The organism is Lentzea sp. NPDC055074 (assembly GCF_053608005.1).
Map to the genome: position 1 here is coordinate 135,538 of NZ_JBSGUQ010000018.1, position 55,664 is coordinate 191,201.

Below are 55,664 nucleotides of genomic sequence, written 5' to 3' on the forward strand. Positions count from 1 at the left end.
TGGCCGAGCCAGTACGACGACTGGGCGTGCAGCAGCCGGTGCGGTGACGAGGCGAGGATCTGCTCGGCCTCGGTGAGGACGTCGATGTCGTCGGTGCTCATGCCGACGCTCATCAACGCCGTCCCGATCACCCGCGGGGAACCCCACCGCTTGGCCAGGTCGAGCTCCTCGTGCGCGAGCCGGGCGGCGTCGTCACGGTTGCCCAGCGCCAGGTACGCGCGCACGGCGTGGTGCCGCCACGCGATCAGCGCGGGGTTGGGCATCTCGCGTCCGGCGAGCCGGCGGCCCGCCTCCAGCAGGTCCTCCAGTCCGCCCTCCGCGTGGCACGACGCGAGCTTGAGGCGGCCGCGGGCGTAGACGATGTTGATGTGTTGCAACAGGTCGCCGTCCTCGGCGACGAGCGGGGCGGCCTCGTCGAACTGCCCCATCTCGATGCAGACCTCGGCCAGCTTCGCGGTCGCGAGCACGACGGCGGGGCACTCCAGGTTGCCCGTGGAGACCGGCGGCGTCAGGAACGTGTAGGCGCGCGCCAGGTCTCCGCTGTTGTGGAAGGCGGAGGCTCGGGCGATCATGCTGAGCATCCCGCGGCGCAGGTGCGGGTCGTGCGAGACCGGCGCGGTGCTGTGCGAGAGCCAGAACTTGTTGATGTGCTCGGGATCGTCGCCGAGCACCGGCATCAGGAACGTGAAGATGTAGGGCTCGCCGAAGACGTCGACCCACTCGCCTTCGAGGGCCTCCAGCGCGTACTCGACGGCTTCGGGGTACGAGTCGCCGCTGCGGGCGTTGCCGACCGCGAGCAACGCCGACCGCGCGCGCTTGAGGTTCGGGTCCTGCGGGACGTCGCCGACGAGGTCCTCGAAGTACTTGCCGGCGCAGTTCGCCATGCGGGTGTCGCGGTTGGCCGCGAGCAGGTAGGTGGTGCAGACGAGGTTCCAGACCTTGTCGCGGTCCTCGGGCAGCAGCCGGGCGACGACCATGATCGCGAGCGAGACGGCGAAATGCGCGTCCGAACCCGTGCACATGCGCTGGATCAACGCGAGCGCGACGTTCGCGGCGAGGTGCGGGTCCTCGCACTGCACCAGCGCGTCGCGGACCCGGTCGCGGCCCAGTGCGTTGTCCCGCAGGTGTTCCGTGTGCCCGAGCTCAACCTCGATCGCGAGGCGGTCCTCTTCGGACAGGTGTTCCTCGAGCGCCCGTTCCAGGTTCTCGACGCCGCCGACCTCGCGCAGCAGGTCGACGGACCACGGTAAGCGCACCGATCTGGCCTTCAGCACGTGCTCGGCGACGCGCTCGTCCGGGGCGTCCGACTCGAACAGCAGCCAGGCCGCGCGGGAGTGCGCGGCGGAGCGGACCGCGATCGGCATGTCGGCGAGGATGCTGTTGCGCACGAACGGATGCCGGAACGTCAGCGGGTCGGTGTCGGCGAGCACGCCGAGACGGACGAGCATGTCGACGGCGGGCAGCGCGTCGAACCCGGTGAGCGCGGACAGCAGCTCGAGCCCCGCGTCACCGTCCAGCACGGCGGCGGAGCGGGCGACCTCGGCGGCTCCGGTGTACTCGCGCAGCCGCATGCCGATCATCTCGCCGACGGCGGCGGACCCCTCGCCCTCCTCACGCAGCAGCGCCTGGAGCAGGTAGGGGTTGCCGCCGGTGAGCTCGTGGCAGCGCTGCGGGTCCCGGTCCGGGAGGTTCTCGGTGAGGCGCGCGACCGCGGTGACGTCGAGACCGTCGAGGTCGAGGCGGTTCGGGTGGACGCCGGCGATCTCGGGCAGCGTGATCTCGTCGGTGGAGAGGTAGCCCTGGGACGCGCCGAGCGCGATGACGACCGGCATCTCCTGCAACCGCGGGCGCAGGTACGCGAGCGCGCGCTTGGAGAAGGTGTCGGCGACGTGCACGTCGTCGATGACCATCAGGATCGGTCCCTTGCGCGCGGAGTTCGCGGCACGCGCGTACAGCTCCTCCAGGTCGTGCTCGTTCGCGAGGCACGGCGCGAGCTGGCGCACCACCGCGCCGGGGAGGTGGCTCTCCAGGCGGGCGCTCTTGGCCAGCCGGACGGTGAACCCGCGTTCGCGGGCTTCGGCGGCGAGCGCGTCGAGCACCGCGGTCTTGCCGATGCCGAACCCGCCGGTGACGACGACGCAGGAGCCGGTGCCCTGGACCGCGTCGTCCAGCAAGCGTCCGAGAGCGTCTAGTTCCGCGTCCCGGCCGAGTAGTGGAGAAGTCACCTCTGTCTACCCCTGCCTTCGGTACCGAGAGGACCGCAGGTCGAAGGTTTCGGTGTTCCTTCGGTGCCGACCGTAGAGACCTGCGCTTCGTAGTCGGGCAAACTTACCCACAGGTAACGATTAACGGAACTGTGAGCTGGTCGCTGGACTGTTCGGAGCTGGAGTGCTGGAGCGAGCGATGATCTTCGCCGGGCTGATGCGCGCATGGATGCGCCTCGCCGGGCTGCTCGCTGGCTCGAGTCGGTCCTCACATGCGCCCGACCAGCGGATACCGCTCCTCGTAAGTGGACATGGCGCGCGTGAGAGTGCCTACGTCGACGGGGTTGTCGACGTGCGAGGACAGCGACTCCACGACCGAGAGCACTGCGGCGATGGCCACCACGACGCCCGCCGCCACCACCAGGATGCTGCGAGCAATCGGGCACGACCTGGGCACGCCCGGCGGGTTCTCGGTCAGCACCGGCCGCAGCACCGGCGCGAACATGCCGAAGTCGGCGGCGTCACGCCGGCAGTCCTCGCACCCGGTTAGGTGCCGCGAGAAGCTCACGTGCTGCGCCGGGTCGAGTACGCCCAGCGCATATGCCGCCACATCACCGCACGGACCTTCCTGGTCCGCGCGGTCGTCGTCGTTCTGGCTCTGATCTTGGTCTGGTCCTGCTCCCGCGTGCTCGTGATGTGGTTGACGGGTCACTATCACTAGCTCCTGTCCTGCAGTGCCCGGCGGATCGTGTGCATCGCCTTGTACAGCCGGGACTTGACGGTTCCTTCGGGGACTCCGAGAACGAGCGCGGCCTCCTTCACCGTTCGTCCCATGACATACGTTTCGTAGATAGCCGAACGGTGTTCATCACTCAATTGGCGTACTACATCGTTAATGACCATCACCGAAAGTGTCTGTTCCGTGTCGTCCGGAGATTCAGCGATGTCAGGACGCAACAATTCGACTTCCTGCGGCCGCGCCTGCCGGCTTCGCCATCCGTCGATCACAATGCGACGAGCCACAGTACAAAGCCAGCCGCGCAACATGCCCGGTTCACGAACAAGATGCGCGGAGTTCTGCCACGCCCTGATCAACGTCTCCTGAACGACGTCTTCCGTCCACTGGCGGTCGTAGTTGGTCAGGCACAGGACCTGCGAGAACAACATCCGCTGGAACTGCCCGTAGAGCAAGGTGAGCAATTCTTCGTCCTGGTGGGCTTGTGCGACCTTGCCCTGATCAACCATGAAACTGACGACCTCCCCAGATATCGGCGACGGGTTCGCTTCGGGCGGCAGTCCCAGCGACTCGGTGGCCGAGCACGGAATCGTCCAGATACTACAGCGTGAACACGAAAACCTCTCGGGTACGTAAATTCAGTCCCAATGGTTCGCCAGCAGCCATGTGATCCACATCACATAAGCATCTCCGCAGGTCCAGTGAACCCCGACTCCACCTGCGCGTATCACCTTCGAAGGCAGCTCGATCACGGGAGGGAACGGGCACTATGCGTCACCGATTGGACACGCTGGGGCAGCGCTTGGCGTTGTTCGCCATGCTGTCTGTCGTATTTCTGGGGGCTTTCATCGGAGCCGTCCCGGCCAATGCGCAATCAACAGAAGTACAGCCATCGGATCGCTCGTTCATGGTTTCTCTACGCCAGGCGAACTCGTGGCTGGTGCCGGTGAGCAAAGAAGCTCCGACACGCTCGACGAATGCGGGCATCAGCAATGCCGGACGTGACATCTTCGAAGGACATTCGCGACTCGACGTCGCGCTCCTGAAATCCGCCGAAGAACTAGGCGTGGTCCTGCCGAACGACGTCAGCAGTGAACACCAGTCACTCATCGACGAGATGGCAGGACGCACCGGTGACAACCACGACCGCGCCTTCGCGACGATCATCCGACAAACGCAGGGCGGCCTTCTGGTAATGGCCGTGCAAACGCGGGCCACGACGCAGAACACCACAATTCGCACACTCGCCCACCAGACCGTGCAGATGCTGATTCGTACAATGACGGTCCTGGAGAACACGGGCAGGGTCGACCCGTCGGCACTCGAATTGGTGACCGCCAAAGCACAGGTGAACGCGGTCCGCGTAATCGGTCAGAACGTGGAACCGTCGGACCGGGAAATGCTCGTGCTGCTCGCGCAGCATTCGTTGTGGCAGAAGCCGGCCAGCCGCGAGAGCTCGGACCGCGCCCGTGACGCGAAGGTCCGCAAGGTCGCGGGCCAGCTCGCCTCCGAGCACACCCAGCTCGCTCAAGCGGTCACGGAGGCCGCCCGCAAGATCGGCGTGGACCTCCCCTCCGAACCGACGACCGAACAGAAGTCGTGGGCGAACGCCATCTCGTCGAGCTCCGGAGACGAGCTCGACACCATGTACACGAACCTGTCCCGCGCGGCCGACGGCTCGCTCATCACCCAGGTCGCCCACGCCCGCGCGACGACCAAGAGCCTCCCCGCCCGCATCGCCTCGCAGACCGCCCTGACCCTCCTGCTCAAGCACATGCTCCTGCTGGAGGGCACCGGCCTCGTGAAGGCGAACTCGCTGCAGATGACGAACACCCCGCCCATCGCCCAGCAGACGAAGTCCAACAGCAGCCCGCCCGCACAACCCGACGACTCGTCCACGAGCGTCGGCTTCCTCACCGGTATCGCCGTCCTGGTGGTCGCCGGCGCCGGCACCCTCTGGCTGGTCCGGGCGATCGGCCACCACGGCGAACACCGCCGCTGACCCCGCCCACTGATATATCGGCTGTCGCCCTCGCCAACCGATATATCAGTGCCCAGCGCCCCACCGGTCACCCGCACCACCCCTTAGCAATGGCTCATTTGACGACGAAGTCCAAAGAGTCATTGCTAAGGGGCAGGTCAGCGGGTTGCCGGGTTGACATAACCGGGGTGGATGGCGCGATCGTGCCGAGCACCGAAGCACTGCGCGGTCACGGCCGACCGGAGATCAGGCGGACGGACCCGCGGTGTCTACGAGTTCGACGGCGTGCGCCTCGGTGACGTCGACCGCCTCCCACTTGCCGATGAGCCGGTCGATCACTGCGGCCGGCACCGGTTCCGGGCGGGCCCGGTTGCGAGCGTGGATCACGTTCTTCGGTGCTTCGAGTCCGACCAGGGTGATGCGGGCGCGGTAGTCCGCGGCGAGCCCGATGCAACGCTCGCGCAGCTGCTGGGAGATGTTGGTCGCGTTCCAGACGAACCGCTCCCCCGCGCGCAACAGCGCTCGGGCCTCCTCGAACGCGGCGGCGGCCACCGCCCGTTGGTCGCCGTCGGGCGCGATGCCGAGCCGCGAGCGCACCGCGTCGAGACTCACCACCGGCCAGCCCGGCCGGTTGGCCGCGATCCAGTGGTCCTTGCCGACGCCCGGCAGCCCGGACAGCACCGTCACCTCGACGCGCGTGTCGTCGTAGGCGGCGTAGCCGGGGTCGCGGCCGGGCGTGCGGAAGTACTGGAACCGGGCGTGGTCGGACGGGAAGACGCGCGGCCGGTCGAGGCAGTCGCGTTCGCGGCAGTACTCCTCGAACAGCGCGATGTTCTCCAGCACCGAGTCCGCGTCGCCGCAGATCCGGCCGAGGATGTCGGCGCGGGCGAGCGTCGCCAGGTCGTCGTTGCGCGCGAGCAGACTCACCCGGAACGCGATGCGGTCGAGGTCGGGGCGTTCCAGCGCCCAGAACGGCACCTGGTGGTGCCGCACCAGCGCGGCGACGTGTTCGCGCCACGCGATCGGGCGTCCCATCTCCCACAGCAGCTTGCGCGCCAGCAGGTCTCCGGCGCGTGAGTGGCCATGCGCGGTGACGCGGCCGTCGGCGATCTGCGTGCGGAACGGCTTCGCAGCGTCGTGCAGCAGCACCGTCGCGAACAGCCGCACTCGGTCCGCCTCGGGACGTGAACGCCATTCGGGCAACGACACCAGGGCCTCGCACGCCATCCGGGTGTGCGTGGCGACGTCACCCTCGGCGTGGTGCACAGGATCCTGCGGCACGCCTTCGAGAGCGCGCACCCACGGGAACGCCGCACGGACGGCGTCCCAGTCGAGGGTCCACTGTGGCCCGGCCGGGCAGAGTTGCTCAAACACGGGCCACCACCTGGTTCGGCAGGATCGGGCGGTCCTGCCAGTGGCTGCCCGAGTCCAGGACGGCGGTGACGAACGTCGGCCGCACCCACTTGTAGCGCTCGACCGTGCGGCCGTCCTCCTCCACCTTGATGTAGAGGCCTTCCATGTCGTCGTCCGAATCCGTCTCCGCGACAACGACCTGCGGGTCCTGCCCCGCCGCACGCGCCGCGTCGACCAACGCGTCGCGCCACACCGTCGTGCGGCACGTGGACGGACCGAGCAACGCGGTCAAGTCCTTCAAGCGGCGCAACGGCCCCTCGTGCAGCACCGGCACGGACACGACAGGTGTGCCCGCGAGCACCCGGCGGCGTTCCGGAGTGGACAGGAACTCACCGGTCGAGCGGTCGAGCAGGTCGAACTCGCAGAAGTGGTGCGGCAGCGCGTCGTAGAACACGGTGTGCTTGGCGTACAACCATTCCCCGTAGAGCACGAAGCGCGTGCCGAGCCTCTCCCACAGCACGCCCTGGTGCGTCGCGGCCCACGCCTTCAGCGGCGCGAACTGCCGTTCCCTCGGTCCTCCCGCCAGGAAGTGGCCGCGTGACTGGAGTTTCAGCACGCCGTCCGAGTCGAAGCTGATGCCCGCGTTGGCACCGTCGAGCTTCTCCTCGACGACGAGGTGCCGCCCCGCGATCGCGCGGAACGGCACCTGGTCGAGGTCCTCGTCGCCCGGTTGCAGGCGGGAGCCCTCCAGATGGGGCGTTCGCGGGTACTTGCGCAACATGCCCCATTTTGTAACCCGTCCGTGCGCCCACAAGCGAACGGTTTACGCCTGACCGACGAACGCCGCCTTGTCGGAGTTGAAGGTCGGCTCGAACACGAGCTGCATCTCACCGGGCTGCGCGCCGACCGAGTACGCGACGTGGAACGTGTAGGTCTTGCCCGGCAGCACGGTCGCGGAGTCGAACAGCGTGCCGTCGCAGCCACCACTGCTGTCGAACACCTTCTCGGCCTTCTGCCCGTTGAACTGCGCGTCGGAGCCCATCGACATCAACGCGGTCTCGAACGCGGCACTCGTCCCGTTGGTGATGGTGACCTCGAACTTCACCGCGCGGGCGATGTTCTGCGGCGCCGCGAACTGGCCCGGTGTGCAAGCGACCGGCTTGGCGACGTCGACCGAGAGACCGTTCGCCCACGTGTACCGCTTGCCCCAGGTCGGGTTCTCCTTCAGCGCCTCCTGCTTCGCGGGTTCACCGGGCGCCCCGACCTGGCCCTCGTTGACGCTGCCGTCGATGGCGTCGACCACGGCGTTCGTCGCCGCCACGGAGAAGACGATGGCGAGAACACACACGACGACACCGATGGCCGCGAGGATCTTGCGGCTGCCGAACAACGCGATGGCGCCGAGCACGACCCCGACGAACGCGGCGATGGAGGTGAGGATGTTCAGGAGCGGGAGCCACGAGGACACGACGCCGACGATCCCGAGAATGACCGAGGTCCACGCGAGCGCCCCGAATCTCGACGGCTTCGGCGGAGCGCTCACGGGCTGGGCGTAGACGGGGGGCGTCGGATAGGTCATCACGGGGCTCCTGGCGGTTGCGATGTGTGACCACGACGTCGAACTGTCCGCTTCACCCGTTAGCCCCAGTCGGCTGCATCACCCGATCGAGTTATCAACGGCCAGTCGGATGACTCCTGAAGGTAGTCGACTGGCTACGATCCGCACATGGCACGACGACTGGCCGCGCCCCTGCTGGCAGCGATCGCCGCTCTCGGCGTGACAACGGCCCCCGCACAGGCCTCACCCGACTTCACCGGCGCGGTGAAGCTCAGCGGCTGCTCCGGATCTCTGGTCCGGCTACCGGGATCGCGCGTCGCGGACAAGGCACTCGTGCTCACCAACGGCCACTGCGTCGAGCTCATCAAGGCCGGCCAGGTGTACGTGGACCGCCCGTCGGACCGCACGTTCACGCTGCTCGACAGCTCCGGCACGGAGATCGCACAACTGCGGAGCACTCGGCTCGTCTACGCGACGATGACCGGCACCGACGCCGCGCTCTACCGGCTCGACCAGTCCTACCAGCAACTCCAGCGCCAGTACGGCACCCGCGCGCCCGAACTGTCGGCCACGCGCCCCGCCGCCGGGTCGGAGATCAGGATCATCTCCGGCTACTGGAAGAAGATCTACTCCTGCCGGATCGACGGATTCGTCCACCAGGTCAGGGAAGCGAGCTGGACTTGGCGCGACTCGCTGCGCTACACGCCGTCGTGCGACACCATCGGTGGCACGTCGGGTTCGCCGATCATCGACGACGCGAGCGGCAAGGTCGTCGGCGTCAACAACACCGGCAACGAGAGCGGAGGCCGTTGCACGATGAACAACCCGTGCGAGGTCGACGCCGCCGGCAAGATCACCATCCGCCGCGGCACCAACTACGGCCAGCAGACCTACGGTTTCGCCGCCTGCTTCGGCCCCGGCTCGGAGTTGGACCTGTCGCTTCCCGGCTGCACGGTCGCGAAGCCCTGAGACGTGAAGAAGCCGGGACGCCCCTGCCCGCGTCCCGGCTTCTTCGTCTTCCACTACCTCGCGGCGCGCGCGATCAGGTCGGCCACGGTGTCCGGGTGCGACACGGCCACCGAGTGCGACGCTCCCCCGACCTCGACGGTCGCACGGGAGTGGGCGCGCTCGGCCATCCACTTCTGCGCGGCGATCGGGATGTTCTTGTCCTTGCCCGCCACCACGAAGTACGACGGGATGCTCGCCCAGGCGGGGTCGCCGGCCTTCTCGTTCAGGGCGGTGTCGTTGATCGGGCGCTGCGTCGCCGCCGCCAGCGTCGCGTCCTTGCGGGACACGTCCGCCGCGAACTGCTGCCAGTACTTGTCCTGCGCGATCACGAGGTCGGTCGTCCCGTCACCGAGCGGGATCGGCCGCACCGCGTCGCCGAGGGTGCTGCCGGGGAACTGGTTCGACAGTCCGAGGGCGGTCTCGCCCTTCTCCGGCGCGAACGCCGCGACGTAGACGAGCGCCTTCACGTTCGGGTTGCCGAGCGCCGCGGCCGACTGGACCATGCCGCCGTAGGAGTGTCCGGCGAGGACGATCGGCCCCTCGATCGTGGCGAGCACCTGGCGCAGGTAGTTCGCGTCACCGGTGATGGACCGGAGCGGGTTCGCCACGGCCACGACCGGGAATCCCTTGCGCTGTAGGCGTTCTACGACACCGTTCCAGCTGGATGCGTCCGCGAAGGCGCCGTGGACCAGGACGACGGTCGGCTTCTTGGTGCCCTGCTTCGAGGTCTCGTCCGCGGCACCGGCACCCGACGGGACAACGGCACCCAGAGCCAGCAGCGTCCCCAGAACGGCGATCACCTTACGAACTCGCATTGCTCTCTCACTCTCTCGTCAGGCATCGCGACGGTGGTGCATCGCGCTCGATTAGGTCGTGCACGATGTAAGTTACCCGACGAGTTACCTCGCACGCGATGTGTTTCAGCTCACTGGCGTTCGGCGCCGTGCTTCACGCGGTTCAGCGCCCTGCGGAGGATGGTGATCTCCTCGAGGGTCATGCCGAGCGCCTTGCCGAGCTGGTTGAACATCTCGGCGCCGATCCACCGCAGGTCACGGCCCTTGTCCGTGAGCTGGACGAGCACGGAACGCTCGTCGTCGGGATGCGTGACGCGCACAAGCAGGCCGCTCTTCTCGAGCCGCTTGATCAACGGGGAGAGCGTGCTGTACTCCAGGTCGAGCTCCTGCACGAGCTCCCTGATCGGCCGCGAGTCCTTCTCCCACAACAGCAGCATCACCAGGAACTGCGGGTAGGTGATGCCCGCCTTGTCGAGGATCGGGCGGTAGAAGCCCGTGACCGCCCGCGACGTCGTGTAGAGGTCGAAGCAGAGCAGGTCCGAGACCGTGGGAGTCACGGCGGACGGCGCATCGGGAGTAGTGCTCACGCATTTCAGGCTACTCGGAGCCTGCCGGCGCAGTGGCGTGATCGGGTGCGGCACCGCGAACGGGACCGGCCCTGGCCTACGACCAGGGCTCGTCCAGCGCCGAAGCCTCGTCACCGGCGTTGCGCAGCTCGTCGCGCACCACGCGGTAAGCGAGGCCTTCCGCATAACCCTTGCGCGCCAACGCACCCACGAGACGGCGGATCTTCGTCGTCTCGTCCACGCCGGACAGGGTGCGCAGGCGTTTGCGGACGAGCTCGCGGGCGCGTTCTTCCTCGGCCTCGCCGTCGACCGCGGCGACGGCCTCGGCCACCACCTCGTCCGCCACGCCCTTGCGGCGCAGTTCCATGGCCAGGGCGCGGCGGCCCAGGCCGTTGTACGTGTGCCGGGAGTGCACCCACATCTCGGCGAACTGCGCGTCGTCGATCAGGCCGGCGCGGTCGAACCTACCGAGAACGATCTCGGCGGCGCCGGCACTGATCCCCTTGCGCAGCAACGCGTCGTGCAGTTCCTGCCGGGAGCGGGCTCGAGCACCGAGCAGCGCGTAGCAGATGTCCCGTGCCTTGCGCTGCTCTTCAGCCTCGTCCAAACCCCACTACCTCTTAGAACTCGACCGGCGCGGCGGGAACCGTCTCGTCGGCGTCGAGGGTGGCGCCGATGCCGAGCTTGTCCTTGATGCGCTTCTCGACCTCGTTCGCGATGTCCGGGTTGTCCAGCAGGAACTTGCGGGCGTTCTCCTTGCCCTGGCCCAGCTGGTCGCCCTCGTAGGTGTACCAGGCGCCCGACTTGCGCAGGATGCCCTGGTCGACGCCCATGTCGATGAGCGAGCCCTCGCGGCTGACGCCCTTGCCGTAGAGGATGTCGAACTCGGCCTGCTTGAACGGCGGCGCGACCTTGTTCTTCACGACCTTGACCCTGGTGCGGTTGCCGACGGGCTCGCCGCCGTCCTTCAGGGTCTCGATGCGGCGGACGTCCAGACGCACGGAGGCGTAGAACTTCAGCGCCTTACCACCGGTCGTGGTCTCCGGGGAGCCGAACATCACGCCGATCTTCTCGCGCAGCTGGTTGATGAAGATCGCGGTCGTGTTGGACGCGCTGAGCGCACCCGTGATCTTGCGCAGCGCCTGGCTCATCAGGCGGGCCTGCAGACCGACGTGGTTGTCGCCCATCTCGCCCTCGATCTCGGCGCGCGGCACGAGGGCGGCGACCGAGTCGATGACCAGGATGTCGAGCGCGCCGGAGCGGACCAGCATGTCCGCGATCTCGAGGGCCTGCTCACCGGTGTCGGGCTGGGAGACCAGCAGCGCGTCGGTGTCGACGCCCAGCTTCTTCGCGTACTCGGGGTCGAGGGCGTGCTCCGCGTCGATGAACGCCGCGATGCCGCCGGCCTTCTGGGCGTTCGCCACGGCGTGCAGCGCCACGGTCGTCTTACCGGAGGACTCCGGACCGTAGATCTCGACGACCCGGCCGCGCGGCAGGCCACCGATGCCGAGCGCCACGTCCAGGGCGATCGCACCGGTCGGGATCACGGCGATGGGGGCACGGCCCTCTTCGCCGAGGCGCATGACCGAGCCCTTGCCGAACTGCTTGTCGATCTGCGCCAGGGCCAGCTCGAGCGCTTTGTCCCGGTCGGGTGCTGCGGGTGCCATCTTGGGTCCACCTTTTGTCGTCTGCCGTTGCTTCGTCATGTTGGACCTGACGCTACTGGCGGGGTCTGACAATTCTGCGAAGCCGGGGGTCGGCGCCACTGTAGCCGAACACGTGTTCGAGCACACGTGACACTCCGAACCGCCATCTCAGCGACGATTCTCGGGAACTTCGAAGGCGTCGCAGACCGCGACCCAGACCTCTTTGGCGCCGATCCCGGCCTCCAGCGCCTGGTCGGCGGTCCGGCCTCCCAGCGACGACAGCACGTGGTCGTGGGCGATCATCTCGGCCCTGACCTGGCCGAACTCCCCTGCCATGAGCTTGCGGAACATCGTGATGCGCACCGGGAGACCCTAACGAACGGGCCTGCGCAGCGATGCGAAGAGGCACACGATCAGCAGCGGCAGCGCGGTGAACCCGACGATCAGCCCGAGCACCGCGTACGACCACACGGTCACGACGATCCCGGAGACCGCTCCCCCGATGGCGCCGCCGACGTTCATCACCAGATCGGACAGCCCCTGCGCGGCGGGCCGGTCGTCCACCGGCACGGACTCCGTCAGCAACGCCGATCCCGCCACCAGCCCGGCCGACCAGCCGAACCCGAGCAGCGCGAGTCCCACGGCGAGCTGCGGAGCGTCGTGCGAGGGCGCCATTCCCGCGACCCCGGAGGCCGCCACCAGCAGCGACGCGCCGATGGCGAGCACCGGCACGCGGCCGAACCTGTCCGCCATCCACCCGAACAACGGGCTCGCGGCGTACATCGCGGCGACGTGCAGGCTGATCACGACACCGACCACGCGCAACGACGACCCGGCGTGGTTCATGTGCACCGGCGTCATCGACATCAGCCCGACCATCGCGGTGTGGCACAACATCACACCGACGAGTGCAAGCCGGGCCATCGGCCTGAGCGTGCCCCAGACCTTGAGACCACGGGGACTCTCGCCGCTGGAGCCTCCGGCGCAGCAGTCCGCGGATTCAACCGGTCGTGTGCTCTTCACGACGACCAGCGGATCCGGCCGCAGCCCGAACTGGATCACCAGCACGGCGGCGCCGAGCACGACCGCCGCGAGCAGGAACGGCCCGACGCCGGCCGGCATGCCGAGGGAGGCGGCCACCCGTCCGGCGGGGTCGGCGAGGTTCGGGCCGACGATCGCGCCGATCATGGCCGCCCACACGACACGGGAGAGTTCGCGCGCACGGCGGTGCGGATGCGCCAGATCCGTTGCGGCGTAACGGGCCGCGTAGTTCGCGCTGGAAGCCCCTCCGAACAGGAGCAGGCCCACCAGCAGCACCTGCCACATCCCGAGGCCCACCGCGGCTGCCGCGATCAGCGCGCCGAGCCCGCCCATGCCGTAGCCGAGGACGAGCGCGGGACGGCGTCCGCTGCGTTGCGCGAGCCGGGCACCGGGCAGGGCGAGCACCGCCGCACCGGCGACGGCCGCGGTCTGCGCGAGCCCGCCGACGGCCTCGGAACCGGACAACGACGCGGCGATCAACGTGCTGAACGCGAGGCCGATCGTCACCGCCGCCGACCCCAGGACCTGGGTGCCGGTCAGGACGCGGACGACCTTGCGCTGCACGCGTTCGACCTGCGGCGCGACGGTCACCATGATCACGATCGTGGCACGCCGGAGCGACGTGCCGACAGGGCCATCAGGGGCGGTTACTCGCCCGGTTGCACGGACTTCTCGAAGAAATCGGCCATTTCGTCGGCCTTGAGCTCGTCCGCGTTCTCCTCGGCGGTCTTGGTGAGGATGCCGAACATGGGACGGCCCTTGGCGGTGAACACGAGCACGCCGGTGCCGCTCGACGTGGCGGCGCGGTAGTCGCCCTCCAGGCCGTTGCCGGTCCAGTCGGCCTCGACGCGGTCGGTCTGGAACGACTTCGCGATCGAGGAGGCGTTGTTCTCCGCGCCCGTGACGCTGTCGGTGAGGATGTACTGCACCGCGTAGCCGTCGCGGATCGTGCAGCTCACGACCGTGCCCTTGATCTCCTCCATGCCGGTGATCTGCGCGGAGTCGGCCTTCTCGCAGCCGCCGCCGTCCGGCACGGTGCCCGCGAGCTGGCGCAGGCACTTCGTGAAGCCCTGGCCGTCCTGCGCGGTGTCGTCCTTGCACTCGTCGGCGCTCGGCAGGTCCGGGCCGGAGAACGCGAAGATCGCGCCGATCACGCCCGCCACCACGAGGACCGCCGCGCCGACGCCGGCGAGGAGCTTCTTGTTGTCCTTCTTCGGCGCCTGCTGCGGGAAGTTCATCGGGTAGCTGCCGCTGACGTTCGGGTTCACCGGGTAGGTGCCGCTCGCCGAGTACGCGCCGCTGGGATACGACCCGCTGGGATAGGACCCGCTGGGGTACGACCCGCTCGGGTAGGAACCACTCGGGTACGACCCGCTGACCACCGGGTTCGGGCCGCTGACGTTCGGGTTCACCGGGTGCGGGCCGGTCACGGCGGGGCTGACCGGCGCGGTGACGACCGTGGGGGGCTCGACGAACTTGGGCTTGTCGTCCTCGGCCTTGAGCGTGATCATCGACCGGTCCACGACCTGCGCGCCGGACGCGACGATCGTCTCCGGGTGGTCGGGGTTGGTCGGGACGATGCCGACCTTCTCCGCGATCATCTGCGCGACCAGCGGCATCCGGCAGGAGCCGCCGACGAGGTAGACGTGCTCGGGCGTGACGCCGGCCTTGCGGACCGTGGAGATGAGGACCTCGGTGCTGCGGATCAGGCTCGGCCGGATCAGCGCCTCCAGCTCGGCGCGCGTGATGACGACCTTCTCGAACGGCTCCGGCATGAGCACCTCGACCTGGGGCAGCTCGGAGAGGTCCTCCTTGGCGAGGCGCAGCTCCTCGCGCAGACCGAGGCGGGCGCGGTGGTCGTCGACGGTGGTGGGGCGCAGCAGCCGCTGCCAGCCGGCCGGGTCCTTGTGCGAGACGCTGCGGCCGATGTGCTCCAGCAGCGCCTGGTCGATGTCCAGACCGCCGACGTCGCTCAGGCTGCCGTCGGCGAGGATGCGGTGCTCGGAGTCGAGCACGGACACGTCGAACGTGTCGGCGCCGAAGTCGTAGACGGCGAGCGGGCGGCCGCCGCCGAGCGAGGCCACCGCGATGGCCTCGGGGACCGGAACGAGCTCGCCGGTCATGCCCGCGAGCCTGGCCGAGGACAGGAGCCTGTTGCGCCTGCTCGGGCCCCACTCGGCGGGGTGCGTCAGGCGGATCTCGTCGAGGTGCTCGCCCTTCAGCAGGGCCGTGACGGCTTCCATCACACGCGCGTAGATGGCCGCGAGGGCGTCGTTGGTCGGCAGGTTCTGCTCGCCGAGCTTGATCGTCGCCTTGTCGATGTGGCGCTTGGGGTTCGCTTCGTAGCGCGACGGGTCCTGGCGCGAACGCCGTTCGGCCTCTCTGCCGACGCGGAGGGTTCCGTCCTCGTCGAGGTAGACGGACGAGGGCATCGTGGGCCCACCGTCCACATCCACCACACCGTGGTCGGACAGCACCGCAACCGTGTTGGCGGTGCCCAGGTCGACGGACAGGACGCGCACCGTGCTCCCCTCGCAGGACGTACCGGGTGATCGTGCCACAGAGGGGTTCGGCGGGTGCTCGGACCTGCGTAATCAGAAATTGTCGGACCCCGCCGTCATGATGGTTCGCATGGATGCGATGAAGGCTTTCTCACCGGCGACCAGGCAGTGGTTCGCCGGGGCCTTCGCCGCGCCCACCCAGGCGCAGACGGGAGCGTGGGCGGCCGCGGCGGCGGGCGAGCACGCGCTGGTCATCGCCCCGACGGGCTCGGGCAAGACGCTGGCCGCGTTCCTGTGGGCGCTCGACAGGCTGGCTTCCTCCTCGGTGCCCGCGGAGCCGAAACGGCGCTGCCGGGTGCTGTACGTCTCGCCTCTCAAAGCGCTGGCGGTCGACGTCGAACGCAACCTGCGCGCTCCCCTGACCGGTATCCGGCAGGCGGCGCACCGGCTGGGCCTGACCGAGCCGTCGATCACCGTGGGCATGCGCACGGGTGACACGTCGCCGGAGGAGCGCAGGGCGTTCGGGCGCACTCCCCCCGACGTGCTGGTGACGACGCCGGAGTCGTTGTTCCTGCTGCTCACGTCGTCGGCGCGCGAGTCGTTGCGCGGCGTGGAGACGGTGATCGTCGACGAGGTGCACGCGGTGGCGGGCACCAAGCGCGGCGCGCACCTGGCGTTGTCACTCGAAAGGCTGGACGCGCTGCTGGAGAAGCCGGCGCAGCGGATCGGGCTGTCGGCGACGGTGCGGCCGGTCGAGGAGATCGGCACGTTCCTGTCTGGTGGCCGTCCGGTGTCGGTCGTGCAGCCGAAGACGCCCAAGGTCATCGAGGTCGAGGTGGAGGTGCCGGTCGAGGACATGGCGCAGCTCGGCCAGCCGACGGGCGAGGTGTCGGGGTCGGCCGCCGGGGCCGAGCAGCGCACCTCCATCTGGCCGTCGGTCGAGGCGCGGGTGCTGGAGCTCGTGCGGGCGCACCGGTCGACGATCGTCTTCTCGAACTCGCGGCGGCTCGCGGAACGGCTGACGGCGCGGCTGAACGAGCTGGCCGAGGAGGCCGCCGAGCTGGAGTCCTTCCCGGCCGAGGCGATCGGCCAGTCCGGCATGACGGTGCAGAAGACGGCGTCCGTCGCACGTGCGCACCACGGCTCGATGTCGCGAGAACAGCGCACGGCGGTGGAAGAGGATCTGAAGTCGGGCCGGTTGCCGTGCGTGGTGGCGACGTCGTCGCTGGAGCTCGGCATCGACATGGGCGCGGTCGACCTGGTGGTGCAGGTGGAGGCGCCGCCGTCGGTCGCCTCGGGCCTGCAGCGCGTCGGCCGGGCCGGTCACCAGGTCGGCGCGGTGTCGCGGGGAGTGATGTTCCCGAAGTTCCGCGGCGACCTGGTGTCGTGCGCGGTGGTGGCGGAGCGGATGCGGGACGGCGCGATCGAGGCGGTTCGCTTCCCGCGCAACCCGCTCGACGTGCTGGCGCAGCACATCGTCGCGATGGTGGCGATGGAGACGTGGACGGTCGACGAGCTGACGGCGCTGGTGCGGCGGGCGGCGCCGTTCGCGGGGCTGCCGGACTCGGCGCTGAACGCGGTGCTCGACATGCTGTCGGGCCGGTACCCGTCCGAGGAGTTCGGCGAGCTGCGGCCGCGGATCACCTGGGACCGGGTGAACTCCGAGCTGCGCGGCCGGCCGGGTTCGCAACGGCTGGCGGTCACGTCCGGCGGCACGATCCCCGACAGGGGGTTGTTCGCGGTCATGACGCCGCCGTCGGAGAACGGGCCCGGCTCGCGCGTCGGTGAGCTCGACGAGGAGATGGTCTACGAGTCGCGGGTGGGCGACACGTTCCTGCTGGGCACGTCGTCGTGGCGGGTCGAGGACATCACCCACGACAGGGTGATCGTGGTGCCCGCGCCGGGGCAGCCCGCGCGGATGCCGTTCTGGAAGGGCGACGCTCCCGGGCGGCCGCTCGAGCTCGGCCGGGCGATGGGCAAGTTCCTGCGCGAAGTGTCCACGATGGAGGATTCGGCAGCGCGCGAGCGGGCGACGTCCGCGGGTCTCGACGCGTGGGCGACGGACAACCTGCTGGCGTACCTGGGCGAGCAGCGGGAGTCGACGCGGCACGTGCCGAACGACAGGACCGTCCTGGTGGAACGGTTCCGCGACGAGCTGGGCGACTGGCGGCTCGTCGTGCACTCCCCGTTCGGCGCCCAGGTGAACGCGCCGTGGGCGTTGGCGATCGCGGCACGGCTGCGGGAGAAGCGCGGTGTCGAGGTGCAGGCCGCGCACTCCGACGACGGCATCGTGCTGCGCCTGCCCGACGCGCTGGACCACGAGGGCGTCGAGGTGACGGCGGGCGCGGAGGACGTGCTGCTCGACCCCGACGAGGTCGAGCAGATCGTGGTCGCGGAGGTGGGCGGTTCGGCGTTGTTCGCGGCCCGGTTCCGCGAGTGCGCCTCCCGTTCGCTGCTGCTGCCCCGCCGTGACCCGAAGCGCCGCACCCCGTTGTGGCAGCAGCGGCAGCGGTCGGCGCAGCTGCTGTCGGTCGCCTCGAAGTACGAGAGCTTCCCGGTGGTCCTGGAGGCGATGCGCGAGTGCCTGCAGGACGTCTACGACGTGCCGGGTCTGAAAGAGCTGATGTCGGACGTCCGCGCGCGCAAGGTGCGCGTGGTCGAGGTAGAGACCCAGTCGCCGTCGCCGTTCGCCCGCAGCCTGCTCTTCGGGTACGTGGGCATGTTCCTCTACGAGCTGGACGCCCCACTGGCGGAACGGCGGGCGGCGGCGTTGTCGCTCGACTCGACGCTGCTCGCCGAGCTGCTCGGTTCGGAGGCGATCCGCGAGCTGCTCGACCCGGAGATCGTGGCCGAGGTCGAACGCAGCCTGCAGCGCCTGTCCGAGGACAGAAGGCCTCGGCATGCCGAGGACACCGCGGACCTGTTGCGGTTCCTGGGAGATCTCTCGGACGCGGAGGCGCTCGAACGGGGTGTGCCGCGCGAGTGGCTCGACGAGCTGGTGGCGCAGCGGCGGGTGATCCGCGTCCGGATCGCCGGCGAGGAACGCTCGATCTCGATCGAGGACGCGGGCAAGGTCCGCGACGCGCTCGGTGTGGCTCTCCCGGTCGGCGTGCCGGAGGCGTTCACCGAACCGGTGGCGGATCCGCTGGGCGACCTGCTGAGCCGCTACGCCCGCACGCACGGGCCGTTCCCCGCCTCCGAACCCGCCGCCCGCTTCGGTCTGGGCGTGGCCGTGGTGACGGGTGTGCTGGAACGGATGGCGGCCACGGGCCGGTTGGTGCGCGGTGAGCTCCGTCCCGGTGGCACGCACACCGAGTACTGCGACGCGGACGTGCTGCGCCGCCTGCGCCGGGCCTCGCTGGCCCGGCTGCGCTCCGAGGTGGAGCCGGTCGAACCGGCGGCGCTCGGCCGGTTCCTCCCTCAGTGGCACGGCCTGGGCCGGCGGCTGCGGTCGGCGCCGACGGTCGACGACGTGTTCTCGGTGGTGGAACAGCTGGCGGGAGCGCCGCTTCCCGCGAGCGCGCTGGAGTCGCTGCTGCTCCCGTCCCGGCTGCCCGGCTACTACCCGGCGTTGCTGGACGAGCTGACGGCGTCCGGCGAGGTGACGTGGACGGGGTGCGGTGCGCTGGCCGGTGGCGACGGCTGGATCGCGCTCGCACCCGCCGACGTGGCCGACCTGCTGCTGCCCGACCTGGTGCCGGAGTCGATCCCGGAGTCGCCGCTGCACACGGCGGTGCTGGAGGCGTTGTCCGGCGGGGCTTTGTTCTTCCGGCAGGTGGTCGACCGGGCCTCGTTGTCGGTGACGTGCACGGACGCCGAGGTCGTCGGCACGCTGTGGGACCTGGTGTGGGCGGGGCTGGTCACGAACGACACGTTGTCGCCGTTGCGCGCGCTGGTGTCCGGTGGCGGTGCGGCGCACAAGCCGCGCCGCGCTGCTCCGCGAGGCCGCTACGCCCGCCTGCGTTCGCGTCCCGACATGCCGTCGCGGACAGGCCCGCCGACCGCCGCCGGCCGTTGGTCCCTCGCGGTGACTCCGGCAGAGAACCCGACCCGCCGGGCCCACGCGCGTGCCGAGGCGTTCCTGGAACGGCACGGAGTGCTGACCAGGGGTGCTCTCGACACCGAGCGCGTGACGGGTGGGTTCAGCGGCGTCTACAAGGTGTTGCGGGCCATGGAGGAGTCGAACCAGGTCATCCGCGGGTACGTCGTCGAGGGGCTGGGCGCGGCCCAGTTCGCGGCGCGGGGCGCGGTGGACCGGCTGCGGGCGTTGTCGCGCCCGCCCGGTCAGGCCTCGCAGGCAGACGAGACCGCGGTGGTGCTCGCCGCGGCCGACCCGGCCCAGCCCTACGGAGCCGCGCTGGCGTGGCCGGATCCGCTGGGCGAGGGCAAGCACAGGCCTGGCCGCAAAGCCGGTGCGCTGGCCGTGCTGGTCGACGGCACCCCGGCGCTCTACGTGGAGAGAGGAGGCAAGTCGCTGCTGTCGTTCACCGACGACGAGCCGACCCTGCGCACCGCCGCGAACGCCCTGAGCCGGGCGGTCCGCGATGGCTGGCTGGGCCAGCTGGCGGTCCAGCGAGCCGATGGCGAGGTCGCGCTCACCTCGCACCTGGCGACGGTCCTGCAGGAAGCCGGTTTCCGCGCCACCCCGAAGGGCCTGCGCCTGCGGGCGTGACCTATGCGGGGAACAGGGAGCTGTAGGCGTTGAGCGCGGGTTGCCCGCCGAGGTGGGCGTAGAGGACCGTGGAGTCGCGGCCGATCTCGCCCGACGACACGAGGTGGATGAGCCCCGCCAGGGACTTCCCCTCGTAGACCGGGTCGGTGATCATCGCCTCCAGACCGGCGCCGAGGCGCATGGCCTCCAGTGTGGACTCGTCGGCGATGCCGTAGGTGCCGGCGTGGAAGCGGTCGTCGAGGAGGATGTCCTCTTCGGACACCGTGACCTCGCGGAGCTTCGCGGTGTTGTGCGTGATGCGGGTGATCTGTTCGAGGGTCTCGGCGGGTTTCGCGGACGCGTCGATGCCCAGCACACGCCGGTTCGTGTCGTTCGCGAAACCGGCGACCATGCCCGCCTGCGTGCTGCCGGTGACAGAGCAGACGATGATCGTGTCGAAGAAGACTCCGAGCTGGGCCTCCTGCTGGCGGACCTCGTCGGCCCAGTTCGCGAACCCCATGCCCCCCAGCGGGTGGTCGGAGGCACCGGCGGGGATCGGGTAGGGCTTGCCGCCGTTCGCGCGGACCTCGTCGATCGCCTGCTCCCAGGCGGGTTTGACGCCGATGCCGAACTCGGCGTCCACCAGCCGGACGTCGGCTCCCATCATGCGGCTGAGCAGGATGTTGCCCACGCGGTCGCTGCCGACGTCGGACCACTCGACCCAGCTCTCCTGCACCAGCACGGCCTTCAGGCCGGCGCGGGCCGCGGCGGCCGCGACCTGGCGGGTGTGGTTGGACTGGATGCCGCCGATCGACACGAGGGTGTCGCACCCGGTGGCCAGGGCGTCGGCGACGAGGTACTCGAGCTTGCGGGTCTTGTTGCCGCCGTAGGCGAGGCCGGAGTTGCAGTCCTCGCGCTTCGCCCACACGGCGGCGCCGCCGAGGTGGGCCGTGAGCCGGTCCAGGCGGTGCACCGGGGAGGGGCCGAAGAGAAGCGGGAATCTGTTCACAGTTCCTCCTTCAGGGTGTTCCAGTTCTCGTCGACCAGGACCGTGGCCTGCACCGCGTCACCCTTCTCGCAGGCCTCGATGATCTGCTGGTGCTGCGTCACGGAGTGGCGCGCGTTCGGCGACGAGAAGCGGCTGTGCTCGATCCGGCGCACCAGCGGCGTGAAGCGGTCGATGGTCGCGGCGATCGCGAAGTTGTCGCAGCAGCGGACGGCCACGGCGTGGAACTCGTCGTCGGCGGCCAGCGCGGCAACGGCGTCGTTGGCGTCGAGCGCCTTCTTGAAGGCCTTGTTCGCGAGGCGCATCGCGGCGATGTCCTCGGCCGTCATCCTCGGCACCGCCAGCCCGACGGCCAGGGAGTGCATCGACTGCACGACGACGAGCGCGTCGCGCACGGGCTCCGCCTCCAGCGCGGTGACACGGGTGTAAGCGTGCGGCTTCGTCTCGACCAGGCCTTCGTCGGTCAGCGTGGCGAGCGCCTCCCGCACCGGCGTGCGCGACAGCCCCAGCCGCTCCGCCAGCTCGACGTCCTTGATGGGCGTGCCCGGCTCCAGATCACCGCGCACGATCGCCGATCGGATCTCGGCCGCCGCCCGCTCCTTCAGTGACCCATATCCAATATATTGCATATCGGTGAGCGTAGGGTCGGGGCCGATTGATCGCAACCCCTCCATCCGACCTGGCGATACGCCGTCTCCCCTCCTCCGCCCTCACCTTGGCCGGGCCATTGCAATGAGACGTTTGCGGACGTCCGCAAACGTTTTTTGCATGGGGATACCGCACGCGACGACTGTCGAGAGGGAGAGACGACAAGGCTGGCGGCGTTGCGGATCTCGGGATCGCAGAGCGCACGTTCGACCGTGACGCGCCAGCAGGAGGTGGCCGTCGGCTCGGGTTACGTGATCAACCCGGAGGGGGCGTGCGGAGTTGCCGAGGAGACGCGGGACGGGAAAGCGCGGGCTCTAGGTGACCGGCAGCTTCCGGCCGAGGACCGCGAACGGGCGCGGGTCGCCGGTGAACTGGTAGTGCCGCAGCACGTCCTCGAAGCCGACGCGGCGGTAGAGCTTCCACGCCTTGCTCGGGCCCTCGGGCGTGGACAGCAGCACGGCGGAGGACTGCACGCCCTCCAGCAGGCGGCGCAGCAGGTCCTCGCCGAGGCCACGGCCCTGGGCGCGCGGGAGCACGTGCAGTTCGGTGAGCTCGAAGTAGTCGGTGAGCCAGCCGTCGACGACGCCGGGCGGCGAGACCTGCATCAGGCCGCGCCGCACCTGCTCGTGCCACCACTGGCCGGCGGCGCCGCGGTAGCCGTAGCCGATGCCGACGAGCTCGTCCTGCTCTCCCAGCGCGACGACGCAGCGCCAGTCCTCGCGCATCATGTGCGCGAGCCACATCGGGGCGCGCTGCTCGACGGTGGCGGGCGGGTAGTTCATCGCCGTCACGTACAGCGCGAGGGCCTCGCCCAGCCGCACGTTCAGTTCCGAGGCGGTGAGCTCGACGATGCGCTCCAGGCGCGGCGCGGCCGTCATGCCGACACCACCGCGACGCGGCCGCCCGTCAGCGCCACCAGATCCGCGAAGGTCGTCGGGTAGACGGCGTGCGGATGACCCGCGGCCGCCCAGATCTCCTCGTAGCCCGCCAGCGACTCGTCGACCACGGTCTCGATCGGCGCCGGATGGCCCACCGGCGACACCCCGCCGATCACCTGGCCCGTGTGCTCGCGGACGAACTCGGGATCGGCGCGCTTGACGGCGTCCGCGCCCACGAGTGCGGCCACCAGTGACGTGTCCGCGCGGTGTGCGCCCGACGTCAGCACCAGCAGCGGGGCCGCCTCGCCGTCGCGCACCGCGGCGAACACCAGGCTGTTCGCGATCGCGCCCACCTGCACACCTACCGCCTGAGCCGCGGCCGCCGCGGTCCGCACCGCGTCCGGCAGCACGACGATGCGATCGGCGGTGGCGGGAGGCAGGGCGTCCGCGACCTTGCGGATTCCGGGGTGTTCGAGCGCACTCACGTCTCCATCAGACCACGACTCGCGCCCACGTGGTGGGGCGGGTTGAGGAATCCCTCCGCTGGCAGCTACGCTTACGGGGACTCGAACATGTGTTCGAGTCGCACCATGCCTCGGAGGTGGGGTGGGGGAAGCACCCCACCTCCGAGAGCCGCCGGCTTCCCCTCGGCGGTGACGTCGTTCACCGACGCCACGAGGAGGCCGAGATGACAGCTGAGATTTCGAATCCGGCAGCCTTCCCCATCCCCTTGCCGCCCGCGTCCGCGCTCGCCCTGCTGCGGCAGGCCCGTGACTCGCTCGCCGAGTCGGAGCGCACGCCCGAACCCCCGGAGCGGTTCGCGACCGCTTACCTCGCCGCACTGCGCGCCGCCGCCGCGGTGCTCGCCCTGCGCGGACGGCCCCATCGCGGGCGGTCGCGGCCGACCAGCGCGTGGGTGCTGCTCGCCGCGATGGCGCCGGAGATGAGTGAGTGGGCCGCTTTCTTCGCGTCGTGGTCGTCCACACGGGCCGCTGTGCTCGCGGGGATCACCAGGCACGTCAACGCGCGCACGGCCGACGATCTCGTGCGACAGACCCATCTGTTCGTGACACTCGTCGATGGCGTGATGAGTGAGGCGAGGCGGTGAACTCGCTCGACATCCTGCGCCGTGAGGCGGATCTGCTCGCCATGTCCGCGATCGGCCAGCCGCCGCACAAGGGTGTGCCCGCCTGCCCCGGCCTGAACCTCGGGGAGACCGTGCGGCACATCGGCGGTGGTTATCGCGGCGCGCTGGCGTGGATCAGGCTCGGCCGCGAGCCCGAGATCGGGGAATGGAGGGAACACCCGGCCCCGGACGAGGACCCGCTCGACTTCATGCGGTCGGGCGCGGAGGCCGTGATCGCGGAGCTCGAGGCGCACGACGAGGACGAGCCGTGCGCGACGTGGTGGCCGGACCAGCAGAACTACGGGTTCTGGCGGCGCCGGCTCGCGCACGAGACGACGGTGCACCGCATGGACGTCCAGGGCGCCGCGGGCATGGAGGTGGGTCCCGTCGCCGACGAGGTCGCGGTCGACGGCGTCGACGAGGTGCTCACGTTGTGGCTGGGGCACAAGCTGGACGTGCTCGGGGTGCGGGGCTCGCGCGACAGCCTCGTCACCATCCAGGTCGAGGACCACCTGTGGCTCACGCGCTGCGGCCCGCACGGCGCGTCGGCGTGGCGCGTGGTCGACCCGGAGGACGTCCACGTCGCCGACGCCCAGGTGTCGGCGGGCCCGATGACGATGTACCGCTGGCTGTGGGGCCGGTTGCCCGACCGCATGGTCGAGGTCGTGGGCGACCACGACGCGATCGCGCAGCTGTGGGCGCTACTCCGACTCGCGACCAAGTAGCACGCTCGTGGTCTCCTCGCCCGCTGCCGAGATCAGCCGGTAGCGGGCGAGGCGGCCGTCGAAGTCCAGCAGCGCCACGGAGTTCCCGAAGTGCGGGCCGCTGGTCTTGCGCCAGTGCACCAGGTCCTCCGGCACGCCCACCAGCGTCGCGAGCTTGCGGAACACCCACGAGGCCGGGCGGGACCACGACAGCCGGAACCCGGGCCGCAGGAACTTCGGCGCCTCGTTGTGGATCGGCGAGCACACGAGCTGCGCGACGACGGCCTTGGTGGGCCTGGGGAACTCGGCCTCGGCGACGTAGCTGTGGTGGACGTCGCCGGACAGCACGCACACCGTCGCGGCGCCGTTGTTCGCGGCCTTCTCGATCATGCGCGAGAGCCGGTCGAACGACTCGCGGAACGCCGGCCAGTGCTCCAGGTCGACCGCCTGCCTGATCCCCTCGGCGGCCTTGCCCTGCCAGCCCGGCTTGCGGGCGCCGATCTCGTTGATGGACTGGAAGTGGCTGAGCGCGTGCGGCATCAGCCACGGCAGCGACGAGCCGATCAGCAGGTGGTCGATGTCGGTGCCGTCGGTGTTCTGCTCGATCCACTCGAACTCGTCGTCGCTGACCATCTGCCGCTTGCCCTCGTCGAGGATGCGGCCGGAGCGCGTGTCGACCATGAGCAGGCGGGCGCGACCGAACTCGCGGCGGAAGCTCCACCACGTCGACTTGCGGCCCTCCACCTCCTTGTCGGCCTCCTCGGCGAACTCCTCCAGCAACGGCAGCACGTCCGTGTCCTGGGCCTTCACCTTGGCGTACAAGGCGTTCTTGGCGAGCTCGGCAGGACTGAGGTTGCCGAGGTGCTGGTAGACCCAGTACGACGAGATGGCGCCGCGGATCCTGTCGCGCCACCACGGCTTGTCCGCCATCTCCTTGCGCCACACGGCGGACGTGTTCCAGTCGTCGCGCACGTCGTGGTCGTCGAAGATCATCGCCGTGGGCACGACCGACAGCAGCCAGCGGATCTCCGGGTCGCCCCAGGTCTCGTGGTAGAGGCGGGCGTACTCACCGAAGTGGACGACCTCGCCGTCGGGTTCCTCCGTGCCGTCGCGGCGCGTGCGCAGCCACTCCTTCGTGGCCTCGGTGGGTTCGTCGGCGTAGACCTGGTCCCCCAGCAGGATCAGCGCCTGCGGCCACCCCTCCTCCGGCAACTGCATGAGCCGCTGCGCGAACGCGTCGAGTGCGTCGGGGCCGACCGGCGAGTTCGGGGCGGCGCGGCACGAGCCGAAGGCGATCTGACGGACCTCACCGGTGCGGATGACCGGTTTCGGGAACTCGCTGCCGGGTTCCGGCCAAACCAGCTCCTCGTCGAGTCTCACGTCGTACTCGGTGCGGGAACCGAGGTTCTCCAGCCGGACGAGCGCGAAGTGCTGCCGTCCTGCCTGGAACGTGCGGGCGGTGTGCCCGAGGATCTTCACCTCACACGAGGTGTCGGTCTCCACCCACACCGTCGCGGACGTTTCGTCGACATACCGCAGGAGCGGTCCGAGCACCAGCTTCGCCACGCGCGAGACAGTACCCTCGCACGAGTGGAAATCACGTTCGAGGCGGCGGATCCCCCCGCGCTGGCCGCGTTCTGGTCCGAGTTCGCCGGTGACGAGATCGAGCTGACGTTCGTGTGGAGCGACGCTCCGAAGATCGAGAAGAACCGGGTGCACATCGACCTGGCCTCGACCTCACCCGAGCACCAGGCGGACATCGTGGCGCGCGCGGTGAAGCTCGGCGCCGAACACGCCGACGTCGGTCAGACCGACGTGCCGTGGGTGGTGCTGCGCGATCCGCAGGGCAACGAGTTCTGCGTCCTCGAACCCCGGCCCGAGTACCCCGGTGTGATCGCGGCCGTCGTCGTCGACTCGCGCGACCCGCTGGCGTCGGCCGAGGCGACCGGGCACCCGGTGGTGCGCAGCGGCGACGGCTTCGCGTCGGTGCGGCCCGAGCCGGGCCCGTGGCTCGAGTTCGTGCGGACCGACGACCCGGAGCCCATCACGAACCGCGTGCGCGTCCGGTGGGCCGACCCGGCGTAGCTCAGCGCGCGCCGATATCCGATATATCGGATATGAGTCGGCCGCCGCCGGCCACGACGAACGCCTCCAGCAGGTCCAGCATCCTGTCGGTGAGCGGGACGCCCAGCTCGACGGGCACCTGACCGATGCCTCCGTCGAGGACGTCCGGCACCGTCTCGTCGACGAGCAGCCAGGCCCAGGCGATCGGAGACCCGGCCTGCCCGGTCTCCGCGGCCACGTACTCCTGAAACCCGGCCAGCGGCACCCCTTCGAGCGCCGCGTCGAACCCCGCGACGAAGGCGACCGCCGTCTCGTACCTGTCGTCGGGGAGGTACATCCGGCGCCGGTGCCGCAGGTGGAAGCACAGCTCGGACAGGGTCACCGTTGCCGCCCGATTTGTCCGGCCTTATGCAAAAGACGTTTGCGGACGTCCGCAAACGTTTTTTGCATAAGGGGTGGTAAGCGCAGGTCAGAGCGCTATGACGGGAGGTTCGGTCAGAGAGCGGCCAACCGTTCACGAAGGGTGTCGAGGCCCATCGCGCCCATCTCCAGGGCCTCCTTGTGGAAGCGCTTGAGGTCGAAGTCGGCGCCCTTGCGGGTCCGCGCGTCCTCGCGGGCGGCGAGCCACAGGCGCTCGCCGATCTTGTACGCGGGCGCCTGGCCCGGCCAGCCGAGGTAGCGGTCGATCTCGTCGCGGATGTGCGCCGGCTCCGAGAGGGTGCGGGTCATCATGAACTCGAGGCCGAGCTCGGGGGTCCAGCGCTCGCCGGGGTGGAAGCCGGTGCCGGCCGGGATCTCGAGCTCCAGGTGCATGCCGATGTCGATGATCACGCGGGCAGCGCGGAACAGGTGCGCGTCGAGCATGCCGAGCAGGTCGCCGTCGTCGTCGAGGTAGCCGAGCTCGCGCATGAGGCGTTCCGCGTAGAGCGCCCAGCCCTCACCGTGGCCCGACACCCAGCACATCAGGCGCTGGAAGTCGTTCAGCGTCTCCGACTGGTAGACCGCCGTCGCGCACTGGAGGTGATGGCCCGGCACGCCCTCGTGGTAGACCGTCGAGGTCTCGCGCCACGTCGGGAACACAGACTTGCCCTCGGCGATCGACCACCACATGCGGCCCGGGCGGGAGAAGTCCGCGGTCGGCTGCGTGTAGTAGGCGCCGACGGCACCGCCGGGCGGGGCGATCTTGCACTCGAGGTTCATGAGCGCGTCGGGCAGGTCGAAGTGCACGTCGCGCAGGTCGAGCAGGGCCTTGTCGGACAGTTCCTGCATCCACGCCTGGAGCCCGTCCTGGCCGTGCACCTGGTAGCGCGGGTGCTCGTCGAGGAACGCGGCGGCCTCCGCGAGAGAGGCGCCCGGCTTGAGCCGTGAGGCGACCTCCTTCATCTCGGCCTCGATGCCGAGGAACTCCTCCCAGCCCCACGCGTAAGCCTCGGCCAGGTCGAGCCGCGAGCCGGTGAAGTAGCGCGAACCGAGGCGGTAGCGCTCCTCGCCGACGGCGTCCTTGGTCGGTGCCTGGGGCGCCAGCGTCGTACGCAGGAACGACGCGAAGTCCGCGTAGGCGGCGGCTGCGGCGGTGGCGCCGGCGTCAAGAGAGGAACGCACCGAGCCGTCGACGTTGGCCGAGGCGGCGAACGGGCCGAAGAACGTCGTCGCGAAGGTGTCGCACTGCTTGGCCACCTGGGTGACCTGACGCAGCGCGGAGACCTGGCCACGGGAAGCGGCGTGTGAGAGAGAGGCGCGCAGGCCGTCCAGTGCGGCGGGCACGGCGGAAAGGCGCCGGCCGATCGTGGCCCACTGTTCCGGCGTGTCGGTCGGCATCTGGTCGAAGATGTCGCGCACGGACTGGATCGGGCTCGCGATGACGTTGAGCGAGGACTCGGTCTCACCGGCTTCGTACAGCTCGTGCTCGAGGCCCGTCCGTTCCAGGAACACGGCGCGTGCCGCTTCCTCGGAGGCATCCGCGGGCTGCGCGGCGGTGATGGCGGCGAGCGCGCGGACGGCGAGCTCGTCGCGCGCGGCGTGTCCTTCCGGGGAGAGGTCCGTCAGCTTGTCGTCGGATCCCGCGAACCCCAGGCTCGTGGCCGTGACCGGGTCCAACGCCACGTAGTCGCTGACGAACTTGTTGCTGATGTCGTGCACGGATGCCATGTTTCGAGACGCTACCTCGCGCCCCTCGCCGCCAAAAGGTAGTTAGTCAAGCTCACGACCTTCGGAGGGGACCTGCGTCGTTCGGGCCACCCTGGCAGGATGTCCGCGTGCGTCGTTCCCGGGCACTTCTGCTGCCGGTCTTCTTGCTGCTCACCCTGTTCTCACTGAGTGGTTGCGTTCGCGTCTACGCCGCCATGGCCGTGTCCGACGACGACCGCATCTCCGGTGAGATCGTCGCGGCCACGCCCCCGACGCAGGACAACGACCCCGGTCCGCAGCTCAAGGTGCCGCCGGAGCTCGCGAGCCGCGTCACCACCAAGCCGTACCGGGTGGAGTCGTACGCGGGCACGCAGCTGTTCTTCAACGGCCTGTCGTTCGACGAGATGCGGACGCTGTCGTCGTCCACCAGCTCGTCGAACAGCCGCTACAGCCTCAACTTCCGCAGGTCGGGCGACCTAGTGACGCTCTCGGGGTCGGTCGACCTGACCCAGGTTCCCGTGGAACGCGCGGACATCCAGGTCAAGGTCAGCTTCCCCGGCAAGATCGTGAACACCAACGGCCGGGAGGAGGAGAACAACACGATCGCGTGGTCTCCGAAACCCGGTCAGGCGTCGATGCTGCAGGCGACCGTGCAGTACGCGGGCGAGAACTCCCAGTCGTTCTTCGGCTGGGCGCTGCTGGTCGCCGGGCTCACCGGCGGTGCCGCGCTCATCGTCGTCGTCCTCGCGCTCATCGCCCACAAACGCAACGTCACGCTCTAGGCGCGCGTCACCAAACCCAGGCGCCCCAGCACTTCCCGCGTCGCCTTGGCCCTGTTCATCGTGTAGAAGTGCAGCGCGGGCACGCCCTCGTCGAGCAGCCGCTGGCACATCTCGGTCGCGATGTCGATGCCGGTCGCTCGGAACCCCGCGACGTCGTCCGCGTACGGCTCGAGCCGGCGGGAGATGTCGAGCGGCAGGTCGGCGCCGGACAGCTCCACGATCTTGGCGAGGCCGCGCGGCGAGAGCATCGGCATGATGCCGGGCAGGATCGCGGCGGTGCAGCCCGCGTCCGCCACCCGGTCGCGCATCCGCAGGAACGGCTCCGGCGCGTGGAACAGCTGGGCCACGGCGTAGTCCGCGCCCGCGTCGAGCTTGCGCAGCAGGTACTTCAGGTCGGTGTCGAGGTCGCCCGAGCGCGGGTGCCCGTACGGGAACGCCGCCACGCCCACGCAGAAGTCGCCGAGCTCGCGGACCAGCCGCACCAGCTCGTCGGCGTAGTTGAGGCCCTCGGGGTGCGCGACCCACTCGCCCATCGGGTCGCCGGGAGGGTCGCCGCGCAGCGCGAGGACGTTCCGCACGCCGATCGCCGCGTACCAGCCGATGACGTTGCGCAGCTCCGCCACCGAGTGCTCGACGGCGGTGAGGTGCGCGACGGGCAGCAGCGTCGTCTCCTGCGCGATGCGGCCGGTGGCGCGGATGGTGCGGTCCCGGCGCGAACCGCCGGCGCCGTAGGTGATCGACACGAACGCCGGGTCGAGGCCCTCGAGCTCGCGGACGGCCTTCCAGAGGATCTTCTCGTCCTCCGCGTCCCGGGGTGGCAGGAACTCGACAGAGAACTTGGGTGACTGCCCCTGCAGCCGCTCCACCACCGACGTCATGAAGCCAACCCTAGTGGTACTTCCGCTGGGTGGGACACCAGCTCACCATGTGGTACGCGAGCCCCGACATGCGGGTGGCCCCGGACACAGCGGACCATGGACGCGTGTCCCACCACCCAATCGACGGTGCCCTGCCCCGGCACGTCGACGAAGCGCTGACCACGTACCTGGCCTCCCGGCGCGCGTCCGGCGAGGCGATGGACCCGAGTTTCGCGAGCGCGGTCGACGCGCTCTCCGAGTTCGTGCTGGGCGGTGGCAAGCGGATCCGCCCGACCTACGCGTGGTGGGGCTGGCGCGCGGCCGGAGGTGACCCCGACGGCGAGCTCGCGGACGAGGTCCTCACGGCGGTCAGCTCGCTGGAGCTGATCCAGGCGTGCGCGCTGATCCACGACGACCTGATGGACGCGTCGTCGGTGCGCCGGGGCAAGCCGACCGTGCACATCGCGTTCGGCGCGCGGCACCGCGAGCAGGGCTGGCTCGGTTCGGCCGAGCGCTTCGGCATGTCGGCCGCCGTGCTGATCGGCGACGTCGCGCTGGCGTGGGCGGACGACATGCTCTTCGCCGCCGGACTGCCCTCCGAGGTGCTGCGCCGGATGAGCGAGCCGTGGCGGGACATGCGCACCGAGATGCTCGCGGGCCAGTACCTCGACGTGCTGACGCAGGCGCGGGGCGACTCGTCCCCGGACGCCGCGCTGCGCATCGACCGGCTCAAGACCGCCGCGTACACCGTCGAGCGGCCGCTGCACATGGGCGCGGCGATGGCGGGCGGCTCCCCCGAGCTGATCGACGGCCTGCGCGCGTTCGGTGCCGACATCGGCGTCGCGTTCCAGCTGCGCGACGACCTGCTCGGCGTCTTCGGCGACCCCGAGGTCACCGGCAAGCCCGCGGGCGACGACCTCGCCGAGGGCAAGCGCACGCTGCTCGTCGCCCTGGGCATGCAGTACGGCGCCGATATATTGGATATCGCCCTCGGCAAGCCCGACCTCGACCTGGACACGGTCGAGGAGGTCCGGCGCGCGCTCGTGAAGGTCGGCGCCGTCGACGCGATCGAGGAGCGCATCGAGGAGTTGACGACGAGCGCGCTGGCCGCCCTGGACGCCGCCCCCGTGGCCGAACCGGCCGCCACCAAGCTCGCCGACCTCGCGATCAGCTCGACGAAGCGGGCCTTCTGAAGTCGATCATGAGTCTCTCTTCCTGAGAGTTGATTAACTCCTCGTGTCCGTGTGGCCCGTTGCCTGCTGACGCTTCCGCGCGTTGTGCAACGATGTTCGGGCGATGGCAGCAACTCCGTCCCTCCCCCGCACGAGCTCCGAGGCGTCTCCACAGGAGCTTCAACCAGTCGTGCGCGCGAACACCTATGCCATCCCCATCCGCACGACCATGCTCGGCCTGCTGGGCGTGGCGCTGATCGCGCTCGGCGGCATGGGTGCCGGCGCGATCCTCGAGCGCGACCCGCTGCTCGCCCAGGTGGGCCTGAGCTGGCTGCGCTACGGCCACGGCCGCGACCTGGCGAGCATGGTCCTGTACCTCGGGCTGGGCCTCGTCATCTGGGCGTGGATCCGGCTCGGCCGCCTCGTGCGGTGGGGCGAGATCGGCGACTTCGCGGTGCTGGTCGCGGTGACGGTCTGGACGTTGCCGCTGCTGTTCGCACCACCGCTGTTCAGCAAGGACATCTACAGCTACCTGGCACAGGGGCAGCTCGCGCTGAGCGGGTACGACCCGTACACCGTCGGGCCCGCCGTCCTGCAGAGCACGCTGTCGGAGAACGTCAGCTGGGTGTGGCAGCACACGCCGGCGCCGTACGGGCCGTTGTTCATCCTGATCGCCAAGGCGATCGTGTGGATCACGGACGCGAGCGTCATCCTCGGCGTCGTCGCGATGCGCTTCTCGCTCGCGGGCGGGCTGGTGCTGCTGTGCTGGGCGCTGCCGGGCCTCAGCAGGCACCTGGGCGGCAAGTCGGCGATCGCCCTGTGGCTGGTCGCGGCGAACCCGCTGGTGCTGATCCACCTGATCGGCGGCGCGCACAACGACCTGCTGATGATCGGGCTGATGGCCGCCGGTGTGCTGCTGGTGCTCGACCGCCGGCACGTGCTCGGCTTCGTGTTGCTCGCTCTCGCGTTCTCGGTGAAGGCGACGGCGGTCGTGATCGTCCCGTTCCTCGTGTGGATCTGGGCGGCGCGCCTGGACGGCGACAAGCGCGCTCAGTTCCGCAAGGCGCTGCTGCCGGGCCTCGCCGCGTTCCTCGGGACGTTCGCCGTGTGCACGGTGATCGCCGGGGTGAACCTCGGCTGGATCCCGGCGCTGCGCAGCTCGTCGATGATCATCAACTGGCTGTCGGTGCCGAGCGCGGTCGGCGACTTCGTGCGCATGGTCGTGAACTGGTTCGTCTACGTCGACGGCGGCATCTTCATCGGCGTGGCGCGCGCGCTCGGTTCCGTGGTGCTGATCTGGATCGCGTACACGCAGTGGTGGGCGTCCCGTGACGGCGAGGTGCGCGACGCGATCCGGCGGGGCGCGCTGACGATGCTGGCCGTGGCGCTGCTGTCCCCCGCGACGCTGCCCTGGTACTTCACCTGGCCGCTGGCGCTGGCCGCCGGGTTCGCGTGGAGCACGGCCGGCCTGGTGACGATGACGGTCGCGTCGCTGTTCCTGATGCTGGTGACGTTCCCGAACGGCGACACGGCGCTCTACTCGTGGGGCTACCTGTTCTTCGCGCTGGTCGTGTCCGGGCTCGCGGCGCGCTCGCTGGTGAAGCCCGACCCGTTCGGCCTGTCCTCGCGCTACGAATGAGCCCCAGGACAGTGGACCTGGGCTACGCCTATGCCGTCTGCCGCCGGGTGAGCGTGCGGTACGGCAAGACGTTCTTCCTGGCGACGACGCTCCTGCGGCCTGAGCAGAGGCCCGCAGTGCACGCGTTGTACGCGTTCGCGCGCTGGGCCGACGAGATCGTCGACGCCTCGGGCGTGGCCGATCGCGCGGGCGAGCTGGAGCGGCTGGAGCGGCTGCTCGAGAAGGCCCCGTCGAACCTCGTCCTGCACGCGCTGGACGACACGACGCGCCGCTACGGCATCGACAGGTCGCTGTTCACCGACTTCCTCGCGTCGATGCGGATGGACCTCGACGTGACCGAGTACGCGGACCTCGACGCGCTCGGCGTCTACATGCGCGGGTCGGCGGAGGTCATCGGGCTGCAGATGCTGCCAGTGCTCGGCACCGTCGTGCCCCGCGAGGAGGCCGAGCCGTACGCGGCCGCGCTCGGGACGGCGTTCCAGCTCACGAACTTCCTGCGCGACGTCGGCGAGGACCTCGACCGCGGCCGGGTCTACCTGCCGTTGGACGTTCTCACCGCACACGGCGTCGACCGCGAGCTCTTGCAATGGTGTCGTTTGCATCGTCGCGCAAACAAGCGGGTGCAAAGGGCTCTCGACGACCTCGTCGCGCACTCGTATGCGATATATCAGTCGGCGGAGCCGGGCATCGACATGCTGTCGGCGGCGTCGCGGCCCTGCGTACGGGCTGCATACACGCTGTATCGAGACATCCTCGGGCTCATCGGCTGCGAGGTGCTGTGGCGGCGCGTGGCCGTGCCGAACTCACGCCGGCTGGCCGTGGCGGTACCCGGCGCCGCTCAGGCCCTCATCGCACGTGTGATGACGAGGTGAGCACCGCTTTAGCCGGGCACCAGGGTTCCAGACGCCTCTCACCTGCGGAGACGTCTGGAACCTTCGTGATCGGGGGACTAGAAGCCCATGGACTGCGCGCGGCGCTTTACCTCGCGCCCACGGTCACCGCGCAATGCTTCGATCGGAGTGCCAGGGAGGCTTTCGTCCTCCGTGAAGAGCCAGCGCAGGATCTCGTCCGTGGAGAAGTTCTGGTCGCGCAGCACCGTGATGGTGCCGGGCAGACCCTTCACCACTGCTCCGGCAGCGAGGAACGCCGCCGGGATGACGAGAACGCCGGCGCGCCGCTCGGCGAGCAGTTGCCCGTCGCGCAGCAGTTGGTGGACCCGGGTGACCGGAAGCCCCATTCGGTCGGCGACCTCGGGGAGGTGGAGAACCTCCAGGTCGGCAGCCAGTACATCCGCAGCGGCAGGAATCGCACTCACGGGGGTCACAATGCCATAACCGAACTGGGAACGCCCTTCCGCCAACCGGGTCATCCTGAGCTTTACCATCTCGCACTGTGGAGAGGTCGGTTTCGAACGTGATGGGTGGACTGCTGGAGCAGCGCTACCGGGTGGACTCCGTGCTCGCGCGCGGTGGCATGTCCACCGTCTATCGAGGTCGTGACACCCGCCTCGATCGCGATGTCGCCATCAAGGTGATGGATCCTCACCTGACCGCGGACCCCTCGTTCGTGGCGCGCTTCGAACGTGAGGCGCGAGCGGCGGCCCAGTTGCATCACCCGGCAGTGGTGTCCGTGCACGACCAGGGCGTCGACGGTGACCAGGTGTACCTGGTGATGGAGCTGATCGACGGCGGCAACCTCCGTGACCTGCTCAACCAGCGCGGCAAGCTCGCTCCCGCCGTCGCGTTGAGCGTCCTCGGGCCGGTGCTGTCGGCGTTGGGCGCGGCACATCGCGCCGGGCTCGTGCACCGCGACGTCAAACCGGAGAACGTGCTGATCGGGCCTGGTGGCCAGGTCAAGGTCGCGGACTTCGGGCTGGCGCGCGCGATCGGTGAGAACGGCGTCACGAGCGACAGCGAGATCCTGGGCACCGTCGCTTATCTGTCACCCGAACAGGTGGAAACGGGCGCGGCGGACGCGCGCAGTGACGTCTATTCGGCCGGCATCGTGCTCTACGAGATGCTGGCGGGCCAGGCCCCCTACCGCGGCGAGACGGCCATCTCGGTCGCCTACCAGCACGTGAACTCGGACGTCCCGTCCGTTCCGGAGATCCCGCTGGCGCTCGACACGCTGGTGCGCAAGGCGACGCGGCGCGACCCGTCCCTGCGGCCCGCGAACGCCGACACGTTCCTGGCCGAGCTGGAGCGAGTGGGCATGGAGCTGGGCCTCACGCCGCAGCCGGTGCCCGTGCCCGGTTCGGCGCCCGAGAACGACAGGACGGTCGTCATGCGGCCGGTTCCCATCGCGGTCGGTGCCACTCCTCCGTCCGCGGCCGAGGCGACCAGGCCGGTGGTGCCGAAGCCGCCGCTGAACCAGGGCCTGAACTCCGGGGCGATGACGACGGTCCACACGGGCCCGCCGACGCCTCCTCCCGGTTTCCCGGCCGGGGCCTCGGCGACGCGGACCATGCAGCGGCCCGAGCCGCCTCGCCGCCGTCCCGCGCAGAAGCGCAAGACGCAGGCCGAGAAGCTCGAGGAAGAGCGCAAGCGCCGCAAGAAGCTCTACACGATCTGGGGTTCCGTCGCCGCCGTGGTGGTGGTCGCCATCGGCCTGTTCACCTGGTACGTCGGCGCGAACCGCTACACGGAGATGCCGTCGGTGGCCGGTCAGTCCGAGCAGAACGCGCAGCTGCTGCTCACGAAGGCCGACCTGACGGGCCTCGTCGAGAAGGTCCCGTCCAACGACGTGCCCAACGGCACCGTCATCAGCTCCGACCCCGGCCCCGGTGCCGAGCTGCGCAAGAACGATCAGGTGAAGCTCGTCGTGTCGCGCGGCAGGCCCGTGGTGCCGTTCATCACCGCCGGAGCCGAGCAGGACGCCGCCACCAAGGAGATCCAGGCCGCGGGCCTCAAGGTGGTCAAGGACGCCGCCAAGGACGCGTTCCACGACACCATCCCGATCGGCAAGGTCGTCGGCCTCGACCCGCGTCCCGGCACGGCGCTCGCCATCGACGCCCCGGTGACGCTCATCCTGAGCAAGGGACCGCCGCCGCGCCTGCCCGTGCCGAACGTGACGGGCAAGACGAAGGACGAGGCGTTCGCGGAGCTGCAGCGCGCGGGCCTGGAAGCGGTCGACGCGGGTGGTGACGACGCCCCGGAGAACAACGGGTCGCGCGTGGCCAGGACGGACCCGCCGGCGGGCACGGTGCTCGACCCGACGCAGAACAAGCGCGTCACGTTGTTCTACGAGAACAACCGCGAGATCGAGGTCCCCGACGTCACCCGGCAGAAGGTGCGGGAGGCCAAGGAGGAGCTCGAACGGGCCGGGCTGAAGGTGAAGGTCGAGTTCAACAAGAGCAACAACGCGACCGTGGTGAACCAGTCGATCCCGCCGAGGACGCGGGTGAAGCGAGGAACCGAGATCACGATCGTCGGCCTCTGACCAGTGCAAAGCGAAGGGCCCCGCGTTCTCGACGCGGGGCCCTTCGTTCTTCAGCTCGTCTTCAGGAAACTACGACCGGAGCATCTCGGCCACGAGGAACGCGAGCTCGAGGGACTGCTGCGTGTTCAGGCGCGGGTCGCACGCCGTCTCGTAGCGGCCGGCGAGGTCGTCGTCCGAGATCTCCTGGGCGCCGCCGAGGCACTCGGTGACGTCCTCACCCGTGAGCTCGATGTGGATGCCGCCGGGGTGCGTGCCGAGGCGGCGGTGCACCTCGAAGAAGCCCTGGACCTCGTCGACGATGCGGTCGAAGTGCCGGGTCTTGTAGCCGGTCGACGACTCGTGCGTGTTGCCGTGCATCGGGTCGCACTGCCAGATGACCTTGTGGCCGCTGGCCTCGACCTTCTCGATGATGGCGGGCAGCACGTCGCGCACCTTCTGGTTGCCCATGCGCGAGATGAGCGTCAGGCGGCCCGGCTTGTTGTGCGGGTCGAGGCGCTCGACGTACTCGACGGCCATCTCCGGCGACGTCGTCGGGCCGATCTTGAGACCGATCGGGTTCGCCAGCATCTCGGCGAACGCGATGTGCGCGCCGTCGAGCTGACGGGTGCGCTCACCGATCCACACGAAGTGCGACGACAGGTCGTAGAGCCGGGGCTCGTCACCCGTCGTGTCGAGGCGGAGCAGCGCGCGCTCGTAGTCGAGGAGCAGTGCCTCGTGCGAGGCGAAGATCTCCGTGCCGTGCAGCGACTGGTCGTTCACGCCGCACGCCGACATGAACTTGAGGCCGCGGTCGATCTCGCCGGCCAGGGCCTCGTAGCGCTCGCCGGCGGGCGAGGTGCGCACGAAGTCGCGGTTCCAGTCGTGCACGCGGTGCAGGTCCGCGAGACCCGCGCCGGTGAGCGCACGCAGCAGGTTCATGGCCGCGCCGGCGTTCGCGTAGGCGCGGATCATGCGACCGGGGTCGGCGACACGTGCTTCGGGCGTCGCGACCAGGGAGTTGATGATGTCGCCGCGGTAGGACGGCAGGCCGAGGGCGTCGATGCCCGACGAACGCGGCTTGGCGTACTGGCCGGCGATGCGGCCGACCTTCACCACGGGAAGGCTCGCGCCGTAGGTCAGCACGACGGCCATCTGCAGCAGGGTCCGGATGTTCGCGCGGATGTGCGGCTCGGTGTTGTCAGCGAACGTCTCCGCGCAGTCACCGCCCTGCAGGAGAAACGCCTCACCGTTCGCGACCTGCGCCAGTTGCGTGTGCAGCCGGTCGATCTCGGCGGGCACGGTGATCGGCGGCACGCTCTCGAGCACGGTCCGCACGCGACGCACCTGTTCGGCGTCGGGCCATTCGGGCTGCTGGGCAGCCGGGCGCGACAGGGCGTCGTCCAGGCGCTTGCGCATCTCGGGAGGCAGCGGCGGAAGCTCGGGAAGCGTGTCGATGGGCACGTCCACGGTCCAGTTCACGCTGCTCATCCTAGTTGTCCCACACTGAGAGACCGGGGCGGGCCTGTCAGCGGTTTCAGGCGTCCAGACCAGGGCGTCATCCGGCCCAGCAGCCGTTACCTCCGGCGGAGTGAGGTCTGTTACTTGTCAACTATCTGCCTCTGCCCTGTCACCGGGGTCGCATTGCATGATGTGGGCCATGAACGCCACCCGATTGGATGACGGCACCGCGACCCGGCTGCTGGGCGTCGCGGTCGACAACATCCAGCGCGACCATCCGGTGCATTGGACGCACGTCATCGACGGCGACGACCGGCTCGTGCCGCAGCGGGTGCTGCATCCGGTGTTCGCGGGGTCGTTCGACTGGCACTCGTGCGTGCACCAGACGTGGCTCGCCGTGCGCCTGTTGCGGCTGCGTCCCTCTCTCGCGGGGGCGGACACGGCCCGCAACGCCCTCGACAAGCTCATCACCCCCGACAACTGCGCCACCGAGGCCGCGTTCTTCGCCTCGCCGTTCGGACGGCACTGGGAGCGTCCCTACGGCTGGGCGTGGCTGCTGCTGCTCGACGCCGAGCTGCGCTCCTCGGGCCTGCCGTGGTCGGTCGCGCCGATCGCGGACGTGCTGCGCGACCGCTGGCTGGAGTGGATCTCGGTGGCGCGTCTGCCGATCCGCACCGGCACGCACAGCAACACCGCGTTCGCGACCGGCCTCGTGTTCGACGCGGCCCAGGCGAACGGCGACACCGAGCTGGTCGCCGCGTGCACCGAGGCCGCCCTGCGGTGGCACCGGGACGAGGTCGCGTACGGCGGGTTCGAACCCGACGCCGCCGACTTCCTGTCCCCCGCGCTGACGACGGCCGACCTGATGCGCCGCGCCCTGCCCGCCGCGGAGTTCGCGGACTGGCTCGACGCCTACCTGCCGGAGCTCGAGTCGGAACGGTGGCGCGTGCTGCGCGAGCCCTTCCCGGTCGACGACCCCAGCGACCCGTACGGCTCGCACCTGGCCGGGCTCGCGTTGTCGCGCGCCTGGAACTGGGAGGCGATCGCGGAGGCGCTGCCGGACGGGCACCGGTACGCGTCGCTGGCCTCCACGGCCTCGGCTGCGCACCGCGAGGCCGGGTGGACCTACGTGTTCGGCGGGCACGGGTACATGGCCGACCACTGGCTGGGGACGTTCGGCGCCTACCTCGACGTCAAAGCCTTCTGACCTGCGCTTACATGCTCATTGCAAAAGACGTTTGCGGACGTCCGCAAACGTCTTTTGCATAAGGTCGGACAAATCGGACGGCAATATATTGGATATCAGGTGCCGGACGACAGTGTCGCGCGCCGCCGGATCAGAGTCAGCGCGATGCCCGTCGCGGCCGCGTGCACCGAGGCCGCGTGCGCCCGAGGGTCGAACCGGATCGTGGGCCCGGCGACGCTGACCGCGGCCACCACCGTCCCGTCGTGGCCGAGCACCGGCGACGCCACGCAGGCGAGGCCGACCCTCGACTCCTCGAACTCGTAGGCCACCCCCGTCTGCCGGATCGTGGTCAGCTGGCGGCGGAGCATGCCGGGCGTGACGACCGTGCGCGGCGTCCGGCGGGCCAAGGGGGCGGACAGGACCTCGGTGCGCAACGCGGGCGGGGCGTGCGCGAGCAGGGCCTTGCCGATCGCCGTCGCGTGCAGCGGCATGCGCCCGCCCAGCCTCGACGGCGACGACGCCTGCCGGTGACCGCCGATCTTGGCGGCGTAGACGACCTCGTGACCCTCCAGGAGTCCGAGGTGGACGGTTTCGTGGGTGCGTTCGTAGAGGTCTTCGAGGTACGGCGTGGACACCTCGACCAGGCGGCGTTCGACCGACGCGCGGATGCCCAGCTGGAACAGGTGGCCGCCGAGGCGGTAGCCGCGCGTGCCGCGATCGAGCAGGCGGACCTCGGTCAGGTCGCCCAGGAGGCGGTGCAGGGTCGCCTTCGAGAGGCCGGTGCGGCGGCCCAGTTCCGCGAAGCCGAGCTCGTCGTCGTCGGCCCCGAAGGCGTTCAGCACCGACATCACCTTGCCCAGCAGGGTGTTCGGCACCTCGGTCATCACTCGATCGTGCCACTGAGTTCCGGTCAGCGGAACTCCGGAGTGCCCGCACAGGCGGATCCACCGCCACGATGTGCGGCATGAGTGAAGTCCGAACTGCAGCGGAGCGCCTCGCGAGAGCCGCGCGCGAGAAGGTCACGTGTGCGCCCGTGCGGGACGTCATCGGCGAGGCCGAGGCCTACGCGGTCCAGCAGCACAACATCGCCGCGCGCGTCGCGGACGGCGCCGAGCGGGTCGGGCGCAAGATCGGCCTCACCTCGCCGGCGGTGCGCAGGCAGCTCGGCGTGGACCAGCCCGACTTCGGGGTGCTGCTCGACGACATGGCGTTCAAGGACGGCGCCGTGCTGCCGACGCACCGGCTGTTGCAGCCGCGGGTCGAGGCCGAGGTGGCGTTCGTGCTGAAGGCCGACCTCGCGGACGGGCCGTTCGACGAGCAGAAGGTCGCCGAGGCGGTCGGGTACGCCCAGGCGTCGCTGGAGGTCGTGGACAGCCGGATCGCGGCCTGGGACATCACGTTCGCCGACACCGTCGCGGACAACGCCTCGGCCGGGCTCTACGTGCTCGGCGCGCAGGAGAAGACGCTGGACGAGGTCACGCCCAGCGCGGTGTCGATGGTGCTCACCGTCAACGGGGTCGAGCGCTCGACCGGCGCCGGCGCGGCCTGCATGGGCGACCCGCTGACCGCGCTGGCCTGGCTCGCCACGACCGCCGCGGCGCTCGGCGACCCGCTCAGAGCCGGTGACGTCGTGCTCAGCGGCGCGCTCGGCCCCGTCGTGCCCGTCCAGGCGGGCGACGAGGTCGAGGCGACCATCACCGGCCTCGGCACGGTCCGGGCGACGTTCGGGAAGGAGAGCTCGTGAAGGTCGCGATCATCGGGTCGGGCAACATCGGCACCGACCTCGTCATCAAAGTCCTCAAGCGGTCCAGCACCCTCGAAGTGGCGGCGCTGGCGGGCATCGACCCCGAGTCCGACGGCCTCGCCAAGGCAAGGAGGCTCGGCGTCGCCACCACTTCGGACGGCATCGACGGCCTCGTCGCCATGCCGGGGTTCGACGAGATCGAGATCGTGTTCGACGCCACCTCGGCGGGCGCCCACGCGAAGCACGCCGAGGTCCTGGCCGCGCACGGCAAGCGGGTCATCGACCTCACCCCGGCGGCGATCGGGCCGATGGTGGTGCCGACGGTCAACCTCGACGAGCACCTGAACGCCCCCAACGTCAACATGGTCACGTGCGGCGGCCAGGCCACGATCCCGGTCGTCGCCGCGATCAACACCGTCACCCCCGTGCCGTACGCGGAGATCGTCGCCTCGATCTCGTCGCGCAGCGCGGGTCCCGGCACCCGCGCGAACATCGACGAGTTCACCGAGACGACGGCGCGAGCCATCGCGGACGTGGGCGGGGCGCTCAAGGGCAAGGCCGTCATCGTGCTCAACCCGGCCGACCCGCCGATCACCATGCGGGACACGGTGTTCGCGCTCGTCGACGCGCCGGATCCCCAGACGCGGCACCGGATCCGCGAGTCCGTCGAGCACATGATCGCCCAGGTCGCCGCCTACGTCCCCGGTTACCGCCTCAAGCAGCCCGTGCAGATCGACCCGGTCGAGCAGCCGCACACGCTCACCGAGCAGCCGGTGACGCACCAGGTCACCGTCCTGCTGGAGGTCGAGGGCGCGGCCGACCACCTGCCCGCCTACGCGGGCAACCTGGACATCATGACCAGCGCGGCCCTGCGCGTCGCGGAGACGATGGCGAAAGCGGTGGTGCGCGCATGAAGCTCTACCTCCAGGACGTGACGCTGCGGGACGGCATGCACGCCCTGCGGCACCGCATCGACCCGAAGAAGGTCGCCGAGATCGCCAGGGCACTGGACCAGGCCGGTGTCGACGCCGTCGAGGTCTCGCACGGCGACGGCCTCAGCGGCGGCTCGCTCGTCTACGGCCCCGGCAGCCACACCGACTGGGAGTGGATCGAGGCCGCCGCGGAAGCGTTGACACAGGCCAAGCTCACGACGCTGCTGCTTCCGGGCATCGGCACGCTGCACGACCTCAAGCGCGCTCACGGCCTTGGCGTGCAATCGGTTCGCATCGCCACGCACTGCACCGAGGCCGACATCTCCGCCCAGCACATCGCCGGCGCGCGTGAGCTCGGCATGGACGTGTCCGGGTTCCTGATGATGAGCCACCTCGCCGAACCGCAGGAGCTCGCACGTCAGGCGAAGCTGATGGAGTCCTACGGAGCGAACTGCGTCTACGTAACGGATTCCGGTGGTCGCCTGCTCCCTCACGACGTCCGAGACCGCATCCGTGCGTACAAGGACGTCCTCGACGACAGCACCGAGATCGGCATCCACGCGCACGAGAACCTCTCGCTCGCCGTGGCGAACTCGATCACCGCCGTCGAGGAGGGAGCCACGCGGGTCGACGCCTCGCTGGCCGGACTCGGTGCGGGAGCGGGCAACTGCCCCGTCGAACCGTTCGTCGCCGTCGCGAACCTCCAGCGGTGGCAGCACAACGCCGACCTGTTCGCGCTCCAGGACGCGGCCGACGACCTGGTCCGGCCGATCATGGACCGCCCGGTCCGCGTCGACCGCGAAAGCCTCACGCTGGGCTACGCGGGCGTCTACGGCTCGTTCCTCAGGCACGCCGACACCGCCGCCCAACGCACCGGCGCCGACGTCCGCACCCTCCTGCTGGAGGCGGGACGCCGGCGCCTGGTGGGCGGTCAGGAGGACATGCTGACCGACATCGCCCTGGACCTCACACGGCGAACGTAGTTCCGATGCCCATGCCCGTGATCCACTCGGGCACGGGCTCGTAGCTCGTCCACACCAACGGGAGGCCGACGGCGACCTGCCCGATGAGCCAGCAGCGGATCTCGTGCCCGCCGCTGCCGGCGTTGTCCTCCAGCGCCTCGTGCCCGAGGGAGGCGACCTCACCGGGCGAACCCGCCACCAGCCGGTCGAGGAACCACTCGTCCCACACCGCGTTCACGCGCGCCTCCGGGTTACCTCCCATGGCGCGCACCCGAGGCTCCCGCGCGGCGGCGAACTCCTTCGCGTAGGCCCGGCCCCGGATCAACGACTCGCGCCGCTCCCCCACCACCGAGGGATCGCGCGGGTCGTTGGACGGCAACCAGTGCGACAGCCCGCCGGAAGCGACCACCAGCACCCGTCCCGGGAACGCCGACGACCGCAGCGCGGCCCCCAGCGCACGCCCCAGCTCGACGCACCGGTCCAGCGACGGCAACGGTGGCGCGGCGGTGTTGACCACCAGCGGCACCAACGGGAGCGTCGTGCCACCGGTGATCATCTCGTAGCTCTGCACGATCCCGTGGTCGACGGTCAGCGAGTACGACAGCGACACGTCGAATCCGGCCTCGGCCAGACCGCCGTGCGCCGACCAGGCGAGGGTTTGCTCCACCGGTAACGGCCCCGAGCTGCTGCCGAAGTCGCCGAACCCCACCGCCTCCTCGACGCCGAGCACGAACGGGGGCATCACGTCGTAGAAGTTGGCGTGGAAGTGGTCCGGCCCGATCACGACGATCGCGTCGGGTTCCAGCTTCTCCACGGCCAGCCGCACGCGGTCCGCGTCGCGCAGGAACACCGAGCCCGGCCCGGCGCCGTCCGGCGGCAGCAGCGTGGCGAACGGGCTGTGCGACATCCCCGCGAAGCCGATGATCTCCGCCATCAGGCCGGGTCCTTTCCGTGCAGCAACCAGGTGCGGTGCATGTCGAGGAACTCGGAGACCTTCTCCCACTGCGGCCAGTGCCCGGCGTCGTCGATGACGTGCAGCCGCGCGTCGGGAAGCCACCCGAGCAGCATGTCGGCCTCGTCCAGCCCGCCCGTCGGGTCGTGGCTGGTCCACAGCAGCAACGTCGGCGCCGCGACCTTGCCCACCCACTCCGGGTCCCACGCGAAGTCCTTGCGCACCATGGGGTCCTGCAACACCAGCGTGTTCGTGATCGCCTGCACGAACCCCGGCCGCGAGTACACCTGACGGCGCAGGTTCACCAGCTCGTCGGTGACCATCTCCTTGTGGTGGAACAGGAACTCCACCCGCCGCCGCACGGTCTCCTCGCTGGGGTCGGTCACGGCGGCCATCGTGCTGTCCCGCATGCGTTGCATGACCTCGGGCTTGTTCGCGATGTTGCCCGGTGTGTTCAGCACGAGCCGGTCGACGCGGCCGGGGAAGTGCGCGGCGACCCACGCGACGACCCAGCCTCCCAGCGACTCGCCGGACAGGTGTGCGCGGTCGACGCCCAGCGCGTCCAGCAGCCCCACGAGGTGCTCGGACAGCACGTCGATCGTGTACGGCAGGTCGGGCAGGTCCGACCAGCCGTGGCCGATCATGTCGTAGGCGGTGACGTGGAAGTCCTCCGCCAGCCCCGCGATGTCACGCGCGTAGGCCTCCAGGTGGCCGCCGGTGCCGTGCAGCAGCACGAGCTCCGGCCCGGACCCGGCCTGCAGGACCCTCGTCCGCACGGTGTGGCCGCGCACCGGGACGTCGACGTGCCGCACGACGTGGTCCACATGCGACAGTTCGCCCCAGATGCTGACGTGCTCCGGAATCACTGGTCCTCCCCAGAGGAGTCGGATGCTGGTGTGTCGAAACGGGCGCGGGCCTCGGCGAAGGTCGCGAGGCCGGCGCTCTGCCTGCGGGCGAGCCCGAAGAGGGCCAGGAGCCGGGAGTTCTCGATGGTGAGGAACTCCACCGGATGCTCCGGGGAATCGTTGTAGTGGCGGTGCCACGTCCACGGCGGCGTGTAGACGAACGAGCCGGAGGTCCACGACACGGTCTCGAACGAGTCGGGTTCCGCGTGCTGGATCTCGCTGTGCCCGTCGCCGGAGATCACGAAGTGCACGGTCTCGTGGTAGTGCCGTTGCATGTCCGAGCTCTCGCCCGGCGGAATGACCTGCCGGAAAAGCTCGAACGTCGACGTCGGCAGCTTCCCCGCGATCCGCAGCGTCGTCGGGTTCGGCACGGCGCCCGGCGGGATCGTCGCCAGCTCGTCGTCGTGCACGACCAGCGGACGCGCACCGTCCGGCCGGACCGCGTGCGTGAGCGCCCCGAGGAAGTCGGTCATGGCGAAGTCGGGTCCTGAGGTGGCCAACGCGTTCCCCTTCAGCCTGTTCTTGTCTCACACGGTGTCGGTGCGGCCGCCGTCGACGGTCAGCACGGTGCCGTTGACGTACGAAGCCTGCGGTGAAGCCAGAAACGCCACGGCGGCGGCGATCTCGCCCGGGTCGGCGGCGCGCAGGGCCGGGATGTCGGCGAGGTCCTGCGCGGCGGCGGTGTCGAAGTCCACGCCCGCCGCCTCGGCCCTGCGCCACAACACCTCCATGCGACGCGGGGTCGAGGTCGCGCCGGGTGCGACGCAGTTGACCGTGACACCGTCCGCCGCGAACTGCCGTGACGCGAGCTTCATCGCCGACGTCACGGCAGCGCGCAGCACCGTCGACGACGCCAGGCCGGGTTGCGGCTGCCGCACCGCCGTCGACGTGATCGCGACGGCCCGCCCGAACCCTCTGGCCGCCATCGCCGGCAACGCCTCCCGCAGCAACGCGAGCGGGCCGAGCAGCAGCAGGTCGAGGTCGCGGTGCCACTGCGCGTCGGTGACCTCCAGGATCCCGCCGGGTGACGGGCCGCCCGCGTTCACGACCAGCACGTCGAGCGACCCGTGGCGGTCGACGACCTCGTCCACGACCGCGGCGGCCTCGCCCGGATCGGCGAGGTCGCAGACCACGTGGTCCGCGCCGAGCGCCGCGCCGGTGTCCTTCAACGTCGATTCGGTGCGTCCGGCCAGCACGACGCGGTGACCGCTCTCGACGAGCGCCGCGGCCGTCGCCGCACCGATTCCGCCGGCGCCGCCCCCGACGAGCGCGACCCGCGTGGTGTTTCCGTCCATGGGCTCCTACAGTCGCCGTGTGCGAATGGGCGACCAAGGATGAGTCCCAGTGACCGGGACTCGCAGTCAGGCGAGCCGAGCGGTTCACTCGAACGCGCGGCGGCGATCCTGGACTCCTTCGACGTCGCGCACCGGGAGCTCGGCCTGGCCGAACTGGTGCGCAGGTCCGGGCTTCCCCGCTCGACGGTGCACCGGACGGCGGCGCGCATGATCGAGCTCGGCTGGCTCGACAAGCCGGACGACCGCTATCGGATCAGCACGGGCCTGTTCAAGCTCTCCAGCCTGGTTCCCGTGCGGCACGAGCTGCGCGAGGCCGTGCTGCCGTTCCTGCAGGACCTGTACGCCGCGGCCCGCGTGACGGTGCAGCTCGGCGTGCTCGACGGCACCCGCGTGCTGGTCGTCGAGAAGATCACCGGGCACCGGCCGATGCCGATGCTCGACCAGGTCGGCGGGATGATCCCGGCGCACTGCTCGGGCCTCGGCCGGGCGATGCTCGCGTTCTCCGACGCGTCCACTGTGGACGCAGTGATCGCCGCCGGCCTGGAACGCCGCACTCCCCGCACGATCACGAGCCCGACGGCGTTGCGGCGCGAGCTCGCCGCGATCCCGGACCAGGGCTGGGCCTACGACCGCGAGGAGGGCAACGTCGGCATCAGCTGCATCGCGGCGCCGATCTTCAGCGCCGGTGGCGGGGTCGCCGCGGCGTTGTCGGTGACCGGTCCGAGCGCGGCGGTGCGCCCGGACCGGATCGGGCCCGCCGTGCGGATGGCGGCCGCGGCGGCGACGCGCGCCTACTCGACGCGGCGCTGGGAGTCCCACTAGCCGGGACTCCCGGTTGGTCGCGGACTCGCGCGAGCTCCACAGTGTGGGCCGTCACATCCTCACTCAGGAGGACCAGGATGCGAGTCGCGATCATCGGCGCCGGAGTCGCCGGCCTCACCACCGCGAAGGTGCTGCTGCAGGCAGGGCACGAGGTCGAGGTGTTCGACCGGACACCGGACGTCGGCGGCGTGTGGAGCCGCACGAGGCGTTATCCCGGCCTCACCACGCAGAGCCCGAAGGCCCAGTACTCGTTCTCGGACTTCCCGATGCCGAAGGACCTGCCGGAATGGCCGACCGGCGAGCAGGTGCAGGCGTACCTGGAGGCGTACACGTGGCACTTCGGTGTCGACGCGTGCCTGCGGCTGGAGACGACGGTGACGTCCGTCGTGCCCGTGGACGGCGTGTGGGAGCTGACCACGCACACGGGTTCGAGGTACCGCTACGACCGCGTTGTCGTGGCCAACGGCGTGTTCTGCGAACCGCTGGTGCCGGACTTCCCCGGCCGTGACGAGTTCGAGGCCGCCGGTGGACGGGTGCTCGCGGGCACCGAGTTCCTCGACGTCGAGGAGGCGCGGGACAAACACGCGCTCGTCGTCGGGTACGGCAAGTCGGCGTGCGACGTGACGGTGCCGATCAGCGGCGTCGCGGCGAGCACGGACATCATCGCGCGACAGCTGCTGTGGAAGGTCCCGCGCAAGATCGCCGGCACCGTGAACTTCAAGATGCTGCTGCTGACGCGCATGGGCGAGGCGCTGTTCCGCTACCGGTCGCTGCGCGGGTTCGAGAAGTTCCTGCACGGCCCGGCGAACGGGATGCGGCGCTCGATGCTCAACTCGCTGGGCTCGGTGTCGGTCAAGCAGTTCGGGCTCGCGAAGCACGACCTGGTGCCGTCCGGGCAGATGGAGGACATCGTCAAGGGCGCGATCGGTCTCGCCACCGAAGGGTTCTTCGAGGGCGTCGAGTCGGGCGAGATCCGCGTGCACCGCGACAGGACGATCGCGCGGCTCAAGGCCGGCGGCGCGGAACTCTCCGACGGCACGGTCCTGCCCGCCGACCTCGTCGTGTGCGCCACCGGTTTCACGCAGGGCGTGCCGTTCCTTCCCGAACAGGTGCAGCGGCGGTTGTTCGACGAGCGCGGGAACTTCGCGCTGTACCGGCAGATCCAGCCGATCGACGTGCCGGGCCTGTACTTCAACGGCTACAACTCGTCGTTCTTCAGCCCGCTCAACGCGGAGATGGCGGCGCTGTGGATCGCGGCCGACCTCGCGGGAGCGCTCTCGCTGCCGGACGCCGCCACGCGTCAGGCGGACGTGACCGCGCAGCTCGCGTTCATGGACGGCGCGACGAACAAGCACCACTGCCGCGGCACGAAGATCATCCCGTTCTCGATGAAGAACGCCGACGAGGTGCTCGCGGACCTGGGCCTGCAGATCGGGAGGCTCACCCGCGCGTCGCACTGGCTCAACCCGATCGCGCCCTCGGCGTACCGCGAGGTGACGCCCCAGCTGCTCGCCCGTCTCAGTCGAATCGAGGTTGGAGACCATGGAAACCCCCGTGAAGCATCACGTCTACCGCAGCGGTGAGGGCACGAACGTCGGCGCGATCGGCCTGGGCATCTACACGCGGCTGACCGGCGCGGACACCCAGGGCGCCTACTCGCTGTTCGAGTACGTGGTGCCGCCGAACCTCGGCGGGCCGCCCACGCACGTCCACTCCCGCGAGGACGAGCTGTTCACGTGCGTGCAGGGACGGGTCGTGGTCGAGCTCGACGGCGACGAGCACGTGCTGGGGCCGGGCGACTCGCTGCTGATGCCGCGCGGGGTGCCGCACATGTTCCACAACCCGTTCGACGAGGAGACGCGCGTGGTCGCCGTCGTGTCGCCGCCGGGGCTGGAGAACTACTACCAGGCGTTGTCGGAGCTGCCGCCGGGACCGCGGGACATGAAGCTGGTCGCGGAGATCATGGTGCAGCACGGCCTTTCGTTGCAGAAGAAGCCATGAGCCGCGCCGAGATGGTGCGGCAGATGTGTGCCGCCGTGGATTCCGGTGACGCCGAAGCGTTCGGGGCTTGGTTCGCTGACGACGCCACCTACGTCTTCGGCAACAACGAGCCGTTGATCGGTCGTGCTGCCGTGGTCGCGGCCACCGCCGGTGCGGCCGGGGCGTTGCCGTGGGTGCGGCACGTGGTCGACCAGGTCGCGGAGGTCGGCGACCAGTTGTTCTGCCGGTTCACCATCGAGACCGAGGCGCCGGACGGGAAGCAGCTCGCGTTGCCGTGCGTGACGGTGATCTGGATGTCCGGCGAGGAGATCGTGGACTACCGCGTCCACATGGACCTCTCTCCGGCGATGGCGTGAAGAGGGGCCCGGTTCGCCGGGCCCCTCTTCCTATGCGGCGCGGACCTGGGAGACCGCCGGGCGGCGGAGCCGGGCGAGGAAGCGTTGGCACGCCTCGAAGTCGAGCTCGTCGCAGCGCCAGGCGACGTGGCCGTCCGGCCGGATGACGTAGAGGGCCTCCGAGTCCGGTTCGGTGAGGCCGTAGTGCTCGAACACCTGCGCCGAGTCGGCCCGGTGCACGCGGTCGTCCTGCCTGGCCTCGACGCGGGCGACCAGGTGGCCGCGGACGCCGAGGTCCTGCAGCCGGGCCGTCGTGGCGGTGATCTCGTCGGCGGTCAGGTGCTTGCGGGACAACGCGACGACGTGCAGCTGGTAGTCCTGCAGCAGGTCGAACACCTGCTCGCGGTCGTTGATCCTGGCGTCCGGGACGCGCTGGCCCGCGAGCGGTCCCCGCAGCGAGTAGAGCAGCTCGTTGACGTTGATCTCGCTGGGCCGGTAGCCGAGGCTGATCTGGCTCAGGCGGTGGAACGACCTGCGATGCGGGATCGGGGCCGCCGACATCCGCCCGACCAGGAACGGCCCCGCGGTGTCGCGCAGCCACGCCCGCCAGCCGCGCAGGCCCGCCGCGACCCGGTAGAGCCGGTCGGTGAACTTCAGCAGCCGGACTCCCGCCGGATGCCGTTCCGCGGAGTAGGTGTCGAGCAGGTCCACGCCCCCGGTGATCGCCGCGGCGAGCTTCCAGGCGAGGTTGGCGGCGTCGTGCAGACCCGTGTTCATGCCCTGGCCGCCCGCCGGGGAGTGGATGTGGGCGGCGTCGCCGACGAGGAAACCCCGGCCGCGGCGGTAGTCGTCGACGCCGCGCAGGTGGACCTGGTAGCGGCTGGTCCAGATCGGCGCGCTGAGGGTGACGTCCAGGTTCATCGCCTTGCGCAGCTCGGCCTGGAGGGTGGCGAGGTCGAACTCGGCGGCGGGGTCGCCGAAGTCCGTGACCATCACCCGCGAGGTCTCGGCCCCCTGGAGGGGCAGGAACAGGCCGATGCGGTCGCGGTTCACGAACACCCGGAAGTGCGCGTGGTCGAGCGGCCACTCGACCCGGCAGTCGGCCAGGAGGTAGCGCTGGCCGTACTTGTCGCCGTCGAACGCGAGCCCGAGCCGTTGCCGGACGGTGCTGTGGGCGCCATCGGCTCCGACGACGTACTGGGCGGTGATGGTGCGGTCGCCGACGACCGCGGTGACGGTGTCGGCGCTCTGGGTGAGGTCGGTGAGCCTGGTGCCGCGCCGGACCGTGACGCCGTGCCGGGCGAGGTCGCGGAGCAGCACCTCCTCCACCTCGGACTGCGGCGCCATCAGGATGAACTGGTACGGCGTGGTCGCGGCCTTCGCGCGGTCGAAGTCCAGTCCGCCGACGTGCCTGCCCCGGATGTGGAAGCGGATGCCCGTGGTGACGACACCGCGTTCGAGCAGTTCGTCGGCCAGCCCGATGCTCCTGAACAGCTCGACCGTGCGGGCCTGGACTGCGAACGCCCTCGACTCCGTGGCCGGTCCGGCGTTGGCGTCGACCACGCAGACCTTGACGCCCTGACGGACGAGCAGTGCCGCCGTCATCAGGCCGCTCGGGCCGGCGCCGACGACGAGCACGTCGCAGTCGTGGCGGGCCGCCCGCGGTCCGGTGGACTTCGGTGGGGCGACCGTCGGTTCCGGCCGGGTCCGCGACTTGCCCAGGTTGGCCAGGAAGCCACCGCCTGGGCGGGCGGTGACCTGCGGCAACGGGTTGCCGGTGAGCCTGCCCCACATCCTGCGGGTGAGCAGGAAGAGCAGGGTGACGATGGCGAAGATCAGCAGGCCCACGGGTCACCTCACCGCCGGCAGGGTGCTGGACATGCGCAGGAACTGCTGGCGCAACGGACCCGCGACCAGCGGCTGGATCGCCCGGACGAACTCCTGCACGTACGGCTCGGCGAGGTGCTTCTCCAGGTCCTGCTTCGACCGGAACGCCTCGTAGATCACGAACTGCGACCGGTTCGCGCGGTCGCGGTGGACGTGGAACTCGATCGAGCCCTCTTCGGCGCGCAACGGCTCGACGAGACCGAGGATCAACGCCTCGACCTCGTCCTCGTGGCCCGGCTTGGCCTGGGCGAAACCGAGGTGGGTGTACGGCCCTGTCTCGTCGGCGTCCGGCTCGGGCAGGACGACTCGCGCGTCGCTCATCGGGTCTCCTCAACTGCTCAACGGATGGTGAATTCACCTTCGCAGTGAGCGAGAGCCCGATCACAACACGAGTCCCAGCGAGCGGGACCCGGCAGCCCTTATGCAAAAGACGTTTGCGGTCGTCCGCAAACGTCTTTTGCACAACTGATATATCGGATATTGGATTTCGCCGAATCGGGCCTGGCCAGGCCCCGATCAGACTCAGGCGCCGAAGAAGACCTCGGCCTCTTCGTAGCGCTCCGTCGGAACGGTCTTGAGCTCAGCGGTCGCCTCGGACAGCTTCACGCGCACGATGTCGGTGCCGCGCAGAGCGACCATCGTGCCGAAGTCACCGGCCGCGACGGCGTCGACGGCGTGCAGGCCGAAGCGGGTCGCAAGAACGCGGTCGTAGGCGGTCGGCGTGCCACCGCGCTGGATGTGGCCGAGGACCGCCGCGCGGGACTCCTTGCCGGTGCGGTCCGCGATCTCCTCCGCGAGCCACTGGCCGACGCCACCGAGGCGGACGTGACCGAAGGCGTCGCGCTCACCGGAGTGCAGCACCTCGGCGCCGCCCTCGGGGATCGCGCCCTCGGCGACGACGATGATCGGCGCGAACTCGCTCTCGAAGCGGCGCTCGACGTGCTCGACGACCTTGTCGACGTTGAAGGGGCGCTCGGGGACGAGGATGACGTTGGCGCCACCCGCGAGACCCGAGTGCAGCGCGATCCAGCCCGCGTGACGGCCCATGACCTCGACGACGAGCGCACGGTGGTGCGACTCGGCCGTGGTGCGCAGGCGGTCGATGGCCTCGGTCGCGATGTGGACGGCCGTGTCGAAGCCGAACGTGTAGTCCGTGGCGCCGAGGTCGTTGTCGATCGTCTTCGGCACACCCACGACGCCGATGCCGTCGTCGGTCAGGCGCTTGGCGACACCGAGGGTGTCCTCGCCGCCGATCGCGATGATCGCGTCGATCTGGTTCGCCGCGATGGTCTCGCGGATCCGGTCGACACCGCCCTCGACCTTGTAGGGGTTCGTGCGCGACGAGCCCAGGATGGTGCCACCGCGGGTCAGGATCTCCTCGACGTCCGCGAGGTCGATCGACTTGGTGAGGTTCTCGATCGGGCCCTGCCACCCGTTGCGGAACCCGACGATCTCCCAGCCGTGTGCCTTGATGCCCTTGCGGACCACGGCCCGGATCACGGCGTTCAGACCGGGGCAGTCACCACCGCCAGTGAGCACACCGATGCGCATCTGCTTCCCCATCTCTCGTGTTCTGTGTCACGCAGACTTTCACGAGCTGTATCGGTGCAGCAACGCGGGTCTCACTTACCGGACGGGAAACCCGATTTTCTGCCGCTGCTCCTCGATCACCTTCCAGCGCGCGAGGTTGTGCCGCGCGTCGGCGAGGGCGTCGTGCGCGTCCGCCGGAGGGGCCGGCAGCTTGGGGCGGCCGACGTCGTCCCAGCGTTGCCGCAGGTCGCGGGTGAACCGGGGCAGCGCGCGCGGCAACGCGGGCATCGCACCCCACAGCTGCGCCAGCGCCACGTGGTCGTACGCGGCGAACCACGCCCACAGCTCGACCTCGTCGCGCGCGGCGTTGCGCGCGCCGAGGAAGTCGAGCAGGTCCTCGCGGATGCGGGCACGGCTGCGCCACGCCTTGTCCGCGGGCGAGGGCAGCTGGTTGAGGACGTTCTGCCGCACCCACGGCCCCGCGCGATCGGGGTCGAACTCGGTGGACACGGCGTAGAACTCGCGGCCTTCCTCGTCGACCACACCGATCGACACGAGGTCGATCGTCAGCCCGTCCTCGATGAACTCACAGTCGTAGAAAAACCGCACCGCGACACCCTAGGGGTGCGGTCAGCTCGCCTTCTTCTCGGGCACCCGGTCGCCCTTCTTGCCCTGTTCGGGCACGTCGGGCGTCTGCTCCTTGGCCTTGGCCGCGTAGACGTCGACGTACTCCTGATCGGACAGCTCCATCAACGCGTACATGATCTCGTCGGTGATGGACCGCAGCACGAACCTGTCACCCGACAGCCCCTCGTAGCGGGAGAAGTCGAGCGGCTTCCCGATCTTGATGCGGATCGGGTACGGCTTCCACATCTTCGAGCCGATGGGGTTCGCCTTGTCCGTGCCGAACATCGCCACGGGGATGACCGGCGCACCGGACTCCAGCGCGATCCACGCGACGCCGACCTTGCCCTTGTAGAGGCGAGCGTCGGGCGAGCGCGTGCCTTCGGGGTAGATGCCGAGCAGCTTGCCCTCGCGCACGATCCGCACGCCGGTGTCGAGCGCCCCCTGCGCGGCGGACGCGCTGGACCGGTCGATCGGCACCTGGCCGACGCCGGAGAAGAACCACTTCTGCAGCTTGCCCTTGAGCCCCGTGCCCGTGAAGTACTCGATCTTCGCGGGGAACGTCACCCGCCGCGACAGCATCAGCGGCAGGAAGAACGAGTCGGAGACGGCGAGGTGGTTGCTCGCCAGGATGGCGCCGCCGTCCTTCGGGATGTTCTCGGCGCCCTCGATGATCTTCGGCTGGAAGAACAGCCGCAGAATCGGTCCCAGGAGGACGTGCTTCATCAACCAGTACAGCACCTTGGGAAGCGCCTCCCTTAAGACCCCGCGAACCTTGATCCCGACATTCAGCCTACGGAGCCGACGGCACCTCACACAACGAGTCCCAGGTTTGTGGCCCGCCGTCGTGTCACAAGGCCGATCCGGGGACTGTGACTGGGCCGACTGCCGTAACCCGCAACACATCGCGCCCGTGCAACGATGAGGGGTCAGTGGGTTGCGGCTTTGTGGAGAGGCTCTGGATGAACGCCCGGCGCGACTCGACCGACGGACCGGAGAACGTCGACGAGCTCTTTGCCGAGATCGTCGCGGGTCTCGAACGGGACGGGGTCGGCAAGGACTGGCTCGACCTCGACGAGGTGGGCCCGGACAAGCACTCGGAGACCCGGCACGGCGAGGCCGAGCCGCGCACGGCCGTGGCCGACGACCCGGTGCCGGAGCCCGCCGACGAGCCCGAACTGCGAGATCCGGCGGACGAGGACCACTACGTGCCGCCGGAGCCGCCGCCGTTCCCGGTCCTGCGCGCCTCGACGCTCGCGGCCCTCGGCCTGTTCGTGCTGGGCATCCTCCTGCTGGTCGCTCCCGGCATCTTCGGCCTGCAGGCGCGCATCGGAACGCCGCTGTCGCTGGTGGCGCTGTGCGCGGGCGTCGGCTGGCTGATCCTGCGCATGCGCAACACCCCGCCGCCGGACTCGGGATGGGACGACGGCGCTCAGGTGTAACGACGTGATAACGGCCACTCAAACCTTCAGATAACGATTCGGTCATGCCTACCGTGTCCGGCATGGACCAGATGCAGCACCTGATGATGGCCCGCGCCATGGCGACCCTGAGCAAGAAGGACGCGCCCAAGCGCCATCGTCCGCGCATCCTGCGCCTGCTCGGCCGCTAGTCGCCCTCGCCGGCACTCCGCCGGCCGTTCGACTGGTGTTCGCGGCGGGCGAACAACCCCGACACGCCCGCCGCGACACTCCCCAAAATCGATATATCAGTGGAGCTGACCTGCACCCTTGCAACAGGTCTTTGGACTTCGTCCGCAAAAGACCCGTTGCAAAGGCCTGTGGCGGCAGGCTGCCCGCAGCGCTCGCGGATCAGCTGGAACGCTTTCGCAGCGCGGACGGCTTGTGCACCGCGTCCCGGCCGCTCTTCGCGCTCTCCACGCGGTACTGGGGCTCGTCCTCCGAGGCCTTCACCTTGCGGCCCGCCGCCTGCTTCTCCTCGGTGATCTCTTCCTTCACCTCGCCGTGGGTCGTCGAACCGTGGCTCGACCACTCGACCTCGTCACCGGGCTTGTACGGATGCTTCGTCATGCCACACGGGTACCCCACTCGGACGAACCAACCCGGGCGGGTGGACCACCATGACCGATCCGGTGAGTCGATCGGGCACGCCTCCTGGAGAAGCAGCTCAGGAGCGGCGCAGGTGGTTCTTGGCCGCGCGCGTGACCATCTGGGTCGTCAGCTGGGCGGCCGACTCGCGGGCCAGGGTGGCCGCGCCCACGATGCCCGCGTCGTCGCCGAGCTGCGCGGTGCGGATCCGGGCCAGCGGACGGTGGCCCGCTCCCGTCACGACGGAGGCGTAGCGCTCGCGCGCGTCGTCGAGGAACAGCGGCGCCGAGGTCGACACCCCTCCCCCGATGACGATCACCTCGGGGTCGTAGACGTCCGCGACCAGGGCCAGGCCCTCGCCGAGCCAGCGGGCCAGGTCGGCCATCGCGCGCTGGGCCAGGGGGTCGCCGTCGCGGGCCGCGCCGGCCACCCGTCGGCCCGTCACCGCGCGGGAGTCGCCCGCCGCCTCACGGGCGAGGACGGTCGAGACGCCGGGGTGCTTGGCCAGCAGTTCCACCGCGGTC

At 69.9% G+C, this 55,664-nt stretch carries 56 protein-coding genes (2 of these 56 only partly in view); 21 read left to right on the plus strand and 35 right to left on the minus strand.

Annotated elements, in window-relative coordinates; all coding sequences use genetic code 11:
- The 3 genes from ACWF7A_RS33295 to ACWF7A_RS33305 form a co-directional block, all read right to left on the minus strand.
- Positions 1-2,225, minus strand: the 5' portion of a protein-coding gene (locus ACWF7A_RS33295; protein ID WP_452254472.1) for a BREX system ATP-binding domain-containing protein. The gene continues 316 nt to the left of window position 1, outside the view; the window shows 2,225 of its 2,541 coding nt (coding positions 1-2,225); its start codon is at positions 2,223-2,225; the stop codon falls past the left edge of the window.
- A 247-nt stretch (positions 2,226-2,472) separates the two neighbouring features.
- Positions 2,473-2,814, minus strand: coding sequence for a zf-HC2 domain-containing protein (locus ACWF7A_RS33300; protein ID WP_452254473.1), 342 nt, complete (start codon positions 2,812-2,814; stop codon positions 2,473-2,475).
- A 107-nt stretch (positions 2,815-2,921) separates the two neighbouring features.
- A complete protein-coding gene (locus tag ACWF7A_RS33305; protein ID WP_452254474.1) occupies positions 2,922-3,449 on the minus strand; it encodes a sigma-70 family RNA polymerase sigma factor in 528 nt (175 codons plus the stop codon).
- 272 nt (positions 3,450-3,721) lie between these two features.
- Here ACWF7A_RS33305 and ACWF7A_RS33310 point away from each other — a divergent pair, with 272 nt between their 5' ends.
- Positions 3,722-4,942, plus strand: a complete 1,221-nt coding sequence (locus ACWF7A_RS33310; protein WP_452254475.1) for a DUF4142 domain-containing protein — start codon at positions 3,722-3,724, stop codon at positions 4,940-4,942.
- A 225-nt stretch (positions 4,943-5,167) separates the two neighbouring features.
- On the opposite strand, the gene ACWF7A_RS33315 is transcribed toward ACWF7A_RS33310, so the two are convergent.
- Genes ACWF7A_RS33315 through ACWF7A_RS33325 form a run of 3 tightly spaced genes read right to left on the minus strand, consistent with a single transcriptional unit; the run spans position 5,168 to position 7,853 of the window.
- Positions 5,168-6,295, minus strand: a complete 1,128-nt coding sequence (locus tag ACWF7A_RS33315) for an AAA family ATPase (RefSeq protein ID WP_452254476.1) — start codon at positions 6,293-6,295, stop codon at positions 5,168-5,170.
- A complete protein-coding gene (locus ACWF7A_RS33320) occupies positions 6,288-7,055 on the minus strand; it encodes an RNA ligase family protein (RefSeq protein WP_452254477.1) in 768 nt (255 codons plus the stop codon). The genes ACWF7A_RS33315 and ACWF7A_RS33320 overlap by 8 nt, the downstream gene beginning before the upstream one ends.
- Positions 7,056-7,097: 42 nt before the next feature.
- Complete coding sequence (locus ACWF7A_RS33325) at positions 7,098-7,853, minus strand: hypothetical protein (RefSeq protein WP_452254478.1); 756 nt, start codon at positions 7,851-7,853, stop codon at positions 7,098-7,100.
- Positions 7,854-8,000: 147 nt separating this feature from the next.
- Between ACWF7A_RS33325 and ACWF7A_RS33330 the strand changes: the two genes are divergently transcribed.
- Entirely contained in the window at positions 8,001-8,801 is an 801-nt protein-coding gene (locus tag ACWF7A_RS33330) for a trypsin-like serine peptidase (protein WP_452254479.1), read from the plus strand.
- A 53-nt stretch (positions 8,802-8,854) separates the two neighbouring features.
- Here the strand turns inward: ACWF7A_RS33330 and ACWF7A_RS33335 are convergent, their stop codons facing one another.
- From ACWF7A_RS33335 to ACWF7A_RS33365, 7 genes are all read right to left on the minus strand, one after another.
- Positions 8,855-9,655, minus strand: a complete 801-nt coding sequence (locus ACWF7A_RS33335; protein ID WP_452254480.1) for an alpha/beta fold hydrolase — start codon at positions 9,653-9,655, stop codon at positions 8,855-8,857.
- Between the two features lie 110 nt (positions 9,656-9,765).
- On the minus strand, positions 9,766-10,221 hold the full coding sequence (locus ACWF7A_RS33340; protein ID WP_452254481.1) for a MarR family winged helix-turn-helix transcriptional regulator: 456 nt from the start codon (positions 10,219-10,221) through the stop codon (positions 9,766-9,768).
- A gap of 76 nt (positions 10,222-10,297) precedes the next feature.
- Positions 10,298-10,807: a regulatory protein RecX gene (locus tag ACWF7A_RS33345; protein ID WP_189159367.1), complete on the minus strand. Its 510-nt coding sequence runs from the start codon at positions 10,805-10,807 to the stop codon at positions 10,298-10,300.
- Positions 10,808-10,820: 13 nt separating this feature from the next.
- On the minus strand, positions 10,821-11,867 hold the full coding sequence (recA, locus tag ACWF7A_RS33350; RefSeq protein ID WP_045309366.1) for a recombinase RecA: 1,047 nt from the start codon (positions 11,865-11,867) through the stop codon (positions 10,821-10,823).
- Between the two features lie 147 nt (positions 11,868-12,014).
- Positions 12,015-12,209, minus strand: a complete 195-nt coding sequence (locus tag ACWF7A_RS33355) for a DUF3046 domain-containing protein (protein ID WP_330849659.1) — start codon at positions 12,207-12,209, stop codon at positions 12,015-12,017.
- A gap of 9 nt (positions 12,210-12,218) precedes the next feature.
- A complete protein-coding gene (locus ACWF7A_RS33360; protein ID WP_452254482.1) occupies positions 12,219-13,481 on the minus strand; it encodes an MFS transporter in 1,263 nt (420 codons plus the stop codon).
- A gap of 53 nt (positions 13,482-13,534) precedes the next feature.
- The gene (locus ACWF7A_RS33365) at positions 13,535-15,409 is read right to left on the minus strand and encodes an Hsp70 family protein (RefSeq protein WP_452254483.1); all 1,875 of its coding nucleotides are present in this window, start codon (positions 15,407-15,409) and stop codon (positions 13,535-13,537) included.
- A gap of 109 nt (positions 15,410-15,518) precedes the next feature.
- On the opposite strand from ACWF7A_RS33365, the gene ACWF7A_RS33370 reads away from it, so the two are divergent.
- Positions 15,519-20,060, plus strand: a complete 4,542-nt coding sequence (locus ACWF7A_RS33370; protein ID WP_452254484.1) for an ATP-dependent helicase — start codon at positions 15,519-15,521, stop codon at positions 20,058-20,060.
- A 1-nt stretch (position 20,061) separates the two neighbouring features.
- On the opposite strand, the gene ACWF7A_RS33375 is transcribed toward ACWF7A_RS33370, so the two are convergent.
- The 4 genes from ACWF7A_RS33375 to ACWF7A_RS33390 form a co-directional block, all read right to left on the minus strand.
- Entirely contained in the window at positions 20,062-21,048 is a 987-nt protein-coding gene (locus ACWF7A_RS33375) for a 1-aminocyclopropane-1-carboxylate deaminase (protein WP_452254485.1), read from the minus strand.
- A complete protein-coding gene (locus tag ACWF7A_RS33380; protein WP_452254486.1) occupies positions 21,045-21,719 on the minus strand; it encodes a GntR family transcriptional regulator in 675 nt (224 codons plus the stop codon). Before ACWF7A_RS33380 ends, ACWF7A_RS33375 begins: the two co-directional genes overlap by 4 nt.
- Before the next feature lie 288 nt (positions 21,720-22,007).
- Positions 22,008-22,571, minus strand: a complete 564-nt coding sequence (locus ACWF7A_RS33385) for a GNAT family N-acetyltransferase (RefSeq protein WP_452254487.1) — start codon at positions 22,569-22,571, stop codon at positions 22,008-22,010.
- Complete coding sequence (locus ACWF7A_RS33390; RefSeq protein ID WP_452254488.1) at positions 22,568-23,056, minus strand: YbaK/EbsC family protein; 489 nt, start codon at positions 23,054-23,056, stop codon at positions 22,568-22,570. Before ACWF7A_RS33390 ends, ACWF7A_RS33385 begins: the two co-directional genes overlap by 4 nt.
- Before the next feature lie 203 nt (positions 23,057-23,259).
- Here ACWF7A_RS33390 and ACWF7A_RS33395 point away from each other — a divergent pair, with 203 nt between their 5' ends.
- Positions 23,260-23,679: an SAV_6107 family HEPN domain-containing protein gene (locus tag ACWF7A_RS33395; protein WP_452254489.1), complete on the plus strand. Its 420-nt coding sequence runs from the start codon at positions 23,260-23,262 to the stop codon at positions 23,677-23,679.
- Entirely contained in the window at positions 23,676-24,422 is a 747-nt protein-coding gene (locus ACWF7A_RS33400; protein ID WP_452254490.1) for a maleylpyruvate isomerase N-terminal domain-containing protein, read from the plus strand. The genes ACWF7A_RS33395 and ACWF7A_RS33400 overlap by 4 nt, the downstream gene beginning before the upstream one ends.
- On the opposite strand, the gene ACWF7A_RS33405 is transcribed toward ACWF7A_RS33400, so the two are convergent.
- The gene (locus ACWF7A_RS33405) at positions 24,399-25,967 is read right to left on the minus strand and encodes an alkaline phosphatase D family protein (RefSeq protein ID WP_452254491.1); all 1,569 of its coding nucleotides are present in this window, start codon (positions 25,965-25,967) and stop codon (positions 24,399-24,401) included. The genes ACWF7A_RS33400 and ACWF7A_RS33405 overlap by 24 nt on opposite strands.
- Before the next feature lie 24 nt (positions 25,968-25,991).
- Between ACWF7A_RS33405 and ACWF7A_RS33410 the strand changes: the two genes are divergently transcribed.
- Entirely contained in the window at positions 25,992-26,486 is a 495-nt protein-coding gene (locus ACWF7A_RS33410; RefSeq protein WP_452254492.1) for a VOC family protein, read from the plus strand.
- Position 26,487: 1 nt separating this feature from the next.
- Here ACWF7A_RS33410 and ACWF7A_RS33415 read toward each other — a convergent pair whose 3' ends face one another.
- Positions 26,488-26,847 (minus strand): hypothetical protein, encoded by a 360-nt coding sequence (locus ACWF7A_RS33415; protein ID WP_452254493.1) that lies wholly within the window; start codon positions 26,845-26,847, stop codon positions 26,488-26,490.
- 113 nt (positions 26,848-26,960) lie between these two features.
- Positions 26,961-28,613 (minus strand): DUF885 domain-containing protein, encoded by a 1,653-nt coding sequence (locus ACWF7A_RS33420; RefSeq protein ID WP_452254494.1) that lies wholly within the window; start codon positions 28,611-28,613, stop codon positions 26,961-26,963.
- Between the two features lie 107 nt (positions 28,614-28,720).
- On the opposite strand from ACWF7A_RS33420, the gene ACWF7A_RS33425 reads away from it, so the two are divergent.
- A complete protein-coding gene (locus ACWF7A_RS33425; protein WP_452254495.1) occupies positions 28,721-29,374 on the plus strand; it encodes a DUF3153 domain-containing protein in 654 nt (217 codons plus the stop codon).
- Here ACWF7A_RS33425 and metF read toward each other — a convergent pair.
- Complete coding sequence (metF, locus tag ACWF7A_RS33430) at positions 29,371-30,252, minus strand: methylenetetrahydrofolate reductase [NAD(P)H] (protein ID WP_452254496.1); 882 nt, start codon at positions 30,250-30,252, stop codon at positions 29,371-29,373. The genes ACWF7A_RS33425 and metF overlap by 4 nt on opposite strands.
- A gap of 68 nt (positions 30,253-30,320) precedes the next feature.
- Between metF and ACWF7A_RS33435 the strand changes: the two genes are divergently transcribed.
- The 3 genes from ACWF7A_RS33435 (at position 30,321) to ACWF7A_RS33445 (ending at position 33,914) form a co-directional block, all read left to right on the plus strand.
- A complete protein-coding gene (locus ACWF7A_RS33435) occupies positions 30,321-31,424 on the plus strand; it encodes a polyprenyl synthetase family protein (protein WP_452254537.1) in 1,104 nt (367 codons plus the stop codon).
- Between the two features lie 169 nt (positions 31,425-31,593).
- Positions 31,594-33,042, plus strand: a complete 1,449-nt coding sequence (gene mptB, locus ACWF7A_RS33440; RefSeq protein WP_452254497.1) for a polyprenol phosphomannose-dependent alpha 1,6 mannosyltransferase MptB — start codon at positions 31,594-31,596, stop codon at positions 33,040-33,042.
- On the plus strand, positions 33,039-33,914 hold the full coding sequence (locus ACWF7A_RS33445; RefSeq protein WP_452254498.1) for a phytoene/squalene synthase family protein: 876 nt from the start codon (positions 33,039-33,041) through the stop codon (positions 33,912-33,914). Before mptB ends, ACWF7A_RS33445 begins: the two co-directional genes overlap by 4 nt.
- A 77-nt stretch (positions 33,915-33,991) precedes the next feature.
- Here ACWF7A_RS33445 and ACWF7A_RS33450 read toward each other — a convergent pair whose 3' ends face one another.
- On the minus strand, positions 33,992-34,357 hold the full coding sequence (locus ACWF7A_RS33450; protein WP_452254499.1) for an Rv2175c family DNA-binding protein: 366 nt from the start codon (positions 34,355-34,357) through the stop codon (positions 33,992-33,994).
- 77 nt (positions 34,358-34,434) lie between these two features.
- On the opposite strand from ACWF7A_RS33450, the gene pknB reads away from it, so the two are divergent.
- Entirely contained in the window at positions 34,435-36,480 is a 2,046-nt protein-coding gene (pknB, locus tag ACWF7A_RS33455; RefSeq protein ID WP_452254500.1) for a Stk1 family PASTA domain-containing Ser/Thr kinase, read from the plus strand.
- Positions 36,481-36,549: 69 nt separating this feature from the next.
- Here the strand turns inward: pknB and ACWF7A_RS33460 are convergent, their stop codons facing one another.
- On the minus strand, positions 36,550-37,938 hold the full coding sequence (locus ACWF7A_RS33460; RefSeq protein ID WP_452254501.1) for a class II 3-deoxy-7-phosphoheptulonate synthase: 1,389 nt from the start codon (positions 37,936-37,938) through the stop codon (positions 36,550-36,552).
- 178 nt (positions 37,939-38,116) lie between these two features.
- Between ACWF7A_RS33460 and ACWF7A_RS33465 the strand changes: the two genes are divergently transcribed.
- Complete coding sequence (locus ACWF7A_RS33465) at positions 38,117-39,124, plus strand: DUF2891 domain-containing protein (RefSeq protein WP_452254502.1); 1,008 nt, start codon at positions 38,117-38,119, stop codon at positions 39,122-39,124.
- 95 nt (positions 39,125-39,219) lie between these two features.
- Here ACWF7A_RS33465 and ACWF7A_RS33470 read toward each other — a convergent pair whose 3' ends face one another.
- Entirely contained in the window at positions 39,220-39,987 is a 768-nt protein-coding gene (locus ACWF7A_RS33470) for an IclR family transcriptional regulator (protein ID WP_452254503.1), read from the minus strand.
- Positions 39,988-40,067: 80 nt separating this feature from the next.
- On the opposite strand from ACWF7A_RS33470, the gene ACWF7A_RS33475 reads away from it, so the two are divergent.
- From ACWF7A_RS33475 to dmpG, 3 genes are read left to right on the plus strand one after another with little or no spacing between them, the layout of a single operon-like run.
- Complete coding sequence (locus ACWF7A_RS33475; RefSeq protein WP_452254504.1) at positions 40,068-40,847, plus strand: 2-keto-4-pentenoate hydratase; 780 nt, start codon at positions 40,068-40,070, stop codon at positions 40,845-40,847.
- Entirely contained in the window at positions 40,844-41,761 is a 918-nt protein-coding gene (locus ACWF7A_RS33480; protein WP_452254505.1) for an acetaldehyde dehydrogenase (acetylating), read from the plus strand. Before ACWF7A_RS33475 ends, ACWF7A_RS33480 begins: the two co-directional genes overlap by 4 nt.
- Positions 41,758-42,762 carry a 4-hydroxy-2-oxovalerate aldolase gene (gene dmpG / locus ACWF7A_RS33485; RefSeq protein WP_452254506.1) on the plus strand — a complete coding sequence of 335 codons (1,005 nt, stop codon included), beginning with the start codon at positions 41,758-41,760 and terminating at the stop codon, positions 42,760-42,762. The genes ACWF7A_RS33480 and dmpG overlap by 4 nt, the downstream gene beginning before the upstream one ends.
- Here the strand turns inward: dmpG and ACWF7A_RS33490 are convergent.
- Genes ACWF7A_RS33490 through ACWF7A_RS33505 form a run of 4 tightly spaced genes read right to left on the minus strand, consistent with a single transcriptional unit; the run spans position 42,746 to position 45,893 of the window.
- Complete coding sequence (locus tag ACWF7A_RS33490) at positions 42,746-43,675, minus strand: DODA-type extradiol aromatic ring-opening family dioxygenase (protein ID WP_452254507.1); 930 nt, start codon at positions 43,673-43,675, stop codon at positions 42,746-42,748. The two genes, dmpG and ACWF7A_RS33490, sit on opposite strands and share 17 nt — an antisense overlap.
- Positions 43,675-44,559 (minus strand): alpha/beta fold hydrolase, encoded by an 885-nt coding sequence (locus tag ACWF7A_RS33495; RefSeq protein ID WP_452254508.1) that lies wholly within the window; start codon positions 44,557-44,559, stop codon positions 43,675-43,677. The genes ACWF7A_RS33490 and ACWF7A_RS33495 overlap by 1 nt, the downstream gene beginning before the upstream one ends.
- Entirely contained in the window at positions 44,556-45,098 is a 543-nt protein-coding gene (locus tag ACWF7A_RS33500; protein WP_452254509.1) for a cupin domain-containing protein, read from the minus strand. Before ACWF7A_RS33500 ends, ACWF7A_RS33495 begins: the two co-directional genes overlap by 4 nt.
- 27 nt (positions 45,099-45,125) lie before the next feature.
- Positions 45,126-45,893 (minus strand): SDR family oxidoreductase, encoded by a 768-nt coding sequence (locus ACWF7A_RS33505; RefSeq protein WP_452254510.1) that lies wholly within the window; start codon positions 45,891-45,893, stop codon positions 45,126-45,128.
- 39 nt (positions 45,894-45,932) lie between these two features.
- Here ACWF7A_RS33505 and ACWF7A_RS33510 point away from each other — a divergent pair, with 39 nt between their 5' ends.
- The 4 genes from ACWF7A_RS33510 (at position 45,933) to ACWF7A_RS33525 (ending at position 49,072) form a co-directional block, all read left to right on the plus strand.
- Complete coding sequence (locus ACWF7A_RS33510) at positions 45,933-46,715, plus strand: IclR family transcriptional regulator (protein ID WP_452254511.1); 783 nt, start codon at positions 45,933-45,935, stop codon at positions 46,713-46,715.
- 77 nt (positions 46,716-46,792) lie between these two features.
- Positions 46,793-48,298, plus strand: coding sequence for a flavin-containing monooxygenase (locus ACWF7A_RS33515; RefSeq protein ID WP_452254512.1), 1,506 nt, complete (start codon positions 46,793-46,795; stop codon positions 48,296-48,298).
- The gene (locus tag ACWF7A_RS33520; RefSeq protein WP_452254513.1) at positions 48,258-48,716 is read left to right on the plus strand and encodes a cupin domain-containing protein; all 459 of its coding nucleotides are present in this window, start codon (positions 48,258-48,260) and stop codon (positions 48,714-48,716) included. The genes ACWF7A_RS33515 and ACWF7A_RS33520 overlap by 41 nt, the downstream gene beginning before the upstream one ends.
- The gene (locus ACWF7A_RS33525) at positions 48,713-49,072 is read left to right on the plus strand and encodes a nuclear transport factor 2 family protein (RefSeq protein ID WP_452254514.1); all 360 of its coding nucleotides are present in this window, start codon (positions 48,713-48,715) and stop codon (positions 49,070-49,072) included. Before ACWF7A_RS33520 ends, ACWF7A_RS33525 begins: the two co-directional genes overlap by 4 nt.
- 30 nt (positions 49,073-49,102) lie before the next feature.
- On the opposite strand, the gene ACWF7A_RS33530 is transcribed toward ACWF7A_RS33525, so the two are convergent.
- The 5 genes from ACWF7A_RS33530 to ACWF7A_RS33550 form a co-directional block, all read right to left on the minus strand.
- Positions 49,103-50,899 carry an FAD-dependent monooxygenase gene (locus tag ACWF7A_RS33530; protein WP_452254515.1) on the minus strand — a complete coding sequence of 599 codons (1,797 nt, stop codon included), beginning with the start codon at positions 50,897-50,899 and terminating at the stop codon, positions 49,103-49,105.
- A 3-nt stretch (positions 50,900-50,902) separates the two neighbouring features.
- Positions 50,903-51,259, minus strand: a complete 357-nt coding sequence (locus tag ACWF7A_RS33535) for a putative quinol monooxygenase (RefSeq protein ID WP_452254516.1) — start codon at positions 51,257-51,259, stop codon at positions 50,903-50,905.
- 201 nt (positions 51,260-51,460) lie between these two features.
- The gene (locus ACWF7A_RS33540) at positions 51,461-52,489 is read right to left on the minus strand and encodes a 6-phosphofructokinase (protein ID WP_452254538.1); all 1,029 of its coding nucleotides are present in this window, start codon (positions 52,487-52,489) and stop codon (positions 51,461-51,463) included.
- Positions 52,490-52,564: 75 nt separating this feature from the next.
- Positions 52,565-53,077, minus strand: a complete 513-nt coding sequence (locus tag ACWF7A_RS33545; protein WP_452254517.1) for a polyadenylate-specific 3'-exoribonuclease AS — start codon at positions 53,075-53,077, stop codon at positions 52,565-52,567.
- 21 nt (positions 53,078-53,098) lie between these two features.
- Complete coding sequence (locus ACWF7A_RS33550; RefSeq protein ID WP_452254518.1) at positions 53,099-53,833, minus strand: lysophospholipid acyltransferase family protein; 735 nt, start codon at positions 53,831-53,833, stop codon at positions 53,099-53,101.
- 221 nt (positions 53,834-54,054) lie between these two features.
- Here ACWF7A_RS33550 and ACWF7A_RS33555 point away from each other — a divergent pair, with 221 nt between their 5' ends.
- Positions 54,055-54,534 carry a hypothetical protein gene (locus tag ACWF7A_RS33555; RefSeq protein WP_452254519.1) on the plus strand — a complete coding sequence of 160 codons (480 nt, stop codon included), beginning with the start codon at positions 54,055-54,057 and terminating at the stop codon, positions 54,532-54,534.
- A gap of 44 nt (positions 54,535-54,578) precedes the next feature.
- Positions 54,579-54,704 (plus strand): hypothetical protein, encoded by a 126-nt coding sequence (locus tag ACWF7A_RS33560; RefSeq protein ID WP_452254520.1) that lies wholly within the window; start codon positions 54,579-54,581, stop codon positions 54,702-54,704.
- A gap of 199 nt (positions 54,705-54,903) precedes the next feature.
- On the opposite strand, the gene ACWF7A_RS33565 is transcribed toward ACWF7A_RS33560, so the two are convergent.
- Positions 54,904-55,122 carry a DUF2945 domain-containing protein gene (locus ACWF7A_RS33565; protein ID WP_452254521.1) on the minus strand — a complete coding sequence of 73 codons (219 nt, stop codon included), beginning with the start codon at positions 55,120-55,122 and terminating at the stop codon, positions 54,904-54,906.
- 97 nt (positions 55,123-55,219) lie between these two features.
- Positions 55,220-55,664, minus strand: partial view of an ROK family glucokinase gene (locus ACWF7A_RS33570; protein ID WP_452254522.1) — the 3' end only. It continues 554 nt past the right edge of the window; only the last 445 of its 999 coding nucleotides appear in the window; the start codon falls outside the window, past its right edge — the gene reads right to left on this strand; the stop codon is at positions 55,220-55,222.

Excerpts from the sequence above, each read along its gene's own strand:
- ACWF7A_RS33515 (WP_452254512.1), top strand. The coding sequence starts at position 46,793 with ATGCGAGTCGCGATCATCGGCGCCGGAGTCGCCGGCCTCACCACCGCG.
- ACWF7A_RS33505 (WP_452254510.1), bottom strand. The coding sequence starts at position 45,893 with ATGGACGGAAACACCACGCGGGTCGCGCTCGTCGGGGGCGGCGCCGGC.
- ACWF7A_RS33305 (WP_452254474.1), bottom strand. The coding sequence starts at position 3,449 with ATGGTTGATCAGGGCAAGGTCGCACAAGCCCACCAGGACGAAGAATTG.
- ACWF7A_RS33490 (WP_452254507.1), bottom strand. The coding sequence starts at position 43,675 with ATGGCGGAGATCATCGGCTTCGCGGGGATGTCGCACAGCCCGTTCGCC.
- ACWF7A_RS33385 (WP_452254487.1), bottom strand. The coding sequence starts at position 22,571 with ATGACGGCCGCGCCGCGCCTGGAGCGCATCGTCGAGCTCACCGCCTCG.
- ACWF7A_RS33320 (WP_452254477.1), bottom strand. The coding sequence starts at position 7,055 with ATGTTGCGCAAGTACCCGCGAACGCCCCATCTGGAGGGCTCCCGCCTG.
- dmpG (WP_452254506.1), top strand. The coding sequence starts at position 41,758 with ATGAAGCTCTACCTCCAGGACGTGACGCTGCGGGACGGCATGCACGCC.
- ACWF7A_RS33510 (WP_452254511.1), top strand. The coding sequence starts at position 45,933 with ATGAGTCCCAGTGACCGGGACTCGCAGTCAGGCGAGCCGAGCGGTTCA.
- metF (WP_452254496.1), bottom strand. The coding sequence starts at position 30,252 with ATGACGTCGGTGGTGGAGCGGCTGCAGGGGCAGTCACCCAAGTTCTCT.
- ACWF7A_RS33540 (WP_452254538.1), bottom strand. The coding sequence starts at position 52,489 with ATGCGCATCGGTGTGCTCACTGGCGGTGGTGACTGCCCCGGTCTGAAC.
- ACWF7A_RS33535 (WP_452254516.1), bottom strand. The coding sequence starts at position 51,259 with ATGAGCGACGCGCGAGTCGTCCTGCCCGAGCCGGACGCCGACGAGACA.
- ACWF7A_RS33435 (WP_452254537.1), top strand. The coding sequence starts at position 30,321 with ATGCGGGTGGCCCCGGACACAGCGGACCATGGACGCGTGTCCCACCAC.
- ACWF7A_RS33520 (WP_452254513.1), top strand. The coding sequence starts at position 48,258 with ATGGAAACCCCCGTGAAGCATCACGTCTACCGCAGCGGTGAGGGCACG.
- ACWF7A_RS33525 (WP_452254514.1), top strand. The coding sequence starts at position 48,713 with ATGAGCCGCGCCGAGATGGTGCGGCAGATGTGTGCCGCCGTGGATTCC.
- ACWF7A_RS33445 (WP_452254498.1), top strand. The coding sequence starts at position 33,039 with ATGAGCCCCAGGACAGTGGACCTGGGCTACGCCTATGCCGTCTGCCGC.
- recA (WP_045309366.1), bottom strand. The coding sequence starts at position 11,867 with ATGGCACCCGCAGCACCCGACCGGGACAAAGCGCTCGAGCTGGCCCTG.
- ACWF7A_RS33565 (WP_452254521.1), bottom strand. The coding sequence starts at position 55,122 with ATGACGAAGCATCCGTACAAGCCCGGTGACGAGGTCGAGTGGTCGAGC.
- ACWF7A_RS33420 (WP_452254494.1), bottom strand. The coding sequence starts at position 28,613 with ATGGCATCCGTGCACGACATCAGCAACAAGTTCGTCAGCGACTACGTG.
- ACWF7A_RS33335 (WP_452254480.1), bottom strand. The coding sequence starts at position 9,655 with ATGCGAGTTCGTAAGGTGATCGCCGTTCTGGGGACGCTGCTGGCTCTG.
- ACWF7A_RS33395 (WP_452254489.1), top strand. The coding sequence starts at position 23,260 with ATGACAGCTGAGATTTCGAATCCGGCAGCCTTCCCCATCCCCTTGCCG.
- ACWF7A_RS33555 (WP_452254519.1), top strand. The coding sequence starts at position 54,055 with ATGAACGCCCGGCGCGACTCGACCGACGGACCGGAGAACGTCGACGAG.
- ACWF7A_RS33325 (WP_452254478.1), bottom strand. The coding sequence starts at position 7,853 with ATGACCTATCCGACGCCCCCCGTCTACGCCCAGCCCGTGAGCGCTCCG.
- ACWF7A_RS33465 (WP_452254502.1), top strand. The coding sequence starts at position 38,117 with ATGAACGCCACCCGATTGGATGACGGCACCGCGACCCGGCTGCTGGGC.
- ACWF7A_RS33560 (WP_452254520.1), top strand. The coding sequence starts at position 54,579 with ATGCCTACCGTGTCCGGCATGGACCAGATGCAGCACCTGATGATGGCC.
- ACWF7A_RS33475 (WP_452254504.1), top strand. The coding sequence starts at position 40,068 with ATGAGTGAAGTCCGAACTGCAGCGGAGCGCCTCGCGAGAGCCGCGCGC.
- ACWF7A_RS33470 (WP_452254503.1), bottom strand. The coding sequence starts at position 39,987 with ATGACCGAGGTGCCGAACACCCTGCTGGGCAAGGTGATGTCGGTGCTG.
- ACWF7A_RS33380 (WP_452254486.1), bottom strand. The coding sequence starts at position 21,719 with ATGGAGGGGTTGCGATCAATCGGCCCCGACCCTACGCTCACCGATATG.
- ACWF7A_RS33370 (WP_452254484.1), top strand. The coding sequence starts at position 15,519 with ATGGATGCGATGAAGGCTTTCTCACCGGCGACCAGGCAGTGGTTCGCC.
- ACWF7A_RS33360 (WP_452254482.1), bottom strand. The coding sequence starts at position 13,481 with ATGGTGACCGTCGCGCCGCAGGTCGAACGCGTGCAGCGCAAGGTCGTC.
- ACWF7A_RS33330 (WP_452254479.1), top strand. The coding sequence starts at position 8,001 with ATGGCACGACGACTGGCCGCGCCCCTGCTGGCAGCGATCGCCGCTCTC.